Below are 44,368 nucleotides of genomic sequence, written 5' to 3' on the forward strand. Positions count from 1 at the left end.
GTAGTTCTACATGCGGCATCCGCGGGTCACGCCAGAAAAGCGGTGAGCATAAAGAAGACATGAATGGTTACTCTAGGTAAAACCCAATACTTGTGATGGCTCGCAAGAAACCAGATAAGCAGTAATACCTCACTGCCCTGCCAATCACTTGCTAGACAATACCACGCGACTCACCCAGTATAGATAACCACTTTATATGGATATTGCATAAAGCCATTTCAGTCAGGAGGACACCGTGGCCAATCGTACATCTGCGCCTGATCACCGGGACGCCATTACCCTATTCGCTCGAATGGGGTATGCCGCACGTGGGGTCGTTTATCTGCTTATCGGTGGCCTGGCAGCCCTTGCCGCTTTTGGTGAAGGCGGCCAGACCGAAGGCAGCCGCGGCGCGCTCGAAAGAGTGCTGACCGCCCCCTTTGGCAAAATCATACTGGCAGTCATTGCCCTTGGGCTATTAGGGTATGCCATGTGGCGCACCATCCAGGCACTCAAGGATGCCGATCACCACGGCAACGACGCCAAAGGCCTCGCCATACGCGCAGGGCTCATGGTCAGTGCCGTTACCCATACGCTTCTGGCCTTTTATGCCGCCAGCCTGATCTTCCGGTTGGGCGGCTCGTCGGGTGAATCAAACGGTTCACAAGGCACGGTCAGCTGGCTGCTCCAGCAGCCGTTTGGGCGCTGGATAGTCGGCGCTGTCGGGCTTGCGATTATCGGCGCCGGCATCGCCCATGGACTGAAGGGTCTCAAAGCCAAATTCGACAAGAACTTCGATATGCCTGAACACACCAAACGCTGGGCCTACCCGGTGTGCAGATTCGGCCTTAGCATTCGCGGCCTGGTATTCGTAATCGTGGGAAGCTTCTTTCTCATCGCGGCGTATCAGATAAGCCCCAGCGAAGCGGGAGGCACCGAAGAAGTGTTCAGTGCGCTACGCAGCCAGGCCTATGGCCAATGGCTTCTGGCCTTTGTCGCCGTCGGGCTATTTGCCTTTGGTGCCTATAGTGTATTGGCGGCTATTTATCGCCGCATCAACCCGGCGATGTGAGCTTACCCATGGCCATTGCATCAACATCAGCGAAAGCATGGCTTGAACGCATCAAGGGCTCCAGGCACATGCTATGGTTTCTCGGCGTGCTTTCGTTTCTGGAAACCATCATCCTGCCCATACCTCTCGAGCTGATGCTCATTCCGCTGATGGCCAGCAACCGGTCACGGATATGGCACATGGCGGCGTCGGTGACTGCAGGTTGCCTTGTAGCGTCGCTGGTGGGCTACGGGGTGGGGTTGCTGCTGTTTCAAACCTTGGGCGTGTGGTTCATCGAATTCATGCGTATCGAGGAGAGCTTTCAGTCCTTCCAGACCTTTTTCAACCAGTACGGTTTTGCCGCCGTGCTGGCCATCGGGATCTTGCCGATTCCCTTTCAAATAGCCATGATTACCGCCGGGCTTTCCGGCTACCCAATCTTGCTTTTCGCCCTGGCCGCCCTGATAGCACGCGGCCTGCGCTACTTCGGCCTGGCCTGGCTAGTCTACCGCTTTGGGCATGGCGTACTCGTTCTCTGGAAACGCCACGCGCTGCTCACAAGCCTTGCGGGTGGCGTGGCAGTGTTATTGCTGGTACTTCTGCTGCAGTTTTTAGCCGGGCTGGTGATGTAGCTTGCCTAGAACCCGTAATCCCGCTCCACTTTGGCAATCCGAGTCTTGAAGTGCTGATACCACTGCTGGTGGCCCAGCCGCTGCGCCTGCTGGTGCTCGGCATGGGCTTTCCACGCCTTGATGGACGCCAGATCTGCCCAGTAGGAAACCGTTACACCCACGTCATTTCTCGCCGACTCCACGCCCAGAAACCCCGGCTGCCGAGCGGCCAGCTCCACCATTGCCGCGGCCATCGCATCGTAGCCTTCATCGATATCCGTGCGTATCGAGGTAAACACGACGGCGTAATAAGGGGGTTCGGGGGTCGCGGCAATGGGCGGCATGGTCACTCAGGCTAGATAAATTGGCCTGATCATCGTAAGCCATCAGCGCTTGCTGTAAAGCTCAAAAGAACTTTTCCCCTGCATATCAACAATGTCCGTATTTGTCCGCTTTGTGTCCGACGCAAGCATCGCGGCCATATGGGAGCCCCATTACGCTAGAGCCTCACATGACCCACGAGGCCCTCCATGACACCTTCCCATACCGCTTTGCTGCTGATCGATGCCGCGAACGCCAGCGGCATACCGGTGGTGCGTATTTTCCACGAAGCGCCTGAAAGCCATGGGCCGTTTGATCCTGAGCTTGGACTGATTCGTCCGCTTGAGGGGTTTGAAGACATGGCGGCGCTGAGGCTGGCGGTGGCCAGAGCTGCCGAAGAGACCGGCTTTGGGGATGAGCGCCAGCTCAGGCGCCACTGGGCGTTGGAAGAAAAGTGCTCGCCAAGCGTATGGCGCCGCGCCAAATTGAACGCAACGCCGATTGATCAGGACAGCGCCAGCACGATCTGAATGCTCATGACGATCATGCACAGCAACCCCACGCCGTAGGAAACGGTGCGCCAAGGCTGGAGTTTTGCCAAGTAGCACAGCGTATGGCAGTAACGCGCCGCGGTAAAGATCATGAATAGCCATACGGCAAGCCCGGATGATGCCCCCACCAGCACATAGGCGACACCCAACCCCAGAAAGATGGGGATGTTTTCAAGATCGTTCGACCACGCCTTGCTGGCCTGCTGTACCTGGGGCAACTCCTCCTGAGCAGGTTCGGTTCCCGCCATGCGCGCGTCTTCCGGCGTTTTAAAGGTCTTTTTGGTGATTCGGTGAAAGCCCTGATAAAGGCCAGTCGCCCACATCTTCACAAACAGCAGCACCGTCGCGACGGCATACCAATAAACGGGTTCGTCCATGATCGTTCCTTCGTTTCAATTATGTTGTGGCTTGGATAACTCTCCTAGCTAAGCATAGTCCACGCAGGCAAGGGCGCAGACGAATAGCCAAGCTTTGTTATAACGCACGCGTTACGCTAGCAATGCATTTGATGTTTAATGAGGTGCGCAAGATAACGCTTTATTCCCAATGCAGGTTGATGCCATGGCCGATATGATTCTGCCGAACAGCGCCCAGTTGCTGAGTTTTCGCCAGCGCTCCCCTGATAGGCGATTACAACCCTGGGTGCAGTGTCTGTGGTCTTTGAGCGGCAACCAGCGTGGCCGGTACAGCACCGAAAAGCTTTACCCAGACGCGGGGGCCAGCCTCACCATTAGCCTGGAAAGCCCTCGGCCCGTTATCACGCTCTGCTTCAACCGCCGCACGCTGCTGGAAACGCTTGATTACCCTGCCCCTAGACTGGGTGTGCGCTTCAAGGCGGCGGGTACCTATTGCCTACTGGGTTTATCACCCGAAGCCTTTACCGACATCTATTACGAGCTGAATACCGGCAGTCAACCGGCTGAAATAGCGGGATTGATACCCGTCGTCGAGCAGCTTTACCCGCTTGATGCAGTGCAGGGAATCAACGTACTGGAAGCTTGGTTATTGCGACTGCTAGATCGTCAGCCAGCCATTCAGAGCCGCTTGCCGTTGCTCACCGATACCATCAGCAAGTTACAGCTATCGCCACAGCAGCTAGGCGCCCAGTTGGGCTTTACCCGGCGCACACTGGAGCGCAAGCTCAAACGCGAAGTGGGCGCATCTCCAGGGCAGCTAGTAGCCTTTGCCCGCCTTCAACACGCACGCCACGCCCTGATCGAAACCACTCAGCCCCTGGCAGATATCGCACTGAACTGCGGCTACTACGACCAGGCCCACTTTACCCGCGCCTTTCAATCGCTTGCCCTTGAAACGCCAAATGCCTACCGGCAGCGCAAACTGTCGCAGATTTACAAGGCGTAGCATGGCACCTTTTTTACTCTATGACCTCATTCACCCCGGAGGTCATCACCATGCCAGCACGCATATCTCGGCAGAACGTCTACCGCCTCAACCCGCGCCTTCCAGAACACTTGACCGCGCTTGAAACGGTAGCGCCTGACAGTGCGGTAACTCCCGCCATCATTCATCTGGTCAAACTACGCGTTTCTCAAATCAACCAATGCTGCTTTTGCCAGCATATGCATGCACAGGAAGCGCGTGACGATGGTGAATATCAGGCCCGCCTGGATGTGCTTCCCGCCTGGCGAGAAGCACCCTGTTTCAGCGAACGGGAACGCACCGCCCTTGGCTGGGCAGAAGCGCTTACATTGATAAGCCAGCACCACGTTGACGATGCCATTTATCAGAGCGCGCTGGCGGCCTTTGGGGAACAGGATTTGATCGCACTGACCTCGGTAGTACTTGCGATCAACAGCTGGAACCGGATTGCCGTCAGTATGCAGTTTGTGCTCAATATCTAACGTTAAGCTTATCAGCAGTGCCAGCCCGTACTGAGAGCCGGCACTGCTATCGGTAAGCGCTTCTCAAACCCTGACCACTCGTTTACTATGCCCCACCCTATCTCCAGCCCCTGCTATTAGGCCCTCATGTCCGTCAACGCACTCTATACCGACCTCTCTGGCTATTACGATTTAATGTGCGTGGATATCGACTACCAGGCTCAGAGCGATGGCATTCGCAGGCTTCATCAGATCTTTGGCAACGGTGGGCACACGCATCTTGACCTGGCCTGCGGTACCGGCCCCCACGTGCGCCGCTTTATCGAGTTTGGCTATGCAAGCAGTGGCCTGGATATCAACCAGCCCATGCTGGATATTGCCGCCGCCCGCTGCCCGGACGCCTCGTTCATGCTTCAGGATATGGGTAGTTTTGAGGTCGATGAATCTCAGGATCTGATTACCTGCTTTCTCTACTCGATTCACTACAATGCCGGTATCGAAAAGCTCAACGACTGCCTGTCCAGCGCGCATCGTGCCTTGGCGCCGGGTGGCGTGTTCTGCTTTAACGCGGTTGATAAAGGCAAGATCGATAATGCCCTGTTCGTCAAGCACACCGCTACACAAGGCAACGACCTGTTCACCTTCCGTTCAGGCTGGTACTACCCAGGGCACGGCGAACAGCAGTCGCTCAAGCTCAGCATCGAGAAAACCGACGTGGACGGCGTGCAAGCATGGAACGACGAACACCCCATGGTGGCCGTCAGCTTTGCAGAACTCATCGCATTGCTGGAGCCACTTTTCGAGGTGCACGCGTTTGAACACGACTATACAAAAATAACGCCCTGGGACACCGCCTCAGGGAACGCCATTTTTGTTTGTGTGAAGAGGTAAACGCGATTGCTACAGGCAGGGCTGAGTGAATGTTGAGCCCTGATTACGCCTGTCCCTCATCCTGACCCGGGCGCGACTGGCATTGCAGACCCATCAGGAAATTGCGCAGCACCTGGTCCTTGCACTCGCGATAGTTCTTATGGCTGGGTTTACGGAAAAACGCACTCAACTCGTGACTGCTCAGGTTGAAACCCGCCAGCTCGAAAATACGTAAAATGTCGTCCGCCTTCAGGTTCAGCGCAATTCTCAGCTTCTGAAAGACCATGTTGTTATTCAGGTTCTTTTCCGGCGCCGGCTGCTCGCCTTCACGCTTGCCGCGCTTATGGCTGATAAAGCCATTGAGAAATGCCGCCAGCTCCACATCCTTCATCTTGACCAGCGCTTCGTCTTCGTCCTTTCTCAACCAGTCGGTAACCTGCGCCTGAGTGACCTCAATATCCGCCAAGGCAAAGATCTTGACGATGGAGCTCTCTTTCAAATCAAAGGTATAGCGAATGCGGCGAAAAATATCATTATTGGTCAAAACCTACTCCTGATTCCGGATACATCCGGTACAGCCTACTGGCATTGTTAACATATTTAAATATTGACGATGCGTTACTTACTGGCGGTCAGCGTTTCCAACAGCTCGTCTATCTCAGCCTTGAGCTCTTTATCCTCGATCCTGCTGGCGTTGATCTGGGCGTTCTTGAGGTTCTTGATCGCCTCATCAGTCTGGCCTAGCTCAACCTGCAGCGTCGCCATGGAGAAGGCGATAGACGATAGATGATCCTTCGAATCAACGGCTTCAGCTTTTGCCAGGGCCTTGGCGTAGATGACCAGCGCCTCGTCCAGCTCCTCGGTAAAATCCGCCAGGGTTTCCCACTGCTCCGGATGATCCTTGTCGGTATTCTCGTTTTCCAGGCAGATCGCCTCAAGCTCGGCATAAAGCGATTCAAACGTCGCCCTGTCATCCTTGGCAGCCGCCTTCATCAACTTTTCGGCCAGCTCATAAACTGATTTATATATTTTGGTATTGATCATTCCCGGCACCCTTTTCTATCCCATCAAGTAGTCAGTCAACACATACACCCGCTTATCGAACTGGCCGGTATTTCGTTACGGCGCACGATGAACGGCGTGGCTAGTTAGCGCAGCATTATACCTGCGATGAAAGCATTTACGGGGGGCAAGATGGCAGGCACAGAAAAATCAGGCGCGGCAGCAGAGGCTGATTCACGAATGTTGCTGTAACAAGGCCGCGCAAACGACCGGGCGGCCACAGCGCGTGATGAGTAGCGGTTTACTGCACGTAGTAGCCGCTTACCTTCCAGACGCCCTCTTCAAAGTGCGGCGTAATGGTTTCCGTGACCTGGGGCTTGTTGGCAAACCGCGTTTGAAAGGTGAACTCTTTATAGTCGTCACGCGTGGCACCGGGCATTGAAGTCTGGCTGATGACCCGCGTACGCCGGCGCGACTCCACCGCGCCAAAATCGCGCCGCGCCAGGCCAATCGTGCGCTCCAGCATGCTGGCAGAAAGGGGCCGCTGCAACAAGGGAGAAGCCTCTTCCCACGCCTTCTCGAACTCACCGCTGTCGATCGCTTCAAGCCACGCCAGCGCCGCCTTTTCCGCCGCCTCAACATTGGTTTGGGCGTAAGACGTTGAAGACAGCAGCAAGGCAGTAACGAGACAGATCAGTTTTTTGGGCATGGAAGGGCTCTAGGCGACGATAAGAAAATGGTACTACTTAGGTATATATATCGGAGCCCGAAAGAATTTCTTTAATGATAAATCATCACAGCCAGACAAGGCCGCTATACGGCTTCTCCACAAGTGCTGCCAGCCGGCGCTGCAAACCGCCCACATGGATTTCCAGCTTATGACCGTCGGGGTCGAGTATATATACCGAAGGCCCTTCGCTCTTGTTCACCTTCCACTGTGGTACCTCGAAAGCTTCCAGCCTAGCGCAACAGGCATCAAAATCTGCTTGCGCTACATCAAAGGCGATATGGGTGTAGTCAGTCCCTGGGCCTGGTTCATCGCAGGAGAGGCAAAGCCACAAGTCGCCAGCAGAAAGGTACGCACCGCTGTCCCATTTCACATGCCCCGCCAGCCCCAGCACCTGGGTGTAAAAGTGCAGCGAGTGCTCCAGGTCACTCACGGCGAGGGTGATATGGTTCAGGCCGGTGATCATCTTGACTCTTCCACTACCGTTATCGTTTGAATATCGAACTGATTGGACTAAAAGGTGCGTATCGCGAATAAATAGCGAGTCACCACGCAATGTGAATAGGCGTTCCCACCTTGACCAGCTCCATGAACTCGTCCATTTCCGAGTTGGTAAGTGCAATGCAGCCGTTGGTCCAGTTAAAGCGTTGGGTAATGGGTCCCAGCCAGCCTAACCAGTTAAATTGGCCATGTACCATGATAAAACCACCGGGTGAAACGCCGAGGCTTTCCGCATGAGCCGTATCTGCTTCGTTGGGATAACTCACGTGCATGGAGCGATAAGCCACGGAATCCTCTTTTTTATAATCGAGGATGTACTGGCCTTCGGGCGTTCGCTGATCGCCCTCCTGAACCTTGTGCCCCTGCGGGCTTCCGCCCAGTGCGACGTGAAATTCTCTAACCACTTCATCTCCGTCCAGGAGATACATCCGGTTGTCTGATTTATCTACTTTTACCAGATCAACATCCGCCAGCGCCGGGGTCGCAAGGAAGATCAGCAGCCATGCTATTTTGTTCATTAGTTAAGCCAAACGTTAAGGATTACCCAGTCTAATGGATGGGCTTGAGTTGGCTCTACTATTAAAACGCCATGTATAGCCGTAGCGCATCCTGATGCTGTATTCCGTTCTCAAGAATCGGTTCAGGATAATTATCCAGAAAATGATTTTTCACTACTCGATCAACCCTGAACCCGTGGCGCTGATAATAGGCAAGAAGACGCCGATACGAAAAACCCACTAGACTGAAATTGGCACTGAGCTACTGGGCTGCGCTACTGGATAGCCGGGCCTGACAAGCCATTTTCATCACATCGTCAGCGTATCAGTCAACCGACAAGGATGGTCATGACCGCTTCTTTACCCCTTTCAAGTGCACGCAAAGCACTCCAAATACTGGTCCCTCTGCTTTTGCTGCTGAGCATGCTTGTGAGTGGATCGGTTGACGCCGCTGAGCAGAGTGCGCCGGGCGCCAACGCGGCCCCTGCCACCAACCCAGGCGAAGGCCCTGAAAACTCACAGATCGAAACTACCCCTTCACCGCAAAAGGATGAAGAGATTCGCCAGCGCATCAGCGGCATCTTCTCCGAGATCGACGGGTTGGGAGCGGTCGAGGTCAGCGTTATCCAGGGAGTGGTGACACTGGCCGGTGAAACCGCCAACGACAGAAAGGCCCAGCAGGCCGTCGGCCTGGCCAATCGCTTGACCGACGTGGTGACGGTGAGCGATCACATCGAGCGGACCCTCGATGTTCAGGATAATGTCACGACCGCCTACCAGGGTTTGCGGGCGCGCGGCCAGAGCCTGCTCAGGGCGCTTCCGCTGTTGCTGGTAGGGTTTGTGATATTCGGGCTGGTTGCCTGGTTCGGGGCCTGGCTCTCCAATCGCAAACGCTTGTGGCAGCGGCTCACGCCCAACTCCTTCGTGGCGGAGCTTCTGGCCCAGACCATCAAGGTCGTGTTCATCGTGCTCGGGCTGATCATGGCCTTGAGTCTGATAGGCGCCGAAACCGTTATCGGCACCCTGCTGGGTGGCGCCGGGGTGATCGGCATCGCCATCGGCTTTGCGGTCAAGGACACCATCGAAAACTACATCGCGTCTCTGATGCTCAGCATCCGCCAGCCGTTTCAGGCGCGGGATCACGTGGTCATCAACGACCGCGAAGGCATCGTGGTGCGCCTGACCTCGCGGGCCACTATTCTAATGACCCTGGAAGGCAACCAGCTGCGCATTCCCAACGCTGATGTGTTCAAGGGCATCATCCTCAACTACACCCAGAACCCGGAGCGCCGCTTCGCCTTCGAGCTGGGGGTGGATGCCAACGACGATCCGCTGGCCGCCATCAAGGTAGCCATCGACGCCCTTCAAGCTCTGGGGTTCGTGCTGAGCGAACCCAAGGCCGTGGGCGTCATCAAGAACGTGGGCGATTCCAACATCGTGCTGGAGTTTTTTGGCTGGGTCGATCAGTCCACCACCGACTTCGGCAAGGCGCGCAGCATCGCCATTCGTGAAACCAAACATGCCCTGGAACACCATGGCTTCAGCCTGCCGGAGCCGATCTACCGCTTGAGCTTTACCCCGGCGCTGGAGCGCGCATTGATACAACGCCAGTTCGCTCACCCTCAGCCGAACGATACGCAATCCGGCAAGACTGCCACGACAAACGAAAAACGTGACGCCATAGCGCGCGCCCAGCAGGTACTCGAAGGCGAGCGCGATGGCGTATTTGACGCCCGTCCGGACGAAAAGCTGATGAAAAAAGTGGAGCAGGAGATCGCTCAAAGCAGCGACGGCACGGACTTGTTGAGCAAGCATTCTCCGCGTGAGTAGGCGTTTCAATGCGCTACCGCCCCTTACCTGAGATGTAATACTCTTTAGTAGCCAGGTGCGGGCAGTAGACTCGAGTACGCACCGAACGCAAAACACTCAGAGGATCAAGAATGAAGACCAACCAGACGCGGCTTCTGGCCATACTCACCCTGCTACCCACCATGGCCCTGGCTCAGGGCGCCCCTACCGGCTCGCAGTGGCAAACCGAAGAGCACCACGACGAGGAGCTGGATTTACACTTCGTCGTACTCGAGACTCACGCCGTGGGGCTCGCTGTGCCGACAGTCGTGTTTCGTTGCTTCGAAGACACGACCGTTGCCTACTTCGACCTGTTCGATCAGGACGAAAGCAATACCTACGAGTACGAAGCCATTACAGTGGCGCTTGATGACGCCGCCCCCCAAACGATCGACATGCAGCCGATCGATGACGGCCATGCGCTGGGCTTCTGGCAAGACGACGAGGCCATTCCGTTCATTCAAGGCCTGTTCGGCGCGCAAACGCTACGCCTGAACGCCACCCCAGTCGACGGTACGCCCATCGAGCTTGAGTTCAACATCGAAGGTATCGAGGAAAGGGTAAAATCGGTGCGGGAGACCTGCGGCTGGTAGTAGCTGGCTCGCACATCACGCGTGGGAAAGCTTGAGCCCAACCAACCCCGCAACGATCAGCGTTAAACTCATCAATTTGAGTACGCCCACGGATTCGCCAAACAGCACGATGCCTAAAATGGCCGTTCCCACGGCGCCGATCCCTACCCATATCGCGTAAGCGGTACCCACGGGCAGGGTTTTCAGCGCCAGGCCCAGCAACAGAAAACTCGCCACCAGCGAAAAAATCGTCCAGGCGGTCGGCCAGAGTTTCGTGAAGCCCTGCGAGTACTTGAGCCCAATGGCCCAGCCGATTTCCAGAAGACCCGCGACAAACAAGATAAACCAGCTCATTTATTCCTCTTGGCCTATTGCTTAATCAATTCCCGGCTACTCGATTATCTCATAATGGCGCACGGCGTTGTGGCCCCTCCACTTGGGATTTAGAGCGGACCAGCAAGGGCAGGCGCCAAGCACACGCAACGCGGTAAATCAGCGGAGCTACAAGCACTGCGTTATACTGCGGCATATTTTCATTTCGACACACCGTCAGAGCTTCCCATGCCCTTTGCAAAACTCGGCTTATCCAGTCCTCTGGTTCAAGCGATTACCGAACTCGGCTACACAACGCCCACGCCCATCCAGGAACAAGCGATTCCTGTCATTCTCTCGGGCAAGGACCTGGTCGCCACCGCCCAGACCGGCACGGGCAAAACCGCGGCCTTTGTTCTGCCGCTGCTCGAACGCTTCAGCACGGCGGGCGAGCTGCGCGGCAAACGCATTCGCGCGCTGATTCTGGTGCCGACCCGGGAGCTGGCCGTTCAGGTCGAGGCAAGTGTGGCGCAATACGCCAGGCATTTGCCCCTGACCTCCATGGCCGCGTACGGGGGCGTGGATACCGCGCCGCAAAAAGAGCGCCTGATCGAAGGGGTCGATATTCTCGTCGCCACGCCAGGCAGGCTGCTGGATCTCGCGCATCAGCGGGCGGTGCATTTCGATGAACTCGAAGCCATGGTGCTGGACGAAGCGGACCGAATGGTCGACATGGGCTTTGTCGATGACATTCACAAGATCCTCGTGCGCCTGCCAGAAAAGCGTCAGAACCTGCTGTTCACGGCCACCATGACCAACGAGGTTCGAGCGCTGGCCTCTGACTTTTCCAACAGCAAGAAGACCGAGCTGGCAGCGGACATCTCCATTACCCCAAACGTGCGTGCTGCTGCCAGCATCAAGCAGTGGCTCATCACGGTCGATAAGGACACCAAGTCGGCGCTGTTGAGCCACTTGATTACCGATAACGCGTGGGATCAGGCGCTGATTTTCGTCGAGAAAAAACACAGCGCGGCCAAGCTGGTGGCCCAGCTCGAAAAGCGCGGCATCAAGGCGGACTCCATCCACGGCGGCCGAAGCCAGGCGATGCGCGAAACGGTGTTGGGTCAGTTCAAATCTGGTGAACTCAAGTATCTGGTCGCCACCGGAGTGGCCGCGCGGGGTCTGGATATTGGCGAGCTGAGCCGCGTGGTGAACTACGATTTACCCTTTCCGGCAGAAGAGTACATCCACCGTATTGGCCGAACCGGCCGTGCGGGGGCCACGGGTGAAGCCATCTCCCTGGTCGATATCAGCGACTTCAAGAACCTGTGCGCCATTGAAAAGCGGCTGAACAGTCTCATCGAGCGCAGGGAAGTTGAAGGCTTCCCGGTCAAGAAAGCGGTGCCCGTTTCACACCTGAACCACGGTAAAAAAGCCAAGCGCTAGCACGACGCCAGAAGCTCACGCCTTGAACGAATCCAAGGGTGAGCTTCGCGACGACCGCTTTTGCGATCAGGCCCCAGCACAGCCGCCCAGGAGTAAACGCTGAGCCATCAACGTTTACTCCAATCTTCAAGCGGGTGAGAACACGTCCAGCAGCTCGGCATTGGTCGGGTATTTCTGCAATAGCTCATAAAGCTTCTGCGCGCCTTCGACGGGTTTGAGCTGGGTCAAAGCGCGCCGCAGTGTGCGTACTTTTTCGATATCCTTGGCATCGATCAAAAGCTCTTCCCGGCGGGTGCTGCTCCTGGCGATATCGATGGCCGGGAAGATCCGCTGATTGGCCACGTCGCGTGACAGCACGATCTCCATATTGCCCGTGCCCTTGAACTCCTCGAAGATCACCTGATCCATACGGCTGCCCGTCTCCACCAGCACGGTGGCCAGAATGGTCAGCGACCCACCGTTTTCGATCTTTCGCGCCGCACCAAACAGCTTGCGCGGTATCTCCATCGCCCGGCTATCCAGCCCGCCGGACATGGTACGGCCATTGCCCCGCTGCTCGGCATTATGAACGCGCGAAAGCCGCGTTAATGAGTCGATCACGATCATGACATCGTGCCCTTCACCCGCCTGCCTACACGCCGCTGCCAAGAGCTTATCGGCCATTTGCACATGGTGGGCGTAGCTTTCGTCTGAGGACGACGCGTGAACCTCTGCCGACACGCTGCGCTTGAAGTCCGTCACTTCTTCCGGGCGCTCATCGATCAGCAAGGCATACAGTTTGATATCCGGGTGCGCCTCGGCCACGGCCTGGCAGATGTGTTTCAACAGCGTCGTCTTGCCGGAGCCTGGGGGTGCCACAATCAACCCACGCTGGCCCATCCCGATGGGCGTGATCAAATCCATCGCCCGCACGCTGCGCTCGGTGGACCCGGCTTCCAGCCCAATGTGTGGGCACGGATGAATCGCAACGCCATTTAGAAAGCGTTTTTCGGGGGTATCCAAAACTGGATCGTCTGCTTTATCCGCGGGCCTGGTGTCTACCGGACGTTTTACCTTCAAGCTGAGTGTTTTACGCGTCATGGGATTCGATGGATCGCCTTGGGTAAGCTGGGTTAGTGGAGTAATGGCTGAGTTTTAAAAATAATATTAGGCGCGTAGTCACCCTATTTCAGCTATTGCCGGTGAACCAAGGTAGCTCCTTAGTAATCTTGAACTACGATACCTTGCTGCCAACGCCCACATGGGGGTCTTGCCACAGATCAAAGCTATTGATATGGAGTGCTTAGAATAAGCTCGTAGATCTCTGGTTCTCACTAAACCCCATGAGTAAGCACTCCTTTTTACAACGCAGATGCTTGCCCTAATCAAAGCTCGATAGTCATTAGCTGTTCGTACATCGACATATCTATCTAAATGGATATTTCATTATCATCGGATGATTTAAACGCTATTCTGACAAAGGGGAATCTCTAAGCTCGACGTCTACTGCATAATCTACATAGCGGGTCTCGCCACGATACCACAGCTCAATACTTTCCGGCCTGCCGTAGAAATAAAACGCATGTATAGGCTCGCGGTCTTCACGACTAATTTCAATTACGCTCCCCACTTGTTTGAGATAGCGTTGGGCTGAGTCCATAGCAAAAAAGTAATTCAAATTTGAGGTACGAAATTTCTCTCTATTGAGCATTTCCTCGGGTGTAAATACTTCATAATCGACCGTTAGTCTATTTCCGTCCAAGCGAATACCTTCGGGTAACTCATCCAGACTGTAATGCCGCTTTATGATATTCGGCGCGGTCAGAATAGGCAGCGTGGCCGTTACTCGTGCTGGCCATACCGAGAAGTACTGTGGGTTGTAAACAAGACCGTGTTCCGTGAAGGCAAATACGTTATCCCCATCGGGCATCTCGATAGGCCCTCCCTTATCATTATAAAACTGCACACTTTGCGCCGCCGCATCTGACGAGTAGTCATACCGCTCATCCGGACTCACGAAAAGCTGACTTTGTACCTCGGGGTAGTTCAGGTAAACCGACTCAGCGTAATCCACGTCCGGGCGTTCGAGGTCAAAGGTGCTATAGCCTATCAAGATCTGTTGCTGCATTTCTTCAGCCGAAAGGTCTGTACGCGCTTGGGTCCAATGGTGAAAAACAGGCCCCTCCAGCACCGCATCGGAAAGCATTGTCATGTCGCTGTCACCCACCGGCCTAGAGTAAACAGGAATCTCAAGCGAGCGTGAAGTCGTGCTATCCTGCGCTGCCTGAGGTAACAAGGTAACTCTGGCTTTTTCAATCGAACCATTAAAAGCGAACGCTTTATGTAGCGTCGTGCCTTCGGCGACCGATAAGCACTCATTCAGGGCGCGAATCTCGGCTGTAATATCGGTCAGCTCCACTGTGCCCTGAACCGCCCGCTCAATCGTGTCGTCCAGCCATGCTGCTTTCTGGGAAAAGTAATCGGCGTTTAGGTGTGTTTCCGAACGCATGTAAATATGCCTACCGCCAACCGCTATCGCCTCACCCACGATATCGATATCGCGTAATGGCAGTGCCTGGTTCTCGGGCACTTGAATCTCTACATCATAGGTAAACTCGGTAAATCGGCGTGGCGTGATAGCGTAGCCACGATGTTCCAGTGTCTTGCCAACATCCGAGGCGTCGAATTCAAATTCAATGAAATCTTCAGGCATGGTGGCTTGAGACTCGGCCAGTAGGGTTGCCGGTTTAGGGTCGTCCAAGCTGCGTTCATCAAGGAACTGGAATTCTTCGTTGTAGTATTGAAACTCGGTATTACTTCTTAGCCCCCTAGCCAATTCCGGCAAGGGCTTCATTTCTCCGTTATCCATCACCACGTCGGTATAACGCATATGTATATCAAAAGGAAATGAGAAGGGAGGCGTCACCCAGAAACGCTGTGCTTCAGGGACAAACTGCCAAGCGACGATATTGGCCAGGTAAGCATCCAGAAAAGCCTGCAAATTGGCATAATCGCCCACCTGTGGAAAGCGTTGATCGATATACGAAAGACGATAAGCCTGATCATCAAAAAGCAGGTTTTCATGCATATCACGGTACAGAATAAGCATGTCATTGTTCAGCCGGCGGGACAACAGCGAGTCTTCGATATTCTGGATTTTTTCTTGCCACTGGTCCCGCGTGTTTTTTAGCTGCGATAATGCATCGCTGCGCTGCTCTTCAGTCAATATTTCTCTACCGACATAGGGGCTCTCCTGCGAAGGTAACTGCCCAAATGCAGTTGTCGACCCCACAGCAAGCACACCTAAAAATGTTAAACTCCAAACTTTCATTTTCATGCTTCCGATCATCATGTGTTTTTATCGCATAGATGGTATGTAATATGCGATGCAGCTTACTAACAAATCGGACCCACGGCCTAATGTATATGCTTAAGCTGCGTCGTTTTTGCCGCAGCCCAGGTATGCGAGGACTAGCCCACGCTGACCCATGCCGATGGGCGTGATCAAGTCCATGGCGCGCATGCTGCGCTCGGTGCAACCGGCTTCCAGCCCAATGCGTGGACACGGATGAATCGCAACGCCATTTAGAAAGCGTTTTTCGGGATCATCAAGGAATTGATCCTCAACGACGCCGGCGGGTTTGGCCTCTTGCTGCCGTTTGACCTTCAAGCCTAGTGTTTTTCTCGTCATAAGATCGATGGAGCGCCTTGGGTAAGCTGGGTGCATAGAGTAATGGCTGGGCTTGGAAAATGATATTAAGCCCGAGCAACACTGCTTCAGCCATTTTCAGTGAACTGGGGCAAATCATCGGCAATCTCGAACCACGGCGCCTTGTCACCCACGAACACATGGCGATTTGGGCGCACACCGGGATCAACGTCGAGAGTGCCAAGGGGAAGCGCGTAAATCTCCGGCTTTTCCATGAACCGGGTATGAATGCTGGAGCCACAGGTCGAGCAGAACACCTTGAACTCCCCCGTCGACGACTCATAGGTTTTGAGCAGCTCTTCCCCACTGACGATTCGCCAGTCACTAGCCTGTACCTTGGCACAGGTTCGAAACGCGGCCGCGTGGAGTTTGCGGCACATGGAACAGTGGCAGTGGTAAACGTCGGTAAGGGGGCCGGTTATTTCGTATTGGACGCCGCCGCAGAGGCAGCTGCCTGATAGGGTCATTTTTAAACTCGTTGTTTTATAATGCTGCTAGCCTGCGCGGCTACGGAATGGAAACGAAGCTGCAATTTGGTAGACGTAGCCATCACTGGTCTTGTTAGGGCTATTGCGATACAGTTGTACGGAGTTTCCGTACGTAATGGTGGAATTATGGATATCATCAGTGTAAACAAATTTAGAGACAACCTGAAAAGCCTTGTAGAGCAGGTGGTTAACAACCATGAACCCCTCAAGGTGACACGCCGCGCCGGAGAGGCTTTCGTCATCATGAGTGCTGAAGACTGGGAAAGAGAACAGGAAACCCTGCAGGTGCTCCAGAACCGAGACCTGATGCAGCAGATTGCGACCTCTCTCGAGACTCACAGCCGTGGCCAAGGATACACACCCAATGATGAGCAGATGAATGAGATCACTGGTATTTGAGGGCAGCACTTGGGAAGCCTATGAAACGATGCGAGAGAAAGACAAGAAGCTGCACAAAGCGCTGTGCAAATTGCTGAAAGAAATGCTCCGCTCCGACGACCCATCCACTGGAATAGGCAAACCTGAACCGCTGAAACACAACTTATCAGGCCTATGGTCACGGCGTATCTCACAGAAAGACAGGCTCATATACCGTTTCGACGACACCTCCATATACGTTTTTGCGATTGGGGGGCATTACGATCAGTCCTAAAGTCCGCAGCAACCGCGGATTTGTAATGGAGCCGAAGGCGAAAAGAAAAAGCCGTCGGATTGCCTGCGATTGTTAGGACTTTCCACTCCAGATATCCTCCATGCCTTTTATATGCCGCTCTAGAATGTCGGCGTGATCCAGAAATCGATACACATTATTCTCTGTGGCACTTTCAGCGTGAGCGTCTGTGATTGCGCACCAAGAGCACAATTTACTATTTTTCCTTACTTCAGGAATAGGCTCCAAGCACTGCTTACACGCTGACTTAGCACTAACGATATCGCTACCATCAAATATATGAGGGGAATTATCTCCAGAAACCAGATACTTTTCAGGATAACTCTTCCCAATCTTAGAGGTATAAAATCCGCAGCCGATATAGTCAGAATATCTCCGACCTTTTTCTATAGACTCATCAGTCGCCTTAGCTCCCGCGATAATTGATTTAACACAGCTTGTCGGAAGAAAAGCAATCATATTTCCATCTACATTTTCAATACTGTCTATAGAAAAAACAACACGTCGCTCTTTTTCATAGCTCCAAGAAGATTGTTTTGTAAAATACGCTGAATGAAGAACTGCTTTATGAAGAAAAAAAGTATGTCTCGGCTTACATGTAACGAATGCACGCGCCAGTAAACCTTCTAAATCTTTATTGGCCGAGTCCGTGTACTCAACATCATCGACCGATGCCTCTGAGCAGTAATCAATGAGCATTTTTTCGTCGATTTCTATTACGAAGCCTCTGGACGCATGACCATAGTGTGCCCACATAGGAACAACCACGGGTGATCTTGAGAAACAAGACGTGGGATACTGAGGTAGTTGCCCGAGTGAATCTCTATAGAATGCTAGTAGTTGTGTATCAACATTTGTGTCTACGCTTAGAAAAAGCTCGTATGGATCATTGTATTCTTCAGGCTTTGAACACTTGAATCCAATAAAGCCTTGACGGACTAGTGATGCGTCAAGAATTCGCGGCTCCATATATTTATAGAGATTCTTATTCATCTGCATAAATCCTAACGCCTCGGTAAATAGCGAGCGATAGCGAGTCCGCTGGAGCGCAGTGGAACGCATTTCACCGCTTTGTTAAGTTCTATTCGTACCATGATGATGTATCCACATCCAACTTTTCAGACTCGATTGTAAATTCCTCTGGATTCTCAACATGAGATTTCATTCTCAAAGTAAAAGGGTAACATTCACTAATTTCACATAAGTCATTTTTTGGCCCGTATTCCTGTGTGACGTGTACATTTCCTTGAGCTGTAACATAAATAAACTGATCATCTATCCCGGTACACTCGATCTCATACACTTCGGTGTACTCGATGTAGACATGATTTGCTAGAATAGACAGGCTATCAGGTATTGCACTTACAGCCGTTGAAACAACCGCATTTCTTATCTTTTCTTCAAGGGCATTAACAACTATCCTTTCAAGATCCTCCAATTGATTTAGAGAGTCTTTCGCTATTCTAATAATTACCTTAGCGTCCTGAAAAAATGAACTTGGCGAAACATCAAAATACTTCTCTGTAATATGTGTGTACTTATTGAAGAATTTAAATTCATCAAGGAACTCAGAAATGCATTCATTAAGATGCTCAAGAACTGCATTACCAAGATAAGCATCTGATATATTTGATTGTGCGCAATATTTTAGCTGCTGTCTTCTTGTAACTTCATATTTATCACTCTCGCGCTCATACCAAGTAGCCCTTTTTACTTTCTTAGGTGGAGCTTTTCTTTGTATTACATGAAGCACCAGCTCTCTCATCGAGAACGCGAAGTTGTGAAATCTCAGTGGATTACCATGTGACGCATAATTTCTTAAACTGGCTACAAACAGTCGGTTTTCAAAGTCTGACTCCAATAAAGATTGAAAACCTTGCATGAAATCCAGCGACAGTAACTTTTTGAGCTTCATGCTTCCCCTAAAACTTAACAGTGATTATCTATCCGACTGTATAACACCCTTAAACTCGTCGGCGCATTTATTGATGTTATGCAGCTCACGTACAAACCACAACGTATTGATTCGAATGTCGTTGACTAATTGTTAGGCAGCATATTCATTGTTAGGGTGCCCGCTCGTTTTGCTCATTTTTCCATCATACTCTATCCATGAATTTTCCTTCGGTCACGTGGTAATTTCATGACATTATTAAGCAATAGGTCTTAAGGCTGCGTGAAATTCGGGTAGGCGATGTTGCGGAAGAAAGGTCAGGGAATGAGCTTAAGCCAATTTTTATGAGGGGAAGTGAGCTCTTTAGCGGTATTGGGGCAGCTGGCGCTGCCCTTCGCGCGCTGAAGCGTGCTCCTACGACAGCTCTCTACGGCTATAGCTCATAGAGAGCGATGGTATTTACGGAACTCAGTAGGCCTGCAGGTGTTTCTCAGGCTTGCTTACGCTTTCAGCACGTACTTTAGCGTTTCCACGACCTGCTCGGTAGTCGTACACCAAGCCTGCGCCCCGGCATCCACTTCCTTCAGCGGATGAACAATATCTTCAGCGTGCAGCGTGATATACGGCTTGGCCAGCGCCGAGCAATAGCCCGCATCAAACGCGGCGTTCCACTGCTTGTACTTGTCGCCGAAGCGCACCACGACCAGGTCGGCCTGTTCGATCAGCGTGCGGGTGCGAATGGCGTTGACCTTGGAGGATTGGTGGTCGCGCCAGAAGCCGTTTTCCGGCACGCCCAGGTGGTCGCCGGCGGCGTCACTGGCGTCGTGGTCGGTGACCGGGGCGGTGAAGACGATATCCAGGCCCGCGGCTTCGGCGCCGCGCTGGATTTCGTCGCGCCAGTCGGTGTGGATCTCGCCGGAAAGGTAGACGTAAAAGCTCATGACGTACTCCCGATGGTTTGAGGAATAGAAAAATTGCTACGTTTTAGAAAAATTTAATTACGGCGATGCTGCGCTTTCTATAAGCCAATGAGAACCGAGCTAAATCGACTTATCGGCATGACGCCTTGCCGCGTCGACTCGTTCGATTAACTCTTCGTAAACACGATTCTCACGCCTTAGTTTTCTAAACGATATATCGCCGGTGTTCCAATTGGTTCTGGTCGGAAGAAAAGCTACTTCGCGGGTCGAGGAATTCTGAACGTCAGTGGCTCGCAATGTAAGGATCACCTTATCGGGAGACACCATGGACTCGTAATTGATGTTCATCACATCCTTCAAATAGACTTGCTGTCGCTCTTTTCCATACACAAACGTCAGGCTTTCGCCGTTATCGTACACACGGTTAGCGACACCCGCGTAAGCTTTTTTCCACGAAAAAACCATAAAAGCGATCATGCCAAAGGGAAACAATATGAATATTGTAAAGCCATCCAAATGGTACAAAAATGACGACGTTATGAAGCTGGCAACAATTAACCATATGGCGGGAAAAATCCAGCGACTAAAAACGGCTGAACGAGAAATAATACGCACATCTTGTTGCATCGGAATAATTCCTTTAAGTACGCATGAAGCCTATCAAATCTACAGATTTTTAGAAATATTCCATGATCAGCCGCACTCTACTCAGGTCTATAATAGCGGCTCGCGCGCCATCAAATAGCAATCCATTATCCAGCCGTAGGCTTCGCGAAGCATGGTGCGACGCTCGATGATTTGCGCGCTTACCTCATGCAGGCGCCCTTCTATCAGGCACTGCTTCTCCATGCCCAGATACGCCCCCCACCAGATGTAAACGCCCTCTTGCTTGATCGCGGTAAACGCCCCGCCGCTGTCGAGCATGACGGCTACCGTGGCGGCATCTTCAGGCCAGCCGCGTTCGCGCAGGCGGCGGCCGGTGGTGATGTGAACCGCCCCCGCCAGGGCATTGAGCGGTATGCGGTGCTCGGCGGTGAGCACCTGCAGGCTGGTAATGCCGGGGATGACGTTGACCTCAACCGCACGACCGCTGTCCGTCAGGCGCTTGGCGATGCGCAGGCTGCTGTCATAAAGCGAGGGGTCGCCCCATACCAGCATGCCGACGCGTCCGCCGTTTGGCAGATGCTTATCCATCAACTCCGCCCACACGCTGGCAATGGCGTCATGCCACTCGTCTACTGCGTTTAGGTACGGGCGTTCGCCGTCGCGGGTGGGTAAATCGAACTCGACGATGCGGGTACTGGCCGCTTTATCTAAAAGCTCTTCGCAGAGTACGCGGCGCAGGTCGAGAAGGTCCGATTTGGCCTCGCCCTTGCGCGGCAGCAGAATCACGTCGGCTTCGTTCAAGGCGCGCACCGCCGCGAGCGTTACGTGGTCGACGTTGCCGGTGCCAATGCCGATCAGCGAGAGCGTGATCATGCGCTGCCCTCTTCATCGCCACCGGCAAACGGCGAATCCGCCGATTGGGGCCGAAAGCGGCGATCATAACCTACCGCGTACAGGCTGCTTTCCTGGAAGTCGTCGGATTCGAGGACCGGCCCTACCAGAATCAGCGCCGTGCGCTGGAGCGTGTGGTCGATCAGGGATTCCACCGTGGACAGGCGAGCGCGCACCACGTGCTCGTCCGGCCAGCTGGCCCGCCACACGATGGCCACCGGGCACTCTTTACCGTAATGCGGCGTCAGGCTTTCCACCACCTGGGCCAGGTTGTGAATGGAGAGGTGAATGGCAAGCGTTGCCCCGGTGCGGGCGAAGTGGGCAAGCGTTTCCCCTTCCGGCATGGCGCTTGCCCGGCCCGGCGTGCGGGTCAGCACCACGGATTGCGCCACGCCGGGTAGCGTGAGCTCCTGGCCAAGCGTTGCGGCTGCGGCGGCAAATGAGGGCACGCCGGGGGTGACACTAAACGGAATATCCAGCGCCCGCAGGCGGCGCAGCTGCTCGCCCATGGCGGACCACACCGAGAGATCGCCGGAGTGCAGCCGGGCGATATCCTGGCCTTGCGCGTGGGCGGTCTTAATTTCCTGCATGATGTCATCGAGCGACAGCGGCGCGGTGTTGATGATGCACGCGCCTTTTGGGCAGTGCTCGAGAATTTCTTCGGGGACGAGCGACCCCGCGTACAGGCACACCGGGCAAGCGGCAATCAAATCGCGCCCTCTGAGCGTCAAAAGATCCGGCGCGCCGGGGCCTGCGCCAATAAAATGAACCGTCATCATCCAACTCCTTGCAACGCTTTAGTGGCCACCGCGGCCGTGGCCTTTCTATCGTCTGAAACTGTGCGCGGGCCCAAGAGCCGCGCCCCGTGGCCTGCGGCCAGCAGCGCCACGGCTTCGGCCACGCTGCCGGTGCCTTTTTCACGCAGGCTGTACGCGGAATGCGTCAGCGTGGTGGCGCCGGGGAGTGCTGCGTCCGCCACGCCTATTACCGGAATGTGGCGGGCGCTTCCCAGCGCTTGAACCAGGGGCAGCATGCTGTGCGCCGCCGCCAGCCGGTCGATGGGGCCGTGCTCGGCGATCAGCTGATCCAGCACCTGCTCAAGCGACGCCTGCGTTGCTTGCGGGCGAAAGCCGAACCCGGCGATGGTGTGCGCGGTGCTGACGTCTGTTTGGCTGGTCATCGAGCGCCGCGCCACTGCACGATCGGGTAGCTGGCTTTCCAGCCCCGGCGCGTGCCCATGGGGGCGGCGTGGGCCAGCTCCAGGCGCAGCAGTTCGCCGCCGGCCTGTTGCTGCCAGTGGGCCAACAGGGCTTCGGATTCCAGGGTAACCGCGTTGGCCACTACCCGTGTGCCGCTGGGCAACACTTGCCATAAGGCGTCCAACAGTTTTTGGGAAAGCCCGCCGCCGATAAACACCGCATCGGGCAGCGGCGCGTTCTCGAGTACCTCCGGGGCGCGGCCTTCGTTGACGTCCAGCCAATCGACGCCCAGATTGCGCGCATTGCGCCGCGCCCGAGCGGCGCGCTCGGCGTTTTGCTCGAAACCGGTGGCGTGGTTATCCGGGTGGGCCAGCAGCCACTCGATGGCAATGGAGCCAGAGCCCGTGCCGATATCCCACAGCCGCTCGCCGGCTCTGGGGGCCAGTGCGCAAAGCGTCAGGCTTCGCACGGCTTGCTTGGTGATCTGGCCGTCGTGCTCGAAAAAGGCATCTAAAAGGCCGGGCGTCAGGGGAAGCGCGGGGCCGTTACCGGCGACTTCAATGCCTACCGCTACCGGGTGGGCGATATCCTCGGGGAGCGCTTCATCCATGGCCAGCGTGCGGATGCGCTCCTCAGCGCCGCCCAGCGCTTCCAGCACGGTGAGCCGGGAATCCGCAAAGCCGAATGTTATAACCAGCGCGGCCAGTTCAGCCACGGCGGCGCCATCGCGCAGCAGCACCAGCAGGCGCCGGCCGCTTTGCAGGTAAGGACGAATGCGAGTGAGTGGTTTGGCGTGCAGGCCAAGGCAAGTGCAGCGCTCGAGCGGCCAGCCCAGCCGCGCCGCCGCCAGGCTGAAGGTCGAGGGCGACGGTACGGCGCTCCACTCAAACGCCTCCAAGTGGCGCGTGAGACTTGAGCCCGCGCCAAACCAGAACGGGTCGTTGGAGACCAGCATGACCACCCGGCGGCCGCGCTCGGCAAGAAGCGCGGGGATGCCATCAACAAACGGCACCGGCCACTCGCGTATCTGCGCGTTCAGCGGGGGCAGCAGGCGCAGGTGGCGGCGGGCGCCAAACACGATCTCGGCACTCTCCAACAGTTCGCGGCTTGCCGCTGTCAGGCCCGCTGTGCCACTCTCCCCCCACCCAAGCAATGTGAGCCAGCAAGCCTTGTCAACTAACGCCATGATAAATGTCCTGATTCTTGGGGGTACGAGTGAGGCCAGCGCCCTGGCTTGCGCCATAAGCAAGCGCGGTATTGCCGCCATCTTCAGCTATGCAGGCCGCGTCAAGGCGCCTAAAGCGCAGCCGCTGCCCACCCGCGTGGGCGGTTTTGGCGGCGCCGAGGGTTTGGCGGCTTTTATCACCCAGCAGCGCATTACCCATATTGTCGATGCGACCCACCCATTTGCCTCACAAATGAGCCTTAACGTGCTGGCCGCCGCCCGGCAAACCGGCGTACCGGCGATTGCCCTGACGCGCCCGGCATGGCGGCGTGGCGCTCATGATGACTGGCAGCACGTCGCGAGTATCGAAGCGGCGGCAAGCGCCCTGGAAGGCCCGCCCCAGCGCGTACTGCTCGCCATTGGCCGCATGCACCTGGCCGCGTTCACCGCCAGGCCCCAGCACCACTATGTGCTTCGCCTGGTGGATGCCCCCACCGCCCCGCAACCGCTTGCCCACTTCACCACCACCGTGGATAGAGGCCCCTTCACCCTGGAAGGCGATTTAGCCCTGCTCAAGCACCAGCGAATCGAGCGCATCGTGTGCAAGAACGCCGGCGGCGACGGCGCCCGCGCCAAGCTCGATGCCGCCCGCGCGCTGGGCGTGCCGGTCATCATGGTTGACCGCCCCCAGCTTCCCGCCCGGCTTGAAGTGCATGGCGTCGATGAGGTGCTGGCCTGGCTTGACGATTCACGACGCTGAGCGCGGGGTATACACCAGCGGCGCGCCACTGCGTTCGATCAACCGCGTTTGCCGGGAGCCAACGATCACCAGCGTGCGCATATCGGCCATGTCTGGCGTGGCCTCACCCAGCGTCGTCACGCGGATAGACTCGTTTGGGGTGGACACCGCCCGGGCGAAGATGATCACGCGCTCGGGCTCGCACGCTTCGCGCAGTACGTCCAGGGTGCGTTCAAACCCCACCGGGCGCGATTTGGAGCGCGGGTTGTAGAACGCCATGGCAAAGTCGGCCTCCGCCGCCAGGCGCAGGCGCTTTTCGATCAGCGCCCAGGGCTTCAGGTTGTCGGATAGATTGATGCAGCAGAAGTCATGCCCCAGCGGCGCGCCCGCGCGGGCGCTGGCGGCCAGCATCGCGGAAATCCCCGGCAGTACCTGAATATCAAGCGCCCGCCACGCGGCATCGCCCGCTTCCAATGCTTCGAATACGGCGCTTGCCATGGCAAACACGCCGGGGTCGCCGGAAGACACCACCACTACTCGGCGGCCCTCGTGCGCCATGCGCAGCGCGGCCTCGGCACGGCGAATCTCCTCGCGGTTGTCCGAGCCGTGGCGGGTCAGGCCCTCGCGCGGGGCGACGCGCTCGACGTAGGGCACGTAGCCCACCACGTCCGTGGCCTGGTCGAGCGCGGCCGTGACTTCCGGGGTAATCATCGATTCCGCCCCCGGCCCCAGCCCGACGATTTTGACCCAGCCGCTCATGGGCGCCTCCCGTGTCCGTGAATCAGCACGATAGAAAAGTACGGCACTTTGTCGCCGGCATCCTTCAGCGGCACCACGCGCTGGTTCTCCATGGCGGCGTACTCGATCAGCCAGGCGTCGGCCTCGCGCCCGGCACTTTTCAGCGCCCGGCGCAGCTTGTCCAGGTGGCGGCCGATCTTCATCACCACCAGCGCGTCGGTTTGGCGGATGCGCTCGACAAGTGTGTCTTCCGGCAGTGTCGCCATCGCCACGGTGAGCACGTCATCGCCCCAGGTAATGGGGGTCCCAGAAGCGGTCCACGCCGCGGACATGCCGGTAATCCCCGGCACCACGGAAACCGGCACGCGGTTGCGCAAGCGCGTATACAGATGCATGAACGAGCCATAGAAGAACGGGTCACCTTCGCACAGCACGACGACATCGCACCCGGCCTCGGTCATCTCGATCAACTGCGCCACGCTGTGTTCGTAAAACGTCGAGAGCAGTTGATTGTAGCGCGGGTCATCGAAGGGAATTTCCGTGGTGACCGGGTACTCCATGGGCATCTCGACCACGCCGGGCGCCAGCAGGCCCTCGACGATGCTGCGCGCGTGACCACGGCGGCCCTTCTTGCGGAAATAGGCGATATGCGTCGCACCACGGATCAGCCGGTCGGCGCGCACGCTCATCAGATCCTGGCTGCCGGGCCCGAGGCCCACCCCAAACACGCAACCCTTGCTCATTCGATACGATCCGCCAGGGCGTTGATGGCGGCCACCGTCACGGCACTGCCGCCCAGGCGCCCACGCACGATGCAGCTGGGAAGCTCGGGCGTGGCAAGCAGCGCCTCCTTGGACTCCGCCGCGCCTACAAAGCCCACCGGGCAGCCGATGATGGCCGCTGGGCGCGGGCAGTCCGGGTCTTCGAGCATGTTGAGCAGGTGAAACAGCGCCGTAGGCGCGTTGCCAATCGCCACCACCGCGCCTTCCAGGTGCGGGCGCCACAGTTCGAGCGCCGCCGCCGAGCGGGTGTTGGCCATCTCAAGGGCAAGCGCGGGGGTGCGCTCGTCATTGAGGGTACAGATAATCGCGTTATCCGCCGGCAGGCGCTTGCGGGTAATGCCTTCGGATACCATGCGCGCATCGCACAGAATCGGCGCGTCCGCCTCTAGAGCGGCGCGCGCCTTGTTGACCACGTCATATTGAAAATGGATATGCGCGGCCAGCTCGACAAGCCCCGCGGCGTGAATCATGCGCACGGCCACGGTCTCTTCCTCTGCAGAAAAGCGGGCAAGCTCGGCCTCGCGGCGGATGATCGCAAAGGACTCCCGGTAAATCGCCGGGCCGTGGGTTTCATAGGTGTAAGGCACCCAAACTCTCCAGATAAATGAAAACGTCAGACTCGCTCAGCCCGGTAGCCACCGGCGCGCTATCGGCGCGGCCGTCGATAATGACATCAAAACGCCCGTTGCGGCCGGTCAGGCAAATGGCCGCCGGTTGCCGCCGGGCGCAGCCCTTGGCGCAGCCGGAAATATGCACGCTGGCGGCGTCCACCTCCTTCAGCCGCTCGGCCAAGGAGTGGGTGGCGACACTCGCCTGCTGGCAAAAAGGCGCGCCGGGGCAGGCGTCCATCACCAGCCGCGGATCGTCATTCTGAACAATGACCTCGCCAAGTGCTGGCATGGCGGCGGCGCCCGGCTGCTTGATCAGCAGCCTGCGCCAGGGCGTTACCCGCAGGGCGCTCACCGCCTTCGAGGCGACCAGCGCGCGCAGCGTCTGGGCGCTTACTCGCCCAAACGGCAGGCCGGCCACCACGCCCCCCTCATGCTTGCCAATGGCCAGTTTCGCGCCGGGCGGGGCCGGGGGCGTATTCGCCACCGCCCAGGCGGGTAGCGGTGCGTGGTGCTTGGCTATACGCCCCACCGCCGCGCCGCCGCTTTGCATGAACCAGTGGGTCAGGCGAATCAAGAGCGCCACGGCGGCCTCGGCATCGGTCACCGCCGTGCCCAGCGTGTGGCCCTCCAGGCGCACCAGCAGGCCACCGTCTGCCGAGCGCTCGATGCGAAAATCCGCGGGGCTATCGCGCAGCACCGGCGCGGCGCCCGCGTCGATGGCGATACCTACCTTGGCGGGCATTTCGGCAAGTTCCGCGCCCCGTGCCTGCAACTGCCGGGCGATGGTGTGGGTGGCGTCCCCCGCTTGCCACGCCGGGGCCAGCATCAGTTGGGGCTGGCGTTCGGCCTCACTGCTGTCGCTCACCAGCTGATGCTCGATGAGAAACGCCATCAGCGGTGGCCAGCTGGCCTCGGTCACGCCGCGCAGCTGAATATTGGCCCGGCGGGTCAGTTCGAGCAAACCGCTGCCGAAGCGCTCGGCGGCCTCACACAGCGCCAGTGCCTGTATGCGGGTCAGCTCGCCCAGCGGCGGGCGCACGCGCACAAGCCAGCCGTCACCGGTGGCCATTGGCCGCCAGGCGCCGGGGCACCAGCCCTTTACTTGCGGCTCGCTCATGGGCCGCCCCGCTCTCGGGCTTCGTCCATTTCCAGCAGCAGGTCTTCAAGGGCGGCGCCGTGTTCGCCGGGCGCCTGCCACATGCCGCGCTGGGCGGCTTCCAGCAGGCGCTCGGCCATCTCTTCAAGGGCTGCCGGGTTGTGGTCGCGCAAAAACTGCTGGTTGGCGGGGTCGAGCACCAAGGCGTCGCTGACCTGGGCGTACTGGTAGTCGGCCACCAGGTCGGTGGTCGCGTCATAGGCAAACAGGTAATCCACCGTGGCGGCCATTTCAAACGCGCCTTTATAGCCGTGTTCGCGCATGGCGTTGATCCACTTGGGGTTGAGCACCCGCGAGCGGATCACCCGGGCAAGCTCTTCTTGCAGCGTGCGAATCCTGGGTACCGCCGGGTTGGCGTGGTCCGCGTGGTAGATCACCGGCGCCTGACCGGCAAGCGCCCGGCTGGCATTGGCCATGCCGCCCTGAAAGGCGTAGTAGCTGTTGGAATCGAGGATATCGTGCTCGCGGTTATCCTGGTTCTGCATTACGGCGTCCAGCCCCTGAAGCTGCTGCTCGAAGGCGCCTCGCGCGGCGGTGCCGGAATCCGCAAACTGGCCGTAGGCGTAGGCCCCGGCGCCCAGGTAGGCCTCGGCCAGGTCATCGGCATTTTCCCAGCTGCGGTTCTCGATCAGCCGGTTAAGGCCCGCGCCGTACTCGCCGGGCTTGCTGCCGAAAATGCGATAGCGGGCTTCTTGCGCCGCCTGCTCGGCGCTCAGGCCTTCGTCTTGCAGCGTTTTCTGGCGCGCCATCACCGCCTGGCGGATGGTATTGCTGTCGCCGGGCTCTTCAAAGCTCGCCACCGCCTGCACGGCGGCATCGAACAGGCGGATCACATTGGGGAACGCATCGCGGAAGAAGCCGGACACCCGCAGCGTCACATCCACCCGCGGGCGGTTCAGCAGCATCGAAGGAATCACGTCGAAATCGATCACCCGCTGGGAGCCCAGCGACCACTTGGGCCTCACGCCCATCAGCGCAAAGGCCTGGGCGATGTCGTCGCCGCCGGTGCGCATGGTGGCGGTGCCCCAGATGGAGAGCCCCAGCCGGCGCGGGTAGTCGCCGTTATCCTGCAGGTAGCGCTCGACGAACGCCTGGGCGGACTTTTCGCCCAAGCGCCAGGCGGCGGGCGATGGAATCGAGCGGTTGTCCACGCTGAAGAAGTTGCGCCCGGTGGGCAGCGTGTCCAGCCGCCCGCGGCTGGGGGCGCCGCTGGGGCCGGCGGGTACGAAAAGCCCGTCAAGGCCATCGAGCAGGGACTGAATTTCCAGCGACACGCCGCGCTGCATGGTCGCCCACAGCGTGCGGGCAAAGCGCAGCTGCTCCGCCGTGGCGGGGAAATGGGGGGTAAGCGCTTCAAGGGGGCGGTCCCCCAGCACGTACTCATTGACCCAGTGCTCGGCCAGAAGCTCCAGGCGCTCGCGGGTGTCCGCGCCGGTGCGCCAGGGGGCATCCAGCTGCTCGGCGAGAATAGCGGGCCTGGCGCCCTGCCACGGCTCGCTGCCAGCGGCCAGCGGGTCGATATCGAGGGCCAGGTCGCGGGCCAGATTGTGTAGCAGGCCGCGGCTTGCCACGCCCTCGCCTCTTGGCAGGCGCAGCAGCGCCACCAGTGTGCCCGCGCGTTTTTCACGCGGCGGCGGCGTGCCCAGAATGTGCAGGCCGTGGCGGATCTGGGCTTCCTTGATATCGCACAGGAAGGTATCCAGGGCGTTGAGTATCTCGGCCTCGCACTCACCGTTCACCGCATGGGCGAGTTCCCGGTCGATGCCGGTGTCGCGCAGGTGCGCAAGAATCTGGCTGCGAATCAGCGCCTCGCGCCGCGGGTCCATATCCAGCGCCTGGTAGTACTCGTCACACAGCGCCTCCAACTCGGCCATGGGGCCGTACAGTTCGGCGCGGGCCAGCGGCGGCATCAGGTGGTCGATGATCACCGCCTGGCTTCTGCGCTTGGCTTGTGCCCCTTCGCCGGGGTCGTTGACGATGAACGGATAGAAGTGCGGCAGCGGCCCCAGCGCAATATCCGGCCAGCACTCGGCGCTGAGCGCAGTGCTCTTGCCCGGCAGCCACTCGAGGTTGCCGTGCTTGCCCACGTGAATCACCGCGTCTACCCGGTAGTGTTCGCGCAGCCACAGGTAGAACGCCAGATAGCTGTGCGGCGGCGCCAGCTCCATATCGTGGTAGGACTGGGTCAGGTCCTCGATAAAGTCGCGCTCGGGCTGAATGCCTACAAAGGTGTCCCCAAGGCGGATACCCGAGATCATCAGCCGCCCCTGGCGGCACTTGGGGTCGTCTTGCGGCGCGCCCCAGCGCGTCCAGATGGTGTTCTTGAGCGTAGCGGGCAGGGTTTGAAACCAGGCCAGATACTCCTCAACACTGATGCTTTGCCAGCAGGCGCGCTGATCGAGGCTGCCGTGGTCGTTGGTGACCGCGCCTTGCAACCGGCGGATCAGCTCGTCGCCGTCCGCGGGCAGCTCGTCCACCGGGTAGCCGGCACCCTGCAGGGCGCTCAGGATATTCAGCGTCGAGGCGGGCGTATCCAGCCCTACCCCGTTGCCGATGCGCCCGTCGCGGTTGGGGTAGTTGGCCATGACCAGGGCGATGCGTTTTTGCGCGTTGGGCGTTTCACGCAGCCAGCAGTAGCGCCGGCCAAGCTTTGCAACGAACGCCGCACGCTCCGGGTGCAGCGCGTGGTGAGTAATCGAGAGCTGGCAGCGCTCGTTAAAAAAGGCCTCGGCCTTGAAGCCCACGGCCCGGGTGATCACCCGCCCGTCCATTTCCGGCAGCACGATCTGCATCGCCACATCGCGGCTGTGCAGCCCGGCGGCCATGCCCTGCCAGTCCTCCACCGTGCTGCTGGCCAGCATCGCCTGAAGCACCACGGGCCGGCCGATGAACAGGCTGTGCATTTCATCGCCCAGTCCATCGGTTTCATCGGCGTTGCGGTTCACCGAAAAGCTGGTGGTGTTGATGATCAGCGAGGCGCCGGTCTGCTCGATGAGATGATTGGCAAACTCGATGCACGGCCCCTCTTTCAGTGAGGCCACGGCCACCGCCAGCGGCGCCAGCCCTTCGGCCTCAAGTGCGGCCAGCATGCCGTCGATCACGCCGGTGTTGGCGCCCTGCAAATGGCTGCGGTAGAACAGCAGCAGGCACACCGGCCGGTTGCCTTCATACTGCTTGCGCCACTCGCTGAGGCTGGCCGCCGGGCGGGTTGGGCCGTCCTCTTGAGGCGCGTAAATCACTGCCGCCGGAATCACCTTGGGCTCCTGCCAGGCAAACGCACGGCTTAGGCAGTGGCTGGCAATAAAGCGCAAAAGCCCTTCGGCGTTATCTACGCCGCCTTCACGCAGGTAGCGCCACACGCGGTAGGCGTCATCGAAGCCGATGCTCGAGTCTTCCAGCAGCGCGTCATCCGGCGCGTCGCAGCCCGGCACCAGAATCAGCTGGCGCTCCGGCTTCGCCGCCGCCCAGGCCAGCAGGCGCTCATGACCATACTGCCAGTAGCCCTTGCCACCTAACAGCGACACCACCACCAACCGGGCCTTTTCCAGCACCCGATCTTCGTAGAGATCATACGCCGCCGGCTTGATCAGGTTCATCCAGTTGGCCAGGCGCACCGAGGGGTACGCCTCCCCCAACCGCTCGGCGGCCTGAGCCAGCGCCGAAAGATTGCTGTCGGCGGCGGAGAGAATGACGATCTCGGCGGGGCTTTGTTGAAGATCGACGATGCCTTCATCGTCGACAAAGCCTCCGGGCTTGGCGGCAAATAGATGCATTAAGGTGTCGCCGCAGTCTCGGCAGCAGCCAGCGCCTCGTGCAGCTCGGTGCTATCAAGCCCGCGGCCGATAAATACCAGCTGGGTCTGGCGCGGCTCGTCCTCGCGCCATAGCCGGTCGAAGTAGCCCTCAAGACGCTCACCCACCGCCTGAATCACCCGGCGCATGGGCTTGCCGGGGATAGCGGCAAAGCCCTTGGCGCGGTAGATCTCGTGGCTTTTCAGCAGCGCCTGCAGGTTGCTTTCAAGGGCGGTGGCGTCTACTTCGCCCAGGGTAATCACGCAGGAATCGAAGTGGTCGTGGGCGTGGTCGTGGTGCGCGCCTTCGGCGTGGTGCTTGTCGTGATGATTGGTAATCTTGTCGATATGCGCTTCACTGGCGGCGCCAATGCCCATCAGGGCTTCCAGCTGGGCCGTATCAGTGGCCTGGGTCTGGTCGATAAACAGCGTCTTGACCGAGGCCGGTACCCGCGCCTGCACCAGCGCTTCCACCCGGGCCTTTTCATCGACACTCAGCAGATCGGTTTTGGTCACCAGGACTAAATCCGCCGCGCTTAACTGATCATCAAGAAGCTCTTGCAGGCTGGGGTCATGGTCCAGGCTGTCATCCGCCAGACGCTGGGCGGCGACCTTGGCTTCGTCGCTGGCAAAGCGCCCGGCGGCCACGGCGGGGCCGTCGATCACGGTAATGATGGCATCCACGGTGCAGTGCTGGCGGACGTCCGGCCAGTTGAACGCCTGCACCAAGGGTTTTGGCAGCGCCAGGCCGCTGGTCTCGATCAGGATATGGTCGATATCGCCACGCCGCTCGACGAGCTTTTTCATCACCGGCAGAAATTCCTCTTCCACGGTGCAGCAGATACAGCCGTTGGCGAGTTCATAGATGCCGTCGTCCCCTTCGAGCGCCTGGCCTTCACCGGGCTCACAGTCGAGGGCGCAGCTGCGCAGCAGGCTGGAGTCGATATCCTGCTCGCCGAATTCGTTGACGATCACGGCGATCCGTTTGCCGGTGATCTGGCGCAGGATATTGGCAAGCAGCGTGGTCTTGCCGCTACCCAGAAAGCCGGTCACAACCGTGGCGGGAATTTTATTTAACTGCATGAAAGGATTCCTCAATATGGGAGCTTGCGGCCGTGGCCTGCGCTGAATCGTTGCCGGGAGCGTGGCTGAAAAGACGCACCACTGCGGCTGGGTTATTCGGGAAAAACAGGTGCAAGTAGGTCGCGGTCAGGCGCCCGGCACGGTAGATCGGCTCGCCAGGTGCGGGGTGGCGCTGACGGCGCCCGTAAGCGATGGGTTCAGGTGTTTGACCGGCCATTGAACGATGGTGGGCATGGCCGCGAATGGGCCCTTCGGGCAGCTCGGCGGTCTGCATACCCTGGCAGCCTCGGCGCCCGCGCATGGCGCCGTGCCCCGGCAGTAAACCGAGCATGGGGTGAGTATTCTCCGCATAGTCGGTGAGCGTTTCCAGGCTATACAGCATGCCACCACACTCGGCGAGAATGGGGTTGCCCGCGCGAAAGAAGCCTCTAATGGCATCGCGCATGGCGGTGTTCGCCGCCAGCGCCTGCGCGTGAAGCTCCGGGTAGCCGCCGGGCAGCCACAGCGCATCGCATTCGGGCAGGTCGGCATCGGCAAGCGGTGAGAAAAAGCGCACGCGCGCGCCCATCTGCGCCAGTACATCCAGGTTGGCCTGATAGATAAAGCTGAACGCCGCATCGCGGGCCACGCCTATCGTATGCCCGGTCAGCGCCTGCGGCACCGCGGGAAGCGCCTCGGCCGGCGCACTGAAACTGACCGGCGAAAGCGTGGCCAGCGCGTCCAGCAGCCCCGCGGCTTCCAGCGCCTGCGCCGCAGCTTCAAAACGAACTTCCAGCTCAAAACGAATCTCTTCGGCCTGCACCAGCCCCAGGTGGCGCTCGGGAAGTGTCAATTCAGGGTCACGGGGTACGGCGGCCAAGAACGGTAGGGTGTCAAGCAGCGCGCCTTCAATCAGCTCCCGGTGGCGCTGGGAGCCGCAATTGTTGGCAATCAGCCCGGCAACATGGATATCGTCACGAAAGCCAGCAAGCCCCGTTACCAGCGCGGCGGCGGTTTGGGCCATGCCTTTGACATCCATCACGATGGCCATGGGAATGCCAAACAGCGCGGCCAGATCGGCGCTGGATGGCTCGCCGTCGTGAAGGCCCATGGCGCCTTCCACCAGAATCAAGTCGGCCTCGATAGCAGCTTCATAAAAGCGCTGGCGGCAGTAGGCTTCACCTGCCATCCATAAGTCGAGCTGATCCACCGGCTGGCCGGAGGCCTGGGCGAGAATCTGCGGGTCGAGATAATCCGGGCCGGTCTTGAACACCCGCACCACCTTGCCCTGATTGCGCAGCAGCCGCGCAAGCCCGGCGGTTAGCGTGGTTTTGCCCTGGCCTGAGGCGGGGGCCGAAATAAACAGCGCGGGGCAGCTGGCAGAAGGTTGGCTCATCAGTATTCGATCCCCGCTTGCGCCTTGACGCCGCCGCGAAACGCGTGGCGCTCGTCTTGCACGATGCTGATGGTGTCGGCGATCTCCTGAAGCGGTGTAGCCATGGTGCGTCCGGTGATGATCACGTTCTGGTGCGCCGGGCGGCGCTGTAACGCCTCGACCACAGGGGCGGTATCCAGGTAGCCGTACTTGAACATGTAGCTCATTTCATCGAGCACGATCAGCCCGTACTCCGGGTTCTCGAGTAACCCCTTGGCCACGGCCCAGGCGGCCTCTGCGGCCTCGATATCCCGCTCGCGGTCCTGGGTTTCCCAGGTGAAGCCGTGGCCCATGATGTGCCAGTCGAGCCTTGGATGGTCGCGAAAGAACAGGTACTCGCCGGTCTCGCGGCGGCCCTTGATGAACTGAATGACGGCGCAGCGCTGGCCGTGGCCCAGGGAGCGCGCCATGGTGCCGAAGGCGGAGCTGCTTTTGCCCTTGCCGTTGCCCTTCAGGAGAATCAGCACGCCGCGCTCCTGCGTCGCCTGGCTGATGCGCTCATCGACCACGTCTTTCTTGCGCTGCATGCGGCGTTGATGGTCCGTCATGAAAACTCCTTGATTGGCAGTGTGCAGTAGCGTGCGTCAAGCTCCCGGGCAAGCCTTGCCCCCTGGCCGCGCTTGACTCTGGCGCCTTCGGTATCCAGCACCAGGCAGTCGCCTGGCGGCGCCAGACCCACAAGGGACTCCCGGGTGCGGCCATCGGTAATCAGGTAGGTATGAATGGCAAGGCCCGGCTCGCGGCGCTGCCACTGGCGCACCAGCTGGCCTGCCTGAACGATCATGGCGCGCAGCGGCGTGCCGCCCCCGCCCTCCGCCGAATCGAGCCGGGCCGCCAGACTCTTGGGCGCACGCTGGCGGGGCAGCAACGAGGTGATGGTGTCGTTGCCGAAGCCAAACACCGCCATCTGCTCACGCCCCAGATACGCTTGGCGAGCAAGTGACTCGACCCAGCCCTTGGCACGGCCCAGCAGGCGCTGGCCCAACGTCGAGCCGGACGTATCCAGCAGCACCAGATGTACCTTCGGCTGCCCGGCCCGCGCCGGGCGGTAGCGGAGTGTTTGCCAGGGCCAGGCGCCGCGGTTGGCGGCAAGCGTGGCAAAGGTATCCAGGCGCGGCGCGGGAGGCAGCGTGCGTGTGTGCGCCCCGTGCCCCAACTGGTGGCCCTTGCGGGCGCCGCCTTCGGCAGCGCCGCGCTTGCTACCCGGCAGCATTGGAGCTTCAGGTAGGGCCGCCGCTTCCGTCTGCCGGGTTTGATTAACGGGAGGCATCGCGCCCCACTGCCCCGCCTCGCCCGGCTGCCCCGCGCCGCTGCCTGCTTGAGCCTTGCTGCCAGTGGGCGGCGAGCCGCCGCCGCTCTGTTCAGAGGGCGGAGCAGGTGGCGGATTGTTTGAGGCGCGCGGCGTCTCTTCCCGGGTGCGCCGGTGCGAAAGCACCCAGGGGGCGACGGTGTCGATATCAGTTTGATCGATGGCTTCCTGGCCCTGCCAGGCGGCGTGGGCCTGGGCGGCGCGGTGCCAGGTCACGTCAGCGCGCAGGCCCTCGACGCCCGCCGACTCGCAGCGCCTGGCGATCTGCTCGTATACCCAGTCCGGGGCGCTTACCGCGTCGAGCCGCTGCCGGGCGCGTTCGATGCGCTGGGTCAGCGAGCGCTGCTCGGCGTCAAAATCCGCCGCGTAGCCTGCGGGGTCACGGTCGAACGCTTCGCGCTGGCGCACGATGGCGATGCGCTCTTCCACGCTGATAGAGGCCGGCTGCTCCAGGCAGAGGCCGAAGCGGTCCAGCAGTTGCGGGCGCAGCTCGCCTTCATCCGGGTTCATGGTACCGATCAGGCCAAAACGCGCCGGGTGAGAGTGGCTCAGGCCGTCGCGCTCGACGATATTGACGCCGCTGGCGGCCACATCGAGCAGCAGATCCACCAGGGTGTCGGGCAGCAGGTTGACCTCATCGACGTAGAGCACGCCGTTGTGCGCCTTGGCCAGAAGCCCTTCGTGAAAGGCGGCCTCGCGCTCGGTAAGCACTTTCTGAATATCCAGGCTGCCGGTCAGGCGCTCCTCACTTGCCCCGAGCGGCAGCGTGACAAACGGCGACGGGCCAAGGCTCGTGGCCGGCAGGATGGCGGCCAGCGCCCGAGCCAGGGTGGATTTGGCGCTGCCCCGCGGGCCGCTGATCAATACCCCGCCGATGCGCGGGTTGACGGCGTTGAGCAGCAGCGCCGTCTTGAGCGCGTGCTGGCCGACCACGGCGGCAAAAGGGAACTCTGACACGTAAACTCCTACCGCGATGACGAAGCGGCGTTGGCAGCGGTGAAAACAGTGGATCGGGCAGGAGTTAAACACCTGCGGGCGGCGTAACGCACCTGAAAATCATTCATAACCGACAAGAAGATAACGATGGAGCCAAGCGCTTGAAAAGTATTTACAATAACCGGTTAGTATAAGGAAAGCGCAAGGCTCAGGCCAGCCTGTTACCGGGCAGCCGCCCACACCCGAGGCGTCTAGTGCGTTATCCTTGCGCCTTCGGCCGCCCGCCGAGTTTACACCCATCGGTATCTGGAAGTGACTCCCATGACATTCATCCGCCTACGCCTGAACGGGTGCTGGCTGGCCCCTTTAATGCTGCTGGCCGCCTTGTTGGCGGGCACCGCCATCGGCGAAACGTCGATTCCCGTGGATACGATCCTCAAGGTGCTGGCCAACAAGCTGTGGGGTGCTGAGTACGCGGTTGACCGTATCGATGCCGGCATCATCTGGAACTACCGCTTGAGCCGCGCCGTGGTGGCGGCCTGCTGCGGCACCAGCCTGGCGCTGGCGGGCGTCGTGCTCCAGGCCTTGCTGCGCAATCCGCTGGCTGACCCTTATCTGATGGGCATTTCAGCGGGGGCTTCTACCGGCGCGGTGGCGGTCATGGTGGCGGGCCTGGGCGCCGGTGCGCTGACGCTTTCCGCCGGAGCCTTTGCCGGTGCCGGGCTGGCGTTTGGCCTGGTGGTGCTTCTGGCCCACGCGGCCAGCAGCGGCACCGGCGGCGGGCGCGGCACCCAGGCCGCCGGGGCGATCATTCTGGCGGGCATTGCAGGCTCTCAGCTGTTCAACGCGCTGACCGCCTTTATCATCGCCAAATCCGCCAACGCCGAGCAGGCCCGCGGCATCCTGTTCTGGCTGCTGGGCAATCTTTCCGGCGTGCGCTGGACGGATGCGGCGCTGGCGCTGCCTGCAGCGCTCGGCGGCCTGCTCATCTGCCTGTGGCATCGGCGGGCGCTGGATGCATTTACCTTCGGCACCGACAGCGCTGCCTCCATGGGCATTGCCGTGCGCCCCATCCGCGCCTTGCTGATCATTGCCATGGCGCTGGTCACCGCGGTCATGGTCTCCATGGTCGGGGCCATTGGTTTTGTGGGGCTGGTGATTCCGCATGCCATGCGCTTTATCGTCGGTAGTCAGCATGTCCGGCTGGTGCCCGCTTCGGCGCTGGCGGGCGCGCTGTTTCTGATTGGCGCGGACATTCTTTCGCGGGTGATCGTGCCGGGCCAGGTACTGCCCATCGGGGTAATTACCTCGTTGATCGGCGCGCCGGCGTTTGCGCTGATTCTGGTCAGGGGTAGAAGAGCTACATGAACCTGAGCGCTGAAAATCTGGGCTGGCGGGTTCACGGCCATACCCTGCTCGAGAATGTCTCCCTTGAAGTAGCGCCCGGCCAGACCTTCGGGCTGATTGGGCCCAACGGTTCGGGAAAGACCACTTTGCTGCGCCTGCTGGCGGGCCTGAGCAAACCCAAGGCCGGCCGCGTGCTGCTGGACGGCAAGTCTCTCGCCAGGATGCGCCAGCGCCATATCGCCCAATCCATCGCGTTGGTGGAACAGCAGGCCGAAACCACTGACCGCATTCAGGTGCGCCAGGTGGTGGCGCTGGGCCGCACGCCGTTTCTCTCGGCGCTTCGTTCCTGGACTGAAGAGGACGATGCTATCGTGGATCAGGCGCTAGTGGACGTGGACATGGCGAACATGACAGGCAGGCTCTGGCATACGCTTTCCGGCGGCGAGCGTCAGCGTGTGCACATCGCTCGGGCGCTGGCGCAGCAGCCGAAAATCCTGCTGCTGGACGAGCCCACCAACCACCTGGATATCCGCCACCAGCTGTCGATTCTCGAGCTGGTGAGGCAGTTGCCCATCACGGTGATCATTACCCTGCACGATCTTAACCAGGCCATGGCCTGCGACCGGCTGGGCATCATGGATGGCGGGCAGCTGGTCGCCGCCGGCAAGCCCCAGGCCGTGCTTACGTCAGAGCGCTTGCAGCAGACGTTCGGCGTGCAGGCCGAGCTTTTGACCACCGCCAATGGCGAGCGGCTGATGCGGTTTTATCACGCCTAAGCCTCTCGCATCGCTAACCCCTGGGCATGAACACCCGGTTACCGTCGATATCTCCCATCGCCAGGCGCTGCTGAAACAGCGGCTCCAGAATCTCCGTGATCAACAGCGCATCGCGCTCGCCCACGCGCGCCTCGCCGTTCGGGTAAAGCAGCAGCACGTGATCACACCAGCGCGCCGCCAGATTGAGATCGTGCAGGCACATCACCACGCTTTTACCCTTCCCGGCCTGCTCGGCCATCAGCGCCATCACGGCACTCTGGTGATGAAGATCCAGATGGTTGGTGGGCTCATCGGCAAGCCAGATGGCGGGGTCCTGAGTCAGCAGCGTGGCGAGCGCTACCCGCTGGCGCTCGCCGCCGGAAAGCGTACTCATCAGACGATCGCGCAGGTGGGCAATATCCAGGCACTCAAGCGCATGCTGCGCACGGGTATAGTCGGCGCGGCCCTCCTGCTGCCAGGCCGAAAGAAACGGGTGGCGGCCAATCAACGCGGTTTCCAGCACCGTCGCGGGAAAGCTCTCCATACGCTCCTGAAATACCAGCCCAAGGCGCTGGGCTACCTGGCGGCGGCCAAGGCTTGCAAGCGGCGTGTCATCCAGCGTCACGCTGCCCGAGCGCGGCGCGCGCAGCCCGGCCAGGGTATGCAGCAGCGTTGTCTTGCCGGCGCCGTTGGGGCCAAGCACGCCCCATACCTGGCCGGGCGTGATGGTGAGATCGAGCGGCTGCGCGGGCCGGTTGGGCACGTCTATCACCAGCTGATGGGCGGCAAGTAATCCCATCAGCGGCTCCGGTGCAGCAGGAATAAAAACGTCGGCACGCCCAGCAGCGCCGTAATCACGCCGACCGGCAGCTGCTCCGGGGCAATCACGGTGCGCGCCAGGGTATCGGCCAGTACCAGCAGCGTGCCACCGGCCAGCGCGCAGGCGGGTAACAGCCGGCGCTGGTCGTTGCCCACGATCAGGCGCAGCATGTGCGGTATGACCAGGCCCACAAACCCGATACTGCCGGCGGTCGTCACGGCGGCAGCGGTCAGCAGGCTCGCAAGGATGTAAATGCCCCACTCCAGAGGCCGTACGTTCACGCCAAGCGCCGCGGCTGGTAACGCACCGCGGGCCAGCACGTTCAGGCTTCGCCCCAGCGGCACCAGCACCGCGCAGACCCCCATCAGCAGCAACAGCGGCGGCCACGGCGCCCGGGCGTAGGCCAGATCGCCCATCAGCCAGTAAAGCATGCCCGGCAGGCGCTCCGCCGGGCTGAGCGCAAGCATCAGGGTAATCACCGCGCCCCAGCCAGAAGCCACCACCACGCCGGTCAGCAGAAGCCGCGCCGGGGTCCAGCCGCCGCGCCCATGGGCCAGGCCAAATACCAGCAGGGTCGAGAACAGCGCCCCGGCAAAGGCGGCGCTGGAGATCAGCAGTGCCCCCAGGCCCGCCAGCATGGCCGCCAGCGCGCCAATCGATGCACCGCCGGAAAGCCCCAGCACGTAGGGATCCGCCAGTGGATTGCGCAGCAGTACCTGCATCAATGCCCCGGCCACCGCCAGCAGCCCGCCTACGGCAAAGGCGCTCAGCGCGCGCGGCAGGCGCAGCTCCCAGACCAGCGTGCTGGCCAATAGTCCGCCCTGGCCCCGGGCAGCCGCCCAAAGCTCGCTCAGTGAAAGCGGCGCGCTGCCCAGGCTGAGCGCCAGCAGCAGCGCCCCCAGTGCGGCAAGCGCAAGCATCCCTAAAGGCAGGCTTGAGTGACCGCGCAGACGCCGCATTACAAGGCCCCGCGCTGCCGTCGTACGCTTTGCAGCTGGTCGCAGAGAATCTTGGCGCCCTGCACCAGCCTTGGCGTGGGCCGCTGAATCAGAGAGGGCGGCACAAAGAAGAGGTGCTGGTTGGCAACGGCGGCCAGGTGCGGGTACTGCTCCCAGTGGGTCAGCCAACGGCGGTTCTCCTCCCCCATCCCGCCGGCCACGATAGCCTCCGGGTTGGCGGCCAGCACTACCTCGTCATCCAGACGCGGTACCAGCCGGGGCTGCTCGCCTACCACGTTGGTGCCACCACACAGCTGAATCACCTGCCCGATCAGGTGCTGGTCGTTCACGCTCATCAACGGTTCATTCCACACCTGGTAGAACGTGCTTACCGGCTGGCGACCGGCAAACTGGGTTTCCAGCATGCCCATCTGCTGGCGAAAGGTATCCGCCACGCGCTGCCCGGCCTGCTCGGTGCCGGCCAACCGGGCTAGCCGCTCGATCGCGCTTGCCACACCCTCGATGCTACGCGGCTCGATGTAGAATACCGCCACCCCCAGTGTTTCCAGGGTTTCCAACTGCTCGGCCGGATTGCCGGTCACCCAGCCAACGGCCAGATCCGGCGCAAGGCTTACCAGCGCTTCAAGATCAATGCGCGTATGGCTGCCCACCGATGGCACCTCCTTGGCTTCGGGTGGGTAATCACTGTAGGAAACCACCGCCACGACCTGATCGCCAGCGCCGGCGGCATAGGTAAGCTCGGTGGCACCCGGTGAAAGCGTGGCAATGCGCCGGGCGGGATTGTGCAGGCACACTTCCCGGTCACGATCATCGACAACGCAGCGCCCGTGGTGATGCGCCTGCGCCGCACCGGCCCCCAGGCCCTGCGTTAGACAAAGGGCCAGGCCCAGTGCAACGCCCAGCGTCAGCCGACGTGTACTACTGGCCAAAATGCACGCTCAGAAAACCCGCCCGTCCGGCATTGAGATAATCAGCGCCATCAAACGAGCGCGTGGTGATGTAATCCTGATCCAATACGTTCTCCAGTGTAAGGCGCGCGCTCCAGAGCGGCGCAAACTGCCAGCCCCCGCGCAGGTTGATAATCCCATAGCCACCCATCCGGCTCTGATTTTGCGCATCCCGGTAACGGTGGTTTTGCGCTGCCCACGAGCCGCCCAGCGACCACTCGGCCAGCTCGCGATCCAGGTCCAGGCGCAGGCTTTGCGTCGCCCGGTTCTGCAGGCGATTGCCGGTCAGGCGGTTTTCCGGATCGGTATAGGTGAGTGCCAAGGCTAACGTCCACTGCTCAATTTCCATACCGCCAGCAAGCTCGGCGCCGCGAATGCGCGAGGTGGGCACGTTGAACTGCTCGCCCTGCCCGGCAATCAGGTTGTCGATATCGGTCTGGTAGAGCGCGGCGTCCCAGAACCAGTGCGCGTACTGGCCGCGCACGCCCGCCTCCAGGGTATCGGAGGTTTCCGGCTCGAGATCCGGGTTGCCGAAGTCCGGATAAAACAGCTGATTGTAAGTGGGCGCGTTGAAAGCCGTGCCGTAACTGGCGCGCAGGGTATGGTGAGCATCGACATCGAACCCTACCGCCACACTTCCGGTGAGTTCATCGCCGTAGCGTGCGTTGCTGTCAAAGCGTGCGCTTGCCTGCAGGGTAAACGGAGCAAAATCGAACAGCGCCTGGGTGAACACCGCCCTGTTGTCGCGGCTGGTTTCATTATAGTCGACGGTGCTTTCAACCTTGTCTTCGCTGTACTCGGCGCCGGCGATGAATTCATGCACACCGGCGGTGAAGGTGTTCTCCCACCGCGCGGTGCGAATCTGCGTATCGAAGGTGGAGTCGCCGAAGGTGTCGACATTGTCGCTTTCATCACGCGCCTCGGAGAGTGTCACCCGCGAGCGCCAGTGATCGACCACGGGTATTTCAGCGTAAACGCCCGCCACCTGCTGAACGAAGTCGTTCTCGCCATCATCGTACTCATTGTTGCCCCGGGCGCGCAGGGCCAGCACGCCAAGCTCGGCGCCGCTATTGAAGGTGTGCGATACCCGGGCCAGCGCCGTGGTGTTGTCAAACCCCTTGTCGTCGCCGCCCTGGCGCACGGGCTCACCGTCGGTATTGAAGTGGCTGGCGGCAAAGCTGTAGCGGGTGCCGCCCTCGGCCCCGCTGATACCAGCGCTGGTCCGGGCCGTGTTGAACGAGCCGCCACCGAAGGAGAAGCGCGGCGCGGGGCCGTCGTCATCCGCCTGATGAGTAAACAGCTGAATTACACCGCCAATGGCGTCAGCACCGTACAGGCTGCCCCGCGGGCCGCGCAGGATTTCGGCGCGTTCGAACATGCGCGGGTCGAGCGTCGACCAGGCCGCGCCACCGCTGGTCGCGGAGCGCAAGCGGATACCATCGATCAGGAGTACGTTCTGACCGCTGCCGGTACCGCGCACATAGACGCTGCTGTTTTTACCAAAGCTGCCGTTGGTGCTGACATCTACCCCCGGCTGGCCACGCAGCAGGTCGGTCATGCTTACCGGGTCCTGGCGGCGCAGCGCGGCTTCATCCAGCACGGTGATGGAGGACAGGCTCTGCGCAGCGGTGCGCGGGGCGAGCGCTGCCGTCACCACGACCGGATCAAGCGCCTGCGACGTTGACGAACGGGGTTCGACCGCCTGGGCATGAGCCGCCACGGGCAGTGCAGCCAGGCTGGCAAGCAGCGAGGCGGCATAAAAATGCTTGGACATGAAAGGTGGTCCCTTGCACGCTGTGCCAACCCGCACAGCGAGATTTTTTATCACCTGACGCAGAGGAACACATAAAAGTGTTTGCGCCCGGCCTGTTTGGCTCGATGCCGTTTCTTTCAGGCCGGTCTCCGGGCTGACAAGCGAAGCGCACCACACTTCCAAGCACTCACCTTCCCATGCGTTCATGCAGCACAGTGGTAACGAGGGCTCTTGACTTGATCACCGTTGCGGGGGCAGCGTTGGATTGAACACCAACTTCCCGTTTCACCAGCGGCCTTGGCCGCCGACACCTGAAAGAGCGCGTAAACTAGCAACTTGGCGTGACGCGGTCAATTTAACGTGTGCATGGAAAGTACTGGAATCACGCCTCTTAAAGCGCTTTTCAGGAGTTTAAAGGTTAAATGGATGCACATCTCTCTTTCATCCGTCACAGCAGCACATCAAAGGCATGAACCCGAATCAGGCTGCGTGTAGTTTCTAAAGGGGAACGAAGGGTAGACCTTTTGACTGGCCACGGGTAACGCCGGGTAAAGCTCACATATACACTCCGCCGTCACAGATGAAACTTTTCTTCTACAATCTCGATATCTGGAAGGTTGCTTGTCAAAAAACCCAACACTTTATCGCGCTCACCTTTCTTGCAATAAATCTCCCTGATACCCTCCGGTATCATTTCGTCCATTTCAGGGTGATACCAAGGCACATTCAAACCAATGATATCTCGTCCCGGATAAAGGTAAACTTTATCAGCTTTACGCCAATCGTAGTCGTGGTGTTGCATACCATGCAGTTCTTGATAACCTTTTGATGTCCCCATCATCCAGGCTGCAAAGCCCATTAGCAGCGGCCCCAGGCTGGTAATGAGCAGTGACGGATCCATAAGTATCAGCACTAGAACAATTGGCATCGAGATAATAGCCAACCATTTTAAAAATGGTTTCAAAGCCTCCATCTGGGGTTTCCAGGAACATTCCTCTGCATGCTGGCCTGTAAACCGGTAGACTAGTATTGAGGTCTGATGTGTCATACTCATAGCAATTAAAATAAGTAAAAAGTACATCCCAAACCCTAGTAATAGAGAGAAAAGTAAGGTTTCAGCCATAAGGGATGAAATATAGGCTAACCCTATATAAAAAACCATTAGCACAGATAATAATATATTTGCCACAAATGTATTATAATTACGCGCTCTAACCTGCCAGCTTACGACGGCAGGCTCATCCGTATATTTCCATGGTATCTGAGAGATATAGTCCTGTTTAGGTTGTACAAACCACATATCAATATCCTTACTCTTCTAAATTCATGGGCACCGTGATTTCAAAGCGCGCGGGCAGGCTGATGCCGTGGCCCCGACGTCACCCCATCTTCAGTAGCAGCCGGGTTTAGAGTCAGAAGTTACTTTATCGTGTTTTAACACCAGTTGCTCGGCATAGGCTGAAGGTGTCAGTCCGCCAAGACTCTTCTTCGGTCTTTCTTCGTTGTACTCCCGGCGCCATGCTTCGATGACAACCTTGGCGTGATGAAGGCTGGTGAACCAATGCTCATTCAGACATTC

General features: G+C 59.2%; 49 protein-coding genes, 1 pseudogene and 1 riboswitch (1 of these 51 only partly in view). Of the genes and pseudogenes, 14 read left to right on the forward strand and 36 right to left on the reverse strand.

Annotated elements, in window-relative coordinates; translation table 11 throughout:
* On the reverse strand, positions 1–61 hold the 5' end (the start) of the coding sequence (locus B0H98_RS12575; RefSeq protein WP_106375414.1) for an AraC family transcriptional regulator. The gene continues 755 nt to the left of window position 1, outside the view; only the first 61 of its 816 coding nucleotides appear in the window; the start codon lies at positions 59–61; its stop codon lies off the left edge, out of view.
* A 174-nt stretch (positions 62–235) separates the two neighbouring features.
* Between B0H98_RS12575 and B0H98_RS12580 the strand changes: the two genes are divergently transcribed.
* Both B0H98_RS12580 and B0H98_RS12585 read left to right on the forward strand, forming a co-directional pair.
* The gene (locus B0H98_RS12580; protein WP_106375415.1) at positions 236–1,051 is read left to right on the forward strand and encodes a DUF1206 domain-containing protein; all 816 of its coding nucleotides are present in this window, start codon (positions 236–238) and stop codon (positions 1,049–1,051) included.
* An 8-nt stretch (positions 1,052–1,059) separates the two neighbouring features.
* Positions 1,060–1,662: a YqaA family protein gene (locus B0H98_RS12585; RefSeq protein ID WP_106375416.1), complete on the forward strand. Its 603-nt coding sequence runs from the start codon at positions 1,060–1,062 to the stop codon at positions 1,660–1,662.
* A 5-nt stretch (positions 1,663–1,667) separates the two neighbouring features.
* Here the strand turns inward: B0H98_RS12585 and B0H98_RS12590 are convergent, their stop codons facing one another.
* On the reverse strand, positions 1,668–1,985 hold the full coding sequence (locus tag B0H98_RS12590) for an antibiotic biosynthesis monooxygenase family protein (RefSeq protein WP_106375417.1): 318 nt from the start codon (positions 1,983–1,985) through the stop codon (positions 1,668–1,670).
* A gap of 186 nt (positions 1,986–2,171) precedes the next feature.
* On the opposite strand from B0H98_RS12590, the gene B0H98_RS17125 reads away from it, so the two are divergent.
* The gene (locus tag B0H98_RS17125; RefSeq protein ID WP_106375418.1) at positions 2,172–2,492 is read left to right on the forward strand and encodes a hypothetical protein; all 321 of its coding nucleotides are present in this window, start codon (positions 2,172–2,174) and stop codon (positions 2,490–2,492) included.
* Here B0H98_RS17125 and B0H98_RS12600 read toward each other — a convergent pair.
* A complete protein-coding gene (locus B0H98_RS12600) occupies positions 2,468–2,890 on the reverse strand; it encodes an MAPEG family protein (RefSeq protein ID WP_106375419.1) in 423 nt (140 codons plus the stop codon). The genes B0H98_RS17125 and B0H98_RS12600 overlap by 25 nt on opposite strands.
* Positions 2,891–3,074: 184 nt before the next feature.
* Here B0H98_RS12600 and B0H98_RS12605 point away from each other — a divergent pair, with 184 nt between their 5' ends.
* From B0H98_RS12605 to B0H98_RS12615, 3 genes are all read left to right on the forward strand, one after another.
* Entirely contained in the window at positions 3,075–3,875 is an 801-nt protein-coding gene (locus B0H98_RS12605; protein ID WP_106375466.1) for a helix-turn-helix transcriptional regulator, read from the forward strand.
* A gap of 50 nt (positions 3,876–3,925) precedes the next feature.
* A complete protein-coding gene (locus B0H98_RS12610) occupies positions 3,926–4,375 on the forward strand; it encodes a carboxymuconolactone decarboxylase family protein (protein WP_106375467.1) in 450 nt (149 codons plus the stop codon).
* A 126-nt stretch (positions 4,376–4,501) separates the two neighbouring features.
* Positions 4,502–5,245: a class I SAM-dependent DNA methyltransferase gene (locus tag B0H98_RS12615; protein WP_106375420.1), complete on the forward strand. Its 744-nt coding sequence runs from the start codon at positions 4,502–4,504 to the stop codon at positions 5,243–5,245.
* Between the two features lie 43 nt (positions 5,246–5,288).
* On the opposite strand, the gene B0H98_RS12620 is transcribed toward B0H98_RS12615, so the two are convergent.
* The 5 genes from B0H98_RS12620 to B0H98_RS12640 form a co-directional block, all read right to left on the reverse strand.
* Positions 5,289–5,768, reverse strand: a complete 480-nt coding sequence (locus B0H98_RS12620; protein WP_106375421.1) for a YehS family protein — start codon at positions 5,766–5,768, stop codon at positions 5,289–5,291.
* A gap of 74 nt (positions 5,769–5,842) precedes the next feature.
* Complete coding sequence (locus B0H98_RS12625; RefSeq protein WP_106375422.1) at positions 5,843–6,268, reverse strand: Replicative DNA helicase; 426 nt, start codon at positions 6,266–6,268, stop codon at positions 5,843–5,845.
* A gap of 259 nt (positions 6,269–6,527) precedes the next feature.
* Positions 6,528–6,935: a DUF4019 domain-containing protein gene (locus B0H98_RS12630; protein ID WP_106375423.1), complete on the reverse strand. Its 408-nt coding sequence runs from the start codon at positions 6,933–6,935 to the stop codon at positions 6,528–6,530.
* Between the two features lie 85 nt (positions 6,936–7,020).
* On the reverse strand, positions 7,021–7,419 hold the full coding sequence (gene fos / locus B0H98_RS12635) for a fosfomycin resistance glutathione transferase (protein WP_106375424.1): 399 nt from the start codon (positions 7,417–7,419) through the stop codon (positions 7,021–7,023).
* A gap of 79 nt (positions 7,420–7,498) precedes the next feature.
* Positions 7,499–7,972 carry a L,D-transpeptidase family protein gene (locus tag B0H98_RS12640; RefSeq protein ID WP_106375425.1) on the reverse strand — a complete coding sequence of 158 codons (474 nt, stop codon included), beginning with the start codon at positions 7,970–7,972 and terminating at the stop codon, positions 7,499–7,501.
* Between the two features lie 408 nt (positions 7,973–8,380).
* On the opposite strand from B0H98_RS12640, the gene B0H98_RS12650 reads away from it, so the two are divergent.
* Both B0H98_RS12650 and B0H98_RS12655 read left to right on the forward strand, forming a co-directional pair.
* Positions 8,381–9,781, forward strand: a complete 1,401-nt coding sequence (locus B0H98_RS12650) for a mechanosensitive ion channel family protein (RefSeq protein WP_208623616.1) — start codon at positions 8,381–8,383, stop codon at positions 9,779–9,781.
* A gap of 110 nt (positions 9,782–9,891) precedes the next feature.
* A complete protein-coding gene (locus tag B0H98_RS12655; protein ID WP_106375427.1) occupies positions 9,892–10,392 on the forward strand; it encodes a type VI secretion system-associated protein TagO in 501 nt (166 codons plus the stop codon).
* A gap of 15 nt (positions 10,393–10,407) precedes the next feature.
* On the opposite strand, the gene sugE is transcribed toward B0H98_RS12655, so the two are convergent.
* A complete protein-coding gene (gene sugE, locus B0H98_RS12660) occupies positions 10,408–10,725 on the reverse strand; it encodes a quaternary ammonium compound efflux SMR transporter SugE (RefSeq protein WP_106375428.1) in 318 nt (105 codons plus the stop codon).
* A gap of 207 nt (positions 10,726–10,932) precedes the next feature.
* Here sugE and B0H98_RS12665 point away from each other — a divergent pair, with 207 nt between their 5' ends.
* Positions 10,933–12,129, forward strand: coding sequence for a DEAD/DEAH box helicase (locus B0H98_RS12665; RefSeq protein WP_106375429.1), 1,197 nt, complete (start codon positions 10,933–10,935; stop codon positions 12,127–12,129).
* A 126-nt stretch (positions 12,130–12,255) separates the two neighbouring features.
* Here the strand turns inward: B0H98_RS12665 and rho are convergent, their stop codons facing one another.
* From rho to B0H98_RS12685, 4 genes and pseudogenes are all read right to left on the reverse strand, one after another.
* Positions 12,256–13,209, reverse strand: a complete 954-nt coding sequence (rho, locus tag B0H98_RS12670) for a transcription termination factor Rho (RefSeq protein WP_106375430.1) — start codon at positions 13,207–13,209, stop codon at positions 12,256–12,258.
* Positions 13,210–13,576: 367 nt separating this feature from the next.
* The gene (locus B0H98_RS12675) at positions 13,577–15,445 is read right to left on the reverse strand and encodes a hypothetical protein (RefSeq protein ID WP_106375431.1); all 1,869 of its coding nucleotides are present in this window, start codon (positions 15,443–15,445) and stop codon (positions 13,577–13,579) included.
* Positions 15,446–15,531: 86 nt separating this feature from the next.
* A pseudogene (locus tag B0H98_RS12680) lies at positions 15,532–15,799 on the reverse strand (transcription termination factor Rho); the annotation flags it as partial.
* 86 nt (positions 15,800–15,885) lie between these two features.
* Positions 15,886–16,284, reverse strand: coding sequence for a GFA family protein (locus B0H98_RS12685; protein WP_106375432.1), 399 nt, complete (start codon positions 16,282–16,284; stop codon positions 15,886–15,888).
* Between the two features lie 147 nt (positions 16,285–16,431).
* Between B0H98_RS12685 and B0H98_RS12690 the strand changes: the two genes are divergently transcribed.
* Positions 16,432–16,704, forward strand: a complete 273-nt coding sequence (locus B0H98_RS12690; protein WP_106375433.1) for a type II toxin-antitoxin system Phd/YefM family antitoxin — start codon at positions 16,432–16,434, stop codon at positions 16,702–16,704.
* A gap of 28 nt (positions 16,705–16,732) precedes the next feature.
* Positions 16,733–16,957 carry a Txe/YoeB family addiction module toxin gene (locus B0H98_RS12695; RefSeq protein WP_244183129.1) on the forward strand — a complete coding sequence of 75 codons (225 nt, stop codon included), beginning with the start codon at positions 16,733–16,735 and terminating at the stop codon, positions 16,955–16,957.
* Positions 16,958–17,029: 72 nt separating this feature from the next.
* On the opposite strand, the gene B0H98_RS12700 is transcribed toward B0H98_RS12695, so the two are convergent.
* The 8 genes from B0H98_RS12700 to cbiE form a co-directional block, all read right to left on the reverse strand.
* The gene (locus B0H98_RS12700; protein WP_167392679.1) at positions 17,030–17,968 is read right to left on the reverse strand and encodes a DUF2971 domain-containing protein; all 939 of its coding nucleotides are present in this window, start codon (positions 17,966–17,968) and stop codon (positions 17,030–17,032) included.
* 88 nt (positions 17,969–18,056) lie between these two features.
* Positions 18,057–18,890: a pPIWI-associating nuclease domain-containing protein gene (locus B0H98_RS12705; RefSeq protein ID WP_106375436.1), complete on the reverse strand. Its 834-nt coding sequence runs from the start codon at positions 18,888–18,890 to the stop codon at positions 18,057–18,059.
* 479 nt (positions 18,891–19,369) lie between these two features.
* Positions 19,370–19,810: a YtoQ family protein gene (locus tag B0H98_RS12710; RefSeq protein WP_106375437.1), complete on the reverse strand. Its 441-nt coding sequence runs from the start codon at positions 19,808–19,810 to the stop codon at positions 19,370–19,372.
* A 99-nt stretch (positions 19,811–19,909) separates the two neighbouring features.
* Entirely contained in the window at positions 19,910–20,416 is a 507-nt protein-coding gene (locus B0H98_RS12715; RefSeq protein WP_106375438.1) for a hypothetical protein, read from the reverse strand.
* An 87-nt stretch (positions 20,417–20,503) separates the two neighbouring features.
* Complete coding sequence (gene cobF / locus B0H98_RS12720) at positions 20,504–21,268, reverse strand: precorrin-6A synthase (deacetylating) (protein WP_106375439.1); 765 nt, start codon at positions 21,266–21,268, stop codon at positions 20,504–20,506.
* Positions 21,265–22,062, reverse strand: a complete 798-nt coding sequence (gene cobM / locus B0H98_RS12725; protein WP_106375440.1) for a precorrin-4 C(11)-methyltransferase — start codon at positions 22,060–22,062, stop codon at positions 21,265–21,267. The genes cobF and cobM overlap by 4 nt, the downstream gene beginning before the upstream one ends.
* Entirely contained in the window at positions 22,062–22,466 is a 405-nt protein-coding gene (locus B0H98_RS12730) for a cobalamin biosynthesis protein (RefSeq protein ID WP_106375441.1), read from the reverse strand. The genes cobM and B0H98_RS12730 overlap by 1 nt, the downstream gene beginning before the upstream one ends.
* Positions 22,463–23,671, reverse strand: coding sequence for a precorrin-6y C5,15-methyltransferase (decarboxylating) subunit CbiE (gene cbiE / locus B0H98_RS12735; protein WP_106375442.1), 1,209 nt, complete (start codon positions 23,669–23,671; stop codon positions 22,463–22,465). The genes B0H98_RS12730 and cbiE overlap by 4 nt, the downstream gene beginning before the upstream one ends.
* Here cbiE and B0H98_RS12740 point away from each other — a divergent pair.
* Positions 23,670–24,410: a cobalt-precorrin-6A reductase gene (locus B0H98_RS12740; protein WP_106375443.1), complete on the forward strand. Its 741-nt coding sequence runs from the start codon at positions 23,670–23,672 to the stop codon at positions 24,408–24,410. The genes cbiE and B0H98_RS12740 overlap by 2 nt on opposite strands.
* Here the strand turns inward: B0H98_RS12740 and cobJ are convergent.
* Genes cobJ through B0H98_RS12785 form a run of 9 tightly spaced genes read right to left on the reverse strand, consistent with a single transcriptional unit; the run spans position 24,399 to position 36,229 of the window.
* Positions 24,399–25,148, reverse strand: a complete 750-nt coding sequence (cobJ, locus tag B0H98_RS12745; RefSeq protein WP_106375444.1) for a precorrin-3B C(17)-methyltransferase — start codon at positions 25,146–25,148, stop codon at positions 24,399–24,401. The genes B0H98_RS12740 and cobJ overlap by 12 nt on opposite strands.
* Positions 25,145–25,870 carry a precorrin-2 C(20)-methyltransferase gene (cobI, locus tag B0H98_RS12750; RefSeq protein WP_106375445.1) on the reverse strand — a complete coding sequence of 242 codons (726 nt, stop codon included), beginning with the start codon at positions 25,868–25,870 and terminating at the stop codon, positions 25,145–25,147. Before cobI ends, cobJ begins: the two co-directional genes overlap by 4 nt.
* Positions 25,867–26,496, reverse strand: a complete 630-nt coding sequence (locus tag B0H98_RS12755) for a precorrin-8X methylmutase (protein ID WP_106375446.1) — start codon at positions 26,494–26,496, stop codon at positions 25,867–25,869. The genes cobI and B0H98_RS12755 overlap by 4 nt, the downstream gene beginning before the upstream one ends.
* Positions 26,480–27,637 carry a cobalamin biosynthesis protein CobG gene (locus tag B0H98_RS12760; RefSeq protein WP_106375447.1) on the reverse strand — a complete coding sequence of 386 codons (1,158 nt, stop codon included), beginning with the start codon at positions 27,635–27,637 and terminating at the stop codon, positions 26,480–26,482. Before B0H98_RS12760 ends, B0H98_RS12755 begins: the two co-directional genes overlap by 17 nt.
* Positions 27,634–31,449, reverse strand: a complete 3,816-nt coding sequence (cobN, locus tag B0H98_RS12765) for a cobaltochelatase subunit CobN (RefSeq protein ID WP_106375448.1) — start codon at positions 31,447–31,449, stop codon at positions 27,634–27,636. Before cobN ends, B0H98_RS12760 begins: the two co-directional genes overlap by 4 nt.
* Entirely contained in the window at positions 31,449–32,549 is a 1,101-nt protein-coding gene (gene cobW / locus B0H98_RS12770) for a cobalamin biosynthesis protein CobW (RefSeq protein ID WP_106375449.1), read from the reverse strand. Before cobW ends, cobN begins: the two co-directional genes overlap by 1 nt.
* Complete coding sequence (locus B0H98_RS12775; protein ID WP_106375450.1) at positions 32,536–33,924, reverse strand: cobyrinic acid a,c-diamide synthase CobB; 1,389 nt, start codon at positions 33,922–33,924, stop codon at positions 32,536–32,538. The genes cobW and B0H98_RS12775 overlap by 14 nt, the downstream gene beginning before the upstream one ends.
* Complete coding sequence (gene cobO / locus B0H98_RS12780) at positions 33,924–34,511, reverse strand: cob(I)yrinic acid a,c-diamide adenosyltransferase (RefSeq protein WP_106375451.1); 588 nt, start codon at positions 34,509–34,511, stop codon at positions 33,924–33,926. Before cobO ends, B0H98_RS12775 begins: the two co-directional genes overlap by 1 nt.
* Positions 34,508–36,229 (reverse strand): ATP-binding protein, encoded by a 1,722-nt coding sequence (locus B0H98_RS12785; protein ID WP_106375452.1) that lies wholly within the window; start codon positions 36,227–36,229, stop codon positions 34,508–34,510. Before B0H98_RS12785 ends, cobO begins: the two co-directional genes overlap by 4 nt.
* 300 nt (positions 36,230–36,529) lie before the next feature.
* Between B0H98_RS12785 and B0H98_RS12790 the strand changes: the two genes are divergently transcribed.
* Positions 36,530–37,576 carry a FecCD family ABC transporter permease gene (locus B0H98_RS12790; RefSeq protein ID WP_106375453.1) on the forward strand — a complete coding sequence of 349 codons (1,047 nt, stop codon included), beginning with the start codon at positions 36,530–36,532 and terminating at the stop codon, positions 37,574–37,576.
* Positions 37,573–38,331, forward strand: a complete 759-nt coding sequence (locus tag B0H98_RS12795; protein ID WP_106375454.1) for an ABC transporter ATP-binding protein — start codon at positions 37,573–37,575, stop codon at positions 38,329–38,331. Before B0H98_RS12790 ends, B0H98_RS12795 begins: the two co-directional genes overlap by 4 nt.
* 13 nt (positions 38,332–38,344) lie before the next feature.
* Here B0H98_RS12795 and B0H98_RS12800 read toward each other — a convergent pair whose 3' ends face one another.
* The 6 genes from B0H98_RS12800 to B0H98_RS12825 form a co-directional block, all read right to left on the reverse strand.
* Positions 38,345–39,109, reverse strand: a complete 765-nt coding sequence (locus B0H98_RS12800) for an ABC transporter ATP-binding protein (protein ID WP_106375455.1) — start codon at positions 39,107–39,109, stop codon at positions 38,345–38,347.
* On the reverse strand, positions 39,109–40,089 hold the full coding sequence (locus B0H98_RS12805) for a FecCD family ABC transporter permease (RefSeq protein WP_106375456.1): 981 nt from the start codon (positions 40,087–40,089) through the stop codon (positions 39,109–39,111). Before B0H98_RS12805 ends, B0H98_RS12800 begins: the two co-directional genes overlap by 1 nt.
* A complete protein-coding gene (locus B0H98_RS12810) occupies positions 40,089–41,018 on the reverse strand; it encodes a cobalamin-binding protein (RefSeq protein ID WP_422822150.1) in 930 nt (309 codons plus the stop codon). Before B0H98_RS12810 ends, B0H98_RS12805 begins: the two co-directional genes overlap by 1 nt.
* Positions 41,008–42,810, reverse strand: a complete 1,803-nt coding sequence (locus B0H98_RS12815; protein ID WP_106375457.1) for a TonB-dependent receptor domain-containing protein — start codon at positions 42,808–42,810, stop codon at positions 41,008–41,010. Before B0H98_RS12815 ends, B0H98_RS12810 begins: the two co-directional genes overlap by 11 nt.
* 102 nt (positions 42,811–42,912) lie before the next feature.
* Positions 42,913–43,119: riboswitch (cobalamin riboswitch) on the reverse strand.
* A gap of 244 nt (positions 43,120–43,363) precedes the next feature.
* Positions 43,364–44,089: a hypothetical protein gene (locus tag B0H98_RS12820; RefSeq protein WP_106375458.1), complete on the reverse strand. Its 726-nt coding sequence runs from the start codon at positions 44,087–44,089 to the stop codon at positions 43,364–43,366.
* Positions 44,090–44,179: 90 nt separating this feature from the next.
* A partial coding sequence (locus tag B0H98_RS12825; RefSeq protein WP_146130253.1) for an integrase core domain-containing protein occupies positions 44,180–44,368 on the reverse strand: 189 nt, incomplete at its 5' end.

The organism is Vreelandella songnenensis (assembly GCF_003002925.1).
GTDB lineage: Bacteria > Pseudomonadota > Gammaproteobacteria > Pseudomonadales > Halomonadaceae > Vreelandella > Vreelandella songnenensis.

What these genes read in the sequence shown, in the direction of transcription:
- B0H98_RS12585 (WP_106375416.1), top strand. Translation starts at nt 1,060, where the DNA reads ATGGCCATTGCATCAACATCAGCGAAAGCATGGCTTGAACGCATCAAG.
- B0H98_RS12590 (WP_106375417.1), bottom strand. Translation starts at nt 1,985, where the DNA reads ATGCCGCCCATTGCCGCGACCCCCGAACCCCCTTATTACGCCGTCGTG.
- B0H98_RS17125 (WP_106375418.1), top strand. Translation starts at nt 2,172, where the DNA reads ATGACACCTTCCCATACCGCTTTGCTGCTGATCGATGCCGCGAACGCC.
- B0H98_RS12600 (WP_106375419.1), bottom strand. Translation starts at nt 2,890, where the DNA reads ATGGACGAACCCGTTTATTGGTATGCCGTCGCGACGGTGCTGCTGTTT.
- B0H98_RS12605 (WP_106375466.1), top strand. Translation starts at nt 3,075, where the DNA reads ATGGCCGATATGATTCTGCCGAACAGCGCCCAGTTGCTGAGTTTTCGC.
- B0H98_RS12610 (WP_106375467.1), top strand. Translation starts at nt 3,926, where the DNA reads ATGCCAGCACGCATATCTCGGCAGAACGTCTACCGCCTCAACCCGCGC.
- B0H98_RS12615 (WP_106375420.1), top strand. Translation starts at nt 4,502, where the DNA reads ATGTCCGTCAACGCACTCTATACCGACCTCTCTGGCTATTACGATTTA.
- B0H98_RS12625 (WP_106375422.1), bottom strand. Translation starts at nt 6,268, where the DNA reads ATGATCAATACCAAAATATATAAATCAGTTTATGAGCTGGCCGAAAAG.
- B0H98_RS12630 (WP_106375423.1), bottom strand. Translation starts at nt 6,935, where the DNA reads ATGCCCAAAAAACTGATCTGTCTCGTTACTGCCTTGCTGCTGTCTTCA.
- fos (WP_106375424.1), bottom strand. Translation starts at nt 7,419, where the DNA reads ATGATCACCGGCCTGAACCATATCACCCTCGCCGTGAGTGACCTGGAG.
- B0H98_RS12640 (WP_106375425.1), bottom strand. Translation starts at nt 7,972, where the DNA reads ATGAACAAAATAGCATGGCTGCTGATCTTCCTTGCGACCCCGGCGCTG.
- B0H98_RS12655 (WP_106375427.1), top strand. Translation starts at nt 9,892, where the DNA reads ATGAAGACCAACCAGACGCGGCTTCTGGCCATACTCACCCTGCTACCC.
- sugE (WP_106375428.1), bottom strand. Translation starts at nt 10,725, where the DNA reads ATGAGCTGGTTTATCTTGTTTGTCGCGGGTCTTCTGGAAATCGGCTGG.
- B0H98_RS12665 (WP_106375429.1), top strand. Translation starts at nt 10,933, where the DNA reads ATGCCCTTTGCAAAACTCGGCTTATCCAGTCCTCTGGTTCAAGCGATT.
- rho (WP_106375430.1), bottom strand. Translation starts at nt 13,209, where the DNA reads ATGACGCGTAAAACACTCAGCTTGAAGGTAAAACGTCCGGTAGACACC.
- B0H98_RS12675 (WP_106375431.1), bottom strand. Translation starts at nt 15,445, where the DNA reads ATGAAAATGAAAGTTTGGAGTTTAACATTTTTAGGTGTGCTTGCTGTG.
- B0H98_RS12685 (WP_106375432.1), bottom strand. Translation starts at nt 16,284, where the DNA reads ATGACCCTATCAGGCAGCTGCCTCTGCGGCGGCGTCCAATACGAAATA.
- B0H98_RS12690 (WP_106375433.1), top strand. Translation starts at nt 16,432, where the DNA reads ATGGATATCATCAGTGTAAACAAATTTAGAGACAACCTGAAAAGCCTT.
- B0H98_RS12695 (WP_244183129.1), top strand. Translation starts at nt 16,733, where the DNA reads ATGCGAGAGAAAGACAAGAAGCTGCACAAAGCGCTGTGCAAATTGCTG.
- B0H98_RS12700 (WP_167392679.1), bottom strand. Translation starts at nt 17,968, where the DNA reads ATGAATAAGAATCTCTATAAATATATGGAGCCGCGAATTCTTGACGCA.
- B0H98_RS12705 (WP_106375436.1), bottom strand. Translation starts at nt 18,890, where the DNA reads ATGAAGCTCAAAAAGTTACTGTCGCTGGATTTCATGCAAGGTTTTCAA.
- B0H98_RS12710 (WP_106375437.1), bottom strand. Translation starts at nt 19,810, where the DNA reads ATGAGCTTTTACGTCTACCTTTCCGGCGAGATCCACACCGACTGGCGC.
- B0H98_RS12715 (WP_106375438.1), bottom strand. Translation starts at nt 20,416, where the DNA reads ATGCAACAAGATGTGCGTATTATTTCTCGTTCAGCCGTTTTTAGTCGC.
- cobF (WP_106375439.1), bottom strand. Translation starts at nt 21,268, where the DNA reads ATGATCACGCTCTCGCTGATCGGCATTGGCACCGGCAACGTCGACCAC.
- cobM (WP_106375440.1), bottom strand. Translation starts at nt 22,062, where the DNA reads ATGACGGTTCATTTTATTGGCGCAGGCCCCGGCGCGCCGGATCTTTTG.
- B0H98_RS12730 (WP_106375441.1), bottom strand. Translation starts at nt 22,466, where the DNA reads ATGACCAGCCAAACAGACGTCAGCACCGCGCACACCATCGCCGGGTTC.
- B0H98_RS12740 (WP_106375443.1), top strand. Translation starts at nt 23,670, where the DNA reads ATGATAAATGTCCTGATTCTTGGGGGTACGAGTGAGGCCAGCGCCCTG.
- cbiE (WP_106375442.1), bottom strand. Translation starts at nt 23,671, where the DNA reads ATGGCGTTAGTTGACAAGGCTTGCTGGCTCACATTGCTTGGGTGGGGG.
- cobJ (WP_106375444.1), bottom strand. Translation starts at nt 25,148, where the DNA reads ATGAGCGGCTGGGTCAAAATCGTCGGGCTGGGGCCGGGGGCGGAATCG.
- cobI (WP_106375445.1), bottom strand. Translation starts at nt 25,870, where the DNA reads ATGAGCAAGGGTTGCGTGTTTGGGGTGGGCCTCGGGCCCGGCAGCCAG.
- B0H98_RS12760 (WP_106375447.1), bottom strand. Translation starts at nt 27,637, where the DNA reads ATGAGCGAGCCGCAAGTAAAGGGCTGGTGCCCCGGCGCCTGGCGGCCA.
- cobN (WP_106375448.1), bottom strand. Translation starts at nt 31,449, where the DNA reads ATGCATCTATTTGCCGCCAAGCCCGGAGGCTTTGTCGACGATGAAGGC.
- cobW (WP_106375449.1), bottom strand. Translation starts at nt 32,549, where the DNA reads ATGCAGTTAAATAAAATTCCCGCCACGGTTGTGACCGGCTTTCTGGGT.
- B0H98_RS12775 (WP_106375450.1), bottom strand. Translation starts at nt 33,924, where the DNA reads ATGAGCCAACCTTCTGCCAGCTGCCCCGCGCTGTTTATTTCGGCCCCC.
- cobO (WP_106375451.1), bottom strand. Translation starts at nt 34,511, where the DNA reads ATGACGGACCATCAACGCCGCATGCAGCGCAAGAAAGACGTGGTCGAT.
- B0H98_RS12790 (WP_106375453.1), top strand. Translation starts at nt 36,530, where the DNA reads ATGACATTCATCCGCCTACGCCTGAACGGGTGCTGGCTGGCCCCTTTA.
- B0H98_RS12795 (WP_106375454.1), top strand. Translation starts at nt 37,573, where the DNA reads ATGAACCTGAGCGCTGAAAATCTGGGCTGGCGGGTTCACGGCCATACC.
- B0H98_RS12800 (WP_106375455.1), bottom strand. Translation starts at nt 39,109, where the DNA reads ATGGGATTACTTGCCGCCCATCAGCTGGTGATAGACGTGCCCAACCGG.
- B0H98_RS12805 (WP_106375456.1), bottom strand. Translation starts at nt 40,089, where the DNA reads ATGCGGCGTCTGCGCGGTCACTCAAGCCTGCCTTTAGGGATGCTTGCG.
- B0H98_RS12815 (WP_106375457.1), bottom strand. Translation starts at nt 42,810, where the DNA reads ATGTCCAAGCATTTTTATGCCGCCTCGCTGCTTGCCAGCCTGGCTGCA.
- B0H98_RS12820 (WP_106375458.1), bottom strand. Translation starts at nt 44,089, where the DNA reads ATGTGGTTTGTACAACCTAAACAGGACTATATCTCTCAGATACCATGG.